The sequence below is a fragment of the Streptomyces sp. NPDC004126 genome (assembly GCF_050275515.1).
In the GTDB taxonomy this organism is placed as follows: Bacteria; Actinomycetota; Actinomycetes; order Streptomycetales; family Streptomycetaceae; genus Streptomyces.
Genome location: NZ_JBNNPF010000016.1, coordinates 1 through 57,671, shown reverse-complemented (window position 1 = coordinate 57,671; position 57,671 = coordinate 1). Strand labels below are relative to the sequence as shown.

The 57,671-nt window shown below is 74.8% G+C and carries 42 protein-coding genes, 1 tRNA gene and 1 riboswitch (1 of these 44 running past the window's edge); of the genes, 24 read left to right on the top strand and 19 right to left on the bottom strand.

Features of this window, described 5'->3' with window-relative positions; translation table 11 throughout:
- Positions 1-1,240, bottom strand: the 5' portion of a protein-coding gene (locus ACQKM2_RS17290; RefSeq protein ID WP_427710721.1) for a S8 family serine peptidase. The gene continues 530 nt to the left of window position 1, outside the view; only the first 1,240 of its 1,770 coding nucleotides appear in the window; the start codon lies at positions 1,238-1,240; its stop codon lies off the left edge, out of view.
- 292 nt (positions 1,241-1,532) lie between these two features.
- Positions 1,533-2,948, bottom strand: a complete 1,416-nt coding sequence (locus tag ACQKM2_RS17285) for a cation:dicarboxylate symporter family transporter (RefSeq protein ID WP_427710720.1) — start codon at positions 2,946-2,948, stop codon at positions 1,533-1,535.
- 118 nt (positions 2,949-3,066) lie between these two features.
- Between ACQKM2_RS17285 and ACQKM2_RS17280 the strand changes: the two genes are divergently transcribed.
- Both ACQKM2_RS17280 and ACQKM2_RS17275 read left to right on the top strand, forming a co-directional pair.
- Positions 3,067-4,614 carry a sensor histidine kinase gene (locus ACQKM2_RS17280; protein WP_427710719.1) on the top strand — a complete coding sequence of 516 codons (1,548 nt, stop codon included), beginning with the start codon at positions 3,067-3,069 and terminating at the stop codon, positions 4,612-4,614.
- Complete coding sequence (locus ACQKM2_RS17275) at positions 4,611-5,309, top strand: response regulator (RefSeq protein ID WP_427710564.1); 699 nt, start codon at positions 4,611-4,613, stop codon at positions 5,307-5,309. The genes ACQKM2_RS17280 and ACQKM2_RS17275 overlap by 4 nt, the downstream gene beginning before the upstream one ends.
- On the opposite strand, the gene melC2 is transcribed toward ACQKM2_RS17275, so the two are convergent.
- Positions 5,267-6,112 carry a tyrosinase MelC2 gene (gene melC2, locus ACQKM2_RS17270; RefSeq protein WP_362458102.1) on the bottom strand — a complete coding sequence of 282 codons (846 nt, stop codon included), beginning with the start codon at positions 6,110-6,112 and terminating at the stop codon, positions 5,267-5,269. The genes ACQKM2_RS17275 and melC2 overlap by 43 nt on opposite strands.
- Positions 6,112-6,504, bottom strand: a complete 393-nt coding sequence (gene melC1, locus ACQKM2_RS17265) for an apotyrosinase chaperone MelC1 (protein WP_405977340.1) — start codon at positions 6,502-6,504, stop codon at positions 6,112-6,114. Before melC1 ends, melC2 begins: the two co-directional genes overlap by 1 nt.
- A 298-nt stretch (positions 6,505-6,802) precedes the next feature.
- On the opposite strand from melC1, the gene ACQKM2_RS17260 reads away from it, so the two are divergent.
- Positions 6,803-8,194 (top strand): glutamate decarboxylase, encoded by a 1,392-nt coding sequence (locus ACQKM2_RS17260; protein WP_427710561.1) that lies wholly within the window; start codon positions 6,803-6,805, stop codon positions 8,192-8,194.
- 19 nt (positions 8,195-8,213) lie between these two features.
- Here the strand turns inward: ACQKM2_RS17260 and ACQKM2_RS17255 are convergent, their stop codons facing one another.
- The 5 genes from ACQKM2_RS17255 to ACQKM2_RS17235 form a co-directional block, all read right to left on the bottom strand.
- Positions 8,214-10,694, bottom strand: coding sequence for a Helicase associated domain protein (locus ACQKM2_RS17255; RefSeq protein ID WP_427710559.1), 2,481 nt, complete (start codon positions 10,692-10,694; stop codon positions 8,214-8,216).
- A 96-nt stretch (positions 10,695-10,790) separates the two neighbouring features.
- Entirely contained in the window at positions 10,791-12,470 is a 1,680-nt protein-coding gene (locus tag ACQKM2_RS17250) for a sigma-70 family RNA polymerase sigma factor (protein WP_427710557.1), read from the bottom strand.
- 77 nt (positions 12,471-12,547) lie between these two features.
- Entirely contained in the window at positions 12,548-15,796 is a 3,249-nt protein-coding gene (locus tag ACQKM2_RS17245) for a DEAD/DEAH box helicase (protein ID WP_427710555.1), read from the bottom strand.
- A 133-nt stretch (positions 15,797-15,929) separates the two neighbouring features.
- A complete protein-coding gene (locus tag ACQKM2_RS17240; protein WP_427710553.1) occupies positions 15,930-16,679 on the bottom strand; it encodes an SDR family oxidoreductase in 750 nt (249 codons plus the stop codon).
- The gene (locus ACQKM2_RS17235) at positions 16,616-17,602 is read right to left on the bottom strand and encodes a helix-turn-helix domain-containing protein (RefSeq protein WP_427710551.1); all 987 of its coding nucleotides are present in this window, start codon (positions 17,600-17,602) and stop codon (positions 16,616-16,618) included. The genes ACQKM2_RS17240 and ACQKM2_RS17235 overlap by 64 nt, the downstream gene beginning before the upstream one ends.
- Positions 17,603-17,853: 251 nt before the next feature.
- Here ACQKM2_RS17235 and ACQKM2_RS17230 point away from each other — a divergent pair, with 251 nt between their 5' ends.
- From ACQKM2_RS17230 to ACQKM2_RS17205, 6 genes are all read left to right on the top strand, one after another.
- Entirely contained in the window at positions 17,854-18,489 is a 636-nt protein-coding gene (locus ACQKM2_RS17230) for a bifunctional 4-hydroxy-2-oxoglutarate aldolase/2-dehydro-3-deoxy-phosphogluconate aldolase (protein ID WP_427710550.1), read from the top strand.
- Entirely contained in the window at positions 18,486-19,448 is a 963-nt protein-coding gene (locus ACQKM2_RS17225) for a PfkB family carbohydrate kinase (protein ID WP_427710548.1), read from the top strand. The genes ACQKM2_RS17230 and ACQKM2_RS17225 overlap by 4 nt, the downstream gene beginning before the upstream one ends.
- A 121-nt stretch (positions 19,449-19,569) precedes the next feature.
- A complete protein-coding gene (locus ACQKM2_RS17220) occupies positions 19,570-21,036 on the top strand; it encodes an esterase/lipase family protein (RefSeq protein ID WP_427710546.1) in 1,467 nt (488 codons plus the stop codon).
- Positions 21,033-23,192, top strand: coding sequence for a hypothetical protein (locus ACQKM2_RS17215; RefSeq protein ID WP_427710545.1), 2,160 nt, complete (start codon positions 21,033-21,035; stop codon positions 23,190-23,192). Before ACQKM2_RS17220 ends, ACQKM2_RS17215 begins: the two co-directional genes overlap by 4 nt.
- The gene (locus ACQKM2_RS17210; RefSeq protein WP_427710543.1) at positions 23,189-24,103 is read left to right on the top strand and encodes an AAA family ATPase; all 915 of its coding nucleotides are present in this window, start codon (positions 23,189-23,191) and stop codon (positions 24,101-24,103) included. The genes ACQKM2_RS17215 and ACQKM2_RS17210 overlap by 4 nt, the downstream gene beginning before the upstream one ends.
- A 1-nt stretch (position 24,104) precedes the next feature.
- The gene (locus ACQKM2_RS17205; protein WP_427710541.1) at positions 24,105-27,266 is read left to right on the top strand and encodes an SAV_2336 N-terminal domain-related protein; all 3,162 of its coding nucleotides are present in this window, start codon (positions 24,105-24,107) and stop codon (positions 27,264-27,266) included.
- Position 27,267: 1 nt separating this feature from the next.
- Here ACQKM2_RS17205 and ACQKM2_RS17200 read toward each other — a convergent pair whose 3' ends face one another.
- Both ACQKM2_RS17200 and ACQKM2_RS17195 read right to left on the bottom strand, forming a co-directional pair.
- Positions 27,268-28,497 (bottom strand): serpin family protein, encoded by a 1,230-nt coding sequence (locus ACQKM2_RS17200; RefSeq protein ID WP_427710539.1) that lies wholly within the window; start codon positions 28,495-28,497, stop codon positions 27,268-27,270.
- Between the two features lie 66 nt (positions 28,498-28,563).
- Positions 28,564-29,904 (bottom strand): glycoside hydrolase family 18 protein, encoded by a 1,341-nt coding sequence (locus ACQKM2_RS17195; protein ID WP_427710717.1) that lies wholly within the window; start codon positions 29,902-29,904, stop codon positions 28,564-28,566.
- A 247-nt stretch (positions 29,905-30,151) separates the two neighbouring features.
- On the opposite strand from ACQKM2_RS17195, the gene ACQKM2_RS17190 reads away from it, so the two are divergent.
- Positions 30,152-31,234 carry a dihydrodipicolinate reductase gene (locus tag ACQKM2_RS17190; protein WP_427710537.1) on the top strand — a complete coding sequence of 361 codons (1,083 nt, stop codon included), beginning with the start codon at positions 30,152-30,154 and terminating at the stop codon, positions 31,232-31,234.
- A complete protein-coding gene (locus ACQKM2_RS17185; RefSeq protein ID WP_125813502.1) occupies positions 31,231-31,710 on the top strand; it encodes a carboxymuconolactone decarboxylase family protein in 480 nt (159 codons plus the stop codon). Before ACQKM2_RS17190 ends, ACQKM2_RS17185 begins: the two co-directional genes overlap by 4 nt.
- Before the next feature lie 75 nt (positions 31,711-31,785).
- On the opposite strand, the gene ACQKM2_RS17180 is transcribed toward ACQKM2_RS17185, so the two are convergent.
- Positions 31,786-33,435, bottom strand: coding sequence for a GMC oxidoreductase (locus tag ACQKM2_RS17180; RefSeq protein ID WP_427710535.1), 1,650 nt, complete (start codon positions 33,433-33,435; stop codon positions 31,786-31,788).
- A gap of 136 nt (positions 33,436-33,571) precedes the next feature.
- A complete protein-coding gene (locus tag ACQKM2_RS17175; RefSeq protein WP_427710533.1) occupies positions 33,572-34,030 on the bottom strand; it encodes a DUF4232 domain-containing protein in 459 nt (152 codons plus the stop codon).
- 130 nt (positions 34,031-34,160) lie between these two features.
- Between ACQKM2_RS17175 and ACQKM2_RS17170 the strand changes: the two genes are divergently transcribed.
- The 6 genes from ACQKM2_RS17170 (at position 34,161) to ACQKM2_RS17145 (ending at position 38,925) form a co-directional block, all read left to right on the top strand.
- Positions 34,161-34,237: transfer RNA gene (locus tag ACQKM2_RS17170), tRNA-Trp, on the top strand.
- A gap of 108 nt (positions 34,238-34,345) precedes the next feature.
- A complete protein-coding gene (locus tag ACQKM2_RS17165; protein ID WP_427710531.1) occupies positions 34,346-35,110 on the top strand; it encodes a hypothetical protein in 765 nt (254 codons plus the stop codon).
- Between the two features lie 39 nt (positions 35,111-35,149).
- The gene (locus ACQKM2_RS17160) at positions 35,150-35,926 is read left to right on the top strand and encodes a tRNA(His) guanylyltransferase Thg1 family protein (RefSeq protein WP_427710530.1); all 777 of its coding nucleotides are present in this window, start codon (positions 35,150-35,152) and stop codon (positions 35,924-35,926) included.
- A 31-nt stretch (positions 35,927-35,957) separates the two neighbouring features.
- A riboswitch (cobalamin riboswitch) is annotated at positions 35,958-36,099 on the top strand.
- Between the two features lie 35 nt (positions 36,100-36,134).
- Positions 36,135-37,124 (top strand): ABC transporter substrate-binding protein, encoded by a 990-nt coding sequence (locus ACQKM2_RS17155; RefSeq protein WP_427710528.1) that lies wholly within the window; start codon positions 36,135-36,137, stop codon positions 37,122-37,124.
- Positions 37,121-38,140: a FecCD family ABC transporter permease gene (locus tag ACQKM2_RS17150; protein WP_427710526.1), complete on the top strand. Its 1,020-nt coding sequence runs from the start codon at positions 37,121-37,123 to the stop codon at positions 38,138-38,140. Before ACQKM2_RS17155 ends, ACQKM2_RS17150 begins: the two co-directional genes overlap by 4 nt.
- Positions 38,137-38,925: an ABC transporter ATP-binding protein gene (locus ACQKM2_RS17145; protein WP_427710524.1), complete on the top strand. Its 789-nt coding sequence runs from the start codon at positions 38,137-38,139 to the stop codon at positions 38,923-38,925. The genes ACQKM2_RS17150 and ACQKM2_RS17145 overlap by 4 nt, the downstream gene beginning before the upstream one ends.
- On the opposite strand, the gene ACQKM2_RS17140 is transcribed toward ACQKM2_RS17145, so the two are convergent.
- Entirely contained in the window at positions 38,901-39,950 is a 1,050-nt protein-coding gene (locus tag ACQKM2_RS17140; protein ID WP_427710522.1) for an AraC family transcriptional regulator ligand-binding domain-containing protein, read from the bottom strand. The genes ACQKM2_RS17145 and ACQKM2_RS17140 overlap by 25 nt on opposite strands.
- A gap of 373 nt (positions 39,951-40,323) precedes the next feature.
- Between ACQKM2_RS17140 and ACQKM2_RS17135 the strand changes: the two genes are divergently transcribed.
- Complete coding sequence (locus ACQKM2_RS17135) at positions 40,324-40,995, top strand: DUF4097 family beta strand repeat-containing protein (protein WP_427710520.1); 672 nt, start codon at positions 40,324-40,326, stop codon at positions 40,993-40,995.
- 64 nt (positions 40,996-41,059) lie between these two features.
- Positions 41,060-43,336 (top strand): DPP IV N-terminal domain-containing protein, encoded by a 2,277-nt coding sequence (locus tag ACQKM2_RS17130; protein ID WP_427710519.1) that lies wholly within the window; start codon positions 41,060-41,062, stop codon positions 43,334-43,336.
- A gap of 123 nt (positions 43,337-43,459) precedes the next feature.
- On the opposite strand, the gene ACQKM2_RS17125 is transcribed toward ACQKM2_RS17130, so the two are convergent.
- Positions 43,460-43,840 carry a VOC family protein gene (locus ACQKM2_RS17125; protein ID WP_427710518.1) on the bottom strand — a complete coding sequence of 127 codons (381 nt, stop codon included), beginning with the start codon at positions 43,838-43,840 and terminating at the stop codon, positions 43,460-43,462.
- 255 nt (positions 43,841-44,095) lie between these two features.
- Here ACQKM2_RS17125 and ACQKM2_RS17120 point away from each other — a divergent pair, with 255 nt between their 5' ends.
- A complete protein-coding gene (locus ACQKM2_RS17120) occupies positions 44,096-45,043 on the top strand; it encodes an aldo/keto reductase (RefSeq protein WP_427710516.1) in 948 nt (315 codons plus the stop codon).
- Between the two features lie 51 nt (positions 45,044-45,094).
- Here ACQKM2_RS17120 and ACQKM2_RS17115 read toward each other — a convergent pair whose 3' ends face one another.
- Complete coding sequence (locus ACQKM2_RS17115) at positions 45,095-45,979, bottom strand: ABC transporter permease (RefSeq protein ID WP_427710514.1); 885 nt, start codon at positions 45,977-45,979, stop codon at positions 45,095-45,097.
- Positions 45,976-48,735, bottom strand: coding sequence for an alpha/beta fold hydrolase (locus ACQKM2_RS17110; protein WP_427710512.1), 2,760 nt, complete (start codon positions 48,733-48,735; stop codon positions 45,976-45,978). The genes ACQKM2_RS17115 and ACQKM2_RS17110 overlap by 4 nt, the downstream gene beginning before the upstream one ends.
- A 216-nt stretch (positions 48,736-48,951) precedes the next feature.
- Between ACQKM2_RS17110 and ACQKM2_RS17105 the strand changes: the two genes are divergently transcribed.
- The 3 genes from ACQKM2_RS17105 (at position 48,952) to ACQKM2_RS17095 (ending at position 51,544) form a co-directional block, all read left to right on the top strand.
- The gene (locus ACQKM2_RS17105; protein WP_427710511.1) at positions 48,952-50,490 is read left to right on the top strand and encodes an ATP-dependent DNA ligase; all 1,539 of its coding nucleotides are present in this window, start codon (positions 48,952-48,954) and stop codon (positions 50,488-50,490) included.
- 80 nt (positions 50,491-50,570) lie between these two features.
- Complete coding sequence (locus ACQKM2_RS17100) at positions 50,571-51,233, top strand: helix-turn-helix domain-containing protein (protein ID WP_427710509.1); 663 nt, start codon at positions 50,571-50,573, stop codon at positions 51,231-51,233.
- 116 nt (positions 51,234-51,349) lie between these two features.
- Complete coding sequence (locus tag ACQKM2_RS17095) at positions 51,350-51,544, top strand: DUF6126 family protein (protein ID WP_427710507.1); 195 nt, start codon at positions 51,350-51,352, stop codon at positions 51,542-51,544.
- Here the strand turns inward: ACQKM2_RS17095 and ACQKM2_RS17090 are convergent.
- Positions 51,508-52,173, bottom strand: a complete 666-nt coding sequence (locus ACQKM2_RS17090; RefSeq protein ID WP_427710506.1) for a DUF6629 family protein — start codon at positions 52,171-52,173, stop codon at positions 51,508-51,510. The two genes, ACQKM2_RS17095 and ACQKM2_RS17090, sit on opposite strands and share 37 nt — an antisense overlap.
- A 15-nt stretch (positions 52,174-52,188) precedes the next feature.
- A complete protein-coding gene (locus ACQKM2_RS17085; protein WP_427710504.1) occupies positions 52,189-53,778 on the bottom strand; it encodes a DHA2 family efflux MFS transporter permease subunit in 1,590 nt (529 codons plus the stop codon).
- Positions 53,779-54,003: 225 nt separating this feature from the next.
- Here ACQKM2_RS17085 and ACQKM2_RS17080 point away from each other — a divergent pair, with 225 nt between their 5' ends.
- On the top strand, positions 54,004-57,570 hold the full coding sequence (locus ACQKM2_RS17080; RefSeq protein WP_427710502.1) for a S8 family serine peptidase: 3,567 nt from the start codon (positions 54,004-54,006) through the stop codon (positions 57,568-57,570).
- Positions 57,571-57,671: the final 101 nt, after the last annotated feature.

Genomic DNA, 57,671 nt, shown 5'->3' with positions numbered 1-57,671 from the left:
CGACACCCGCGACGTGCGGGCTGGCCATCGAGGTGCCGCTCTTGCTGCCGTACTTGCCGCCCGGCAGCGTGGAGTAGACGTCCTGGCCCGGGGCCGCGACGTCGATGATGCCCTGGCCGAAGTTGGAGAACGAGGCCTTGGTGGTGCCGGTGCCGTTCGCCGCGACCGTCACCACGCCCGGCAGTTCGGTCGGGATGTCGACGCAGGCGTTGGTGATGGTGCGGGTGACCGGGGTCGAGTCGTTGGGGCTCGCCGTGTCGGTCGTCTTGTGGGCCAGGTCGTAGTTCTCGTTGCCGGCCGCGGCGACCTGCAGCGAGCCCTTGCCCTCGGCGTACGCCTGGGCGCGGGTGACGCCCTCGATGATGGCGGCCTGGTCCTCGTTGTCCGGGCAGTTGAACTGCCACGGGTCGGTGTAGTAGCTGTTGTTGGTGACCTTGAAGCCGTGGTCACCGGCCCACACGAAGCCGCAGATGGTGTTCTCGGCGAAGAAGAACGAGTTGCCCGGCTCGGCCACGCGGACCGCGGAGATCTTCACGTTCGGGGCGACGCCGACGACGCCCTTGCCGTTCTTGGCGGCGGCGATGGTGCCCGCCACGTGCGTGCCGTGGGTGTCGACGTCGCGCCAGGCGCCGGCACGGGTGTCGGGCTTGCCGTAGGCGCAGGAGACCGAGTCGGCGGCGTTGAAGTTCGGTGCCAGGTCCTGGTGCTGGTCGTCCACACCGGTGTCGAGGATGCCGACCTTGACGGCGGCCGAACCGGCGTTGACGGCCCAGGCCTGGTCCGCCTTGATCTGGCTCATGTCGGCGCGGACCGGCTCGCCGGCCGGGGTGGTCGACTGGGCCGGGTTGGCGGGCAGGGCCGGGTTGTAGGCGTCGGCCGGGACGTCCGAGGTACGGGTGGCGCCGACCTTCTGGACCCCGCTGACCCCGCGCATCGTCTGGGCGAAGGTGCCGGAGGCCGAGTGGGCGACGATCACGCCGATCGCGTCGTAGTACGAGAAGACCGTGCCGCCGTTGGAGGCGACGGCCGAGCGTACCGCCGAGCTGTCACCGGGAGCGGTGATCACGAGGTAGGCGCGGGTGCCGGCGGCCCAGGTCGCACTCTGGGAAGCCGGGGCCGCAGCCTTGGGGGCCGCCGCCGGGGCGGAGGCCGGGGAGCCGGAGGGACCGACGGGAGCGGTGCCGGCGAGTGCGGCGGGAGCTCCGAAGGTGAGGGCGGCACCGAGAGCGGCCGCCAGCACCATCGCACGTCGAGGTCGGCTGGATATGTGGGGTATCAATGCGTCCTCCGAAGACGGCCCGGCGGTGCTGGTGGCACCTACCGGGCCGTACGAAACGAGTGGTGGACGCAAGATGTCAGACGCGCCGCCCCTGAGGGAAGTACCTTTTAGCGCAGCAGAGTTGAAGATCACATGGCCGAAAATGGCGGTTCGCGGTCGTTCGTGGACGTTTGACGCGGGGTCCGGCCGGGCTGGGCACCGTGGGGGCGAGCCCTGCCCGGCCGGAACCCGCGGGTGTGCGGGGCCCGGAGGCTCAGGCCGGCACACCGTCCTTGGGGCCGCTCGCCGGCCCGGGCACGGCCGGCGGGGCGGGCTCGACCGGTTCACCGGGCGCCGTGTGGCCGTCGTCCACCAGCGTGGTCTCGTCGAAGGGCAGCCGCCCGGCGAGGACTTCGGCGGCCCGGTCGCGGTCGAACTCCTTCGTCCACGTCCCGATCAGGACGGTCGCGACGGCGTTGCCCGCGAAGTTCGTCAGCGCCCGCGCCTCGCTCATGAAGCGGTCGATGCCGACGATCAGGCCCACCCCGTCGACCAGTTCGGGCCGGTGCGACTGGAGTCCGCCCGCCAGGGTGGCGAGGCCCGCGCCGGTGACCCCGGCCGCGCCCTTGGACGCCACGATCATGAAGAGGAGCAGCGAGACCTGCTCGCCCAGGGCCAGCGGCTTGCCCATCGCCTCCGCGACGAACAGCGAGGACATGGTCAGGTAGATGGCGGTCCCGTCCAGGTTGAACGAGTAGCCGGTCGGCACGGTGATGCCGGTGACCGGCCGGGAGACGCCCAGGTGCTCCATCTTCGCGATCAGCCGCGGCAGGGCCGACTCGGAGGAGGAGGTCGACAGGATCAGCAGGAACTCCCGGCCCAGGTAGCGCAGCAGCGCGAAGACGCTGACCCCCGTGCAGACCCGCAGCAGGGTGCCCAGCACCACGAAGACGAAGAGCAGACAGGTGGTGTAGAAGCCGATCATGATGACCGCGAGGGACTTCAGCGCGTCGATCCCGGTCGCCCCGACCACCGCCGCGATCGCCCCGAAGGCGCCGACGGGCGCCACCCACATGATCATCGCCAGCACGCGGAACACCAGCTTCTGCACGTGCCCGATCCCGCGCAGCACCGGCTCGCCCGCCCGGCCCATCGCCTGGAGCGCGAACCCGCACAACAGCGCCACCAGCAGCGTCTGCAGCACCTCGCCCCCGGTGAAGGCGGAGACCAGGGTGGTCGGGATGATCCCCAGCAGGAACTCCTGGGTGCTCTCCGCCCCGCCCGCCTTGGCCTGCGCCTCGCCGGCCCGTGCCGCGGCCTCGGTCAGGTGCAGTCCGCTGCCCGGCTCCAGCAGGTTCCCCACCAGGAGCCCGATGGCCAGCGCCACCGTGGACATCACCATGAAGTAGCCGAGGGCCAGCCCGCCCACGGCGCCGACCTTGGCGGCCTTGCGGACCGACCCGATGCCCAGCACGATCGTGCAGAAGATCACGGGCGAGATCATCATCTTGATGAGGTTCACGAAGCCGGTGCCCAGCGGCTTCAGCTCCACGGCCACGCCGGGCGCGGCGAAGCCGACGGCGATGCCGAGCAGCACCGCGGCGATCACCGCGATGTAGAGGTAGTGGGTTCTGTCGCGTCTGGCGGCCATGTCGCGCTCCTGGGTGGTGAGGTCGTTCCGGGAGACCATCGCCCACCCTGTGACCCCGGTCACCCTTGCGTTCATTGAGTTCACGGCCCGGTGCACACTGAGCGCCATGTTCCGCTTCCCCCGGCCGCCCCGCAGCCTCGCCGGCCAGCTCTTCGCGATGCAGGTCCTGCTGGTCGCGCTCGTCGTCGCCGGCTGCGCGGTCTTCGCGTACGCCACCGCCCGCGACCAGGCCGAGGACGCCGCCCGGCGGCAGGCCGGAGCGGTGGCCCGGGCCGTCGCGGACTCGCCCTCCGTACGCGAGGCCGTGCGCGCCGGCGCGCAGGGGGCCGGTCCCTCGGCCGAGCTCCAGCCCTACGCGGAGCGGGTGCGCACCGACTCCGGCGTGGACTTCGTGACGATCATGGCCCCGGACGGGCGGCGCTGGACCCACCCCGACCCGCGCCGCATCGGCGAGCGCTTCCTCGGCAACACCGCCCCGGCCCTGCGCGGCGGCACCTTCAGCGAGACCTACACCGGCACCCTCGGCCCCTCCATCCGCGTGGTCACCCCGCTGCGGGACGCGGACGGCTCCGTCATCGGCCTGGTCAGCGCGGGCATCACCGTCCGGGCCGTCAGCGCCCGCCTCGCGGCACAGCTCACCGCCCTCGCCTGGGTGGCCGCCGGGGCACTGTCCCTCGGCGCGGTGGGTACGTACGTGGTCAACGCCCGGCTGCGCCGCCACACCCACGGCATGGACGCCGCCGGGCTGAGCCGGATGTACGACTACCACCAGGCGGCCCTGCACGGGGTCCGGGAAGGGCTGCTGATGCTCGACGGCCAGCGCAGGATCACCCTCATCAACGACGCGGGCCGGGAACTGCTCGGCCTGCGCGGGGAGGTCACCGGAACCGGCGTCGCCGACCTGGGCCTGCCCGCACCGCTCACCGGGGCGCTGCTCGCCGACCGGCCCCGGGTGGACGAGGTGCACCTGAGCGCGGAGCGGGTCCTCGTCGTCAACAGCTCGCCGGTGGCCGGCGGCGGCCGCCGCGGCACCGTGGTGACCCTGCGGGACCACACCGAACTCCAGGTGCTGGCCGGGGAGCTGGACCACGAGCGCGGGTTCACCCAGGCCCTGCGCTCCCAGGCGCACGAGGCGGCCAACCGGCTGCACACCGTGGTCTCCCTGATCGAACTGGGCCGCAGCGAGGAGGCGGTGGAGTTCGCCACCGCCGAACTGGAGCTGGCCCAGGCGCTGACCGACGAGGTCGTCGCGGCCGTGGGCGAGCCGGTGCTGGTCGCCCTGCTGCTGGGCAAGGCCGCGCAGGCGCACGAGCGCGGCATCGAGCTGGTCGTCACCCCGGAGTGCGGGGCGATCGAGGCGGGGCCGGGGGTGCCGCCGGCCCGGGACCTGGTGACGGTGCTCGGGAACCTGGTCGACAACGCCCTCGACGCCCTGACGGGGGTCCCGGGCGGGCGGATCACCGTCACCGTGCGCCGGGACGCGGCCGGGCTGCTGCTGCGGGTCGCGGACAACGGGCCGGGCCTGCCCGAGGGGGCGGACGTCTTCCGGCGGGGCTGGTCGGGCAAGGGGGAGGGGCGGGGCCTGGGCCTGGCCCTGGTCCGCCAGGTGGCCCACCGGCACGGCGGCTCGGTGGAGGCCGGCGACGCCCCCGGCGGCGGTGCGGCGTTCACCGCGCGGCTCCCGCTCGCGGGCGGTGCGGCGTGAGCGGGCCGGTGCGGGTCCTGATCGTCGAGGACGACCCCGTCGCCGCCGACGCGCACGCGCTCTACGTCGGCCGGGTGCCCGGCTTCACCGCCGTGGCGGCCGTCCACTCGCTGGCCGAGGCCACCCGGGTGCTGGAGCGCACCCCCGTCGACCTGCTGCTGCTCGACCTCACCCTGCCCGACGGCCACGGCCTGCGCTTCGCGCGCGGACTGCGGGCGGCCGGGCACCCCGCCGACGTGATCGCGGTGACCTCGGCGCGGGACCTGGCCATGGTCCGCGAGAGCGTGTCACTGGGGGTGGTGCAGTACGTCCTCAAGCCGTTCGCCTTCCCCACCCTGCGCGAACGGCTGCTGCGCTACGCCGAGTTCCGGGCCGCGGCCGGCGAGGCGGCGGGCCAGGACGACGTGGACCGGGCGCTCGCCGCACTGCGCGCGCCCGCCTCGGCCCAGCTGCCCAAAGGGCTCAGCGCCCCGACCCTGGACCGGGTCGCGGCGCTGCTGCGGGCGGCGCCCGGGGGGCTGACCGCCGCGGGGGCGGCCGAGGCGGCCGGGATCTCGCGGATCACCGCCCGCCGGTACCTGGAGCACCTGGTGGACACCGGGCGCGCGGACCGTACGCCCCGGTACGGCCAGGTCGGCCGCCCCGAGCTGCACTACCGCTGGCTGGCGGCGGCCGGCTCGGTGTCGAACGTGTAGAACTTCCGGTGGTCGAGCATGTCCGCCGGGGTCACGTCGTTCCACGGCCGCATCGTGTCGCGCAGGTCGACCACGTTCGGGGTGCCGGCGGCCGGGAGGTAGGTCGAGTTGGGGTTCTTCGCCTGCCAGTCCGCCCAGAGCTTGTCCACGAAGGCGTGGTGCATCCAGAAGACCGGGTCGTTGGGGGAGACGCCGGTGGCCATCTGGCCGCCGACCCACACGTGCACCCGGTTGTGGAGGTTGGCGCCGCGCCAGCCCTCCAGGTTGTTGCGGAAGCCGTTGGAGGAGCTGTTCCAGGGGGCCATGTCGTAGACGGGCATGGCCAGTACGGCGTCCACCTCGGCCCGCGTCGGCAGCTGGGCGACGCCCTCGCCGAGCGCGCGCCGCAGGTAGGAGCGGCCGTCGACACGGACCGCTACCTCCCACTTGCCCGTCGCGTAGGCGAAGGGGCCGTCCATGACCTGTCCGTCGCGGGCGCGGCCGGTGCCGCCGAGGAAGTCGGCGGCCCAGAGGGAGGAGCGGGAGGTGCGGTCGGCGGTCCAGTCCCAGTACGGGAGCGTGACGCTCTTGTCCACCGCCTGAAGAGCCGCTTCGAACTCCAGCAGAAAGCGGCGGTGCCAGGGGAGGAACGAGGGGGAGCGGTGGCCCACCCGGTCGCCCGAGTCGGTGTCGCTCATGATGAACCCGTTGTGGGTCGTGACGAAGCGGTCGTAGCGGCCGGTGCGCTTGAGTTCGAGCAGCGCGTTGGTGAAGGCGCGCTTCTCCTCGGCGGTCAGCGTGGCCTGGTTCTTGCGGACGGCCATCACATGCCGCCCATCTGCATCGGGGCGAGCTGGGAGCCCTGGAGCTCGCGCACGGCGGCCCGGGCCAGCGAGGCGGGGTCGGCGAAGGTCTCGTAGTGGTTGACGACGCTGATCCAGGTGCCGTCGGCGTTGCGCATGACGTGCAGCTCGCGGCCGTCGATGCGGACGGTCGGCATCCCTGCGCCGCCGTGGTGGCCACCGTGGTGACCGCCGCCGGTGGCGGGGGATATCTGGATGCGGCGGCCCTGGTACACCTCGTCGACGGTGCCGGCCGGGGTGGTGGCGGCACGGGAGTCGGTGGCGGCGGCGTGCGCGGTGGCGCCCGCGATGCCGAGGACGGTGAGTGCGCCGGCAGTGGTGCCCAAGGCCTGCCGACGGGTGATCTTGTTCATGGCCGAAGAACTATCAGGGCCTGTACGCCAGTTGACCGCTATCCGGACATCGGCGGATAAGTTCTATATAGAACCATTTGGGCGATCTTCCCGTCCGGACCGGCTCCAGTGGCCCGGACGGGAAGATCTACGGAAGAAATACTACTGGACGGTAATTTTTTCGGCCCGGCGGGGGGTCCTATGGAGGGGGTCACATCCGGGACTCGGCCGGAAGCCGTGCCGGAAACCGCCCCGCGCGACCGGTTTTCCAGGGCTCCTGGAGCCGGACTATCCGGTGATTTGCCCCTATAGTCCGGATATGGCTCTTCATCAGACGAAGGACACGCACGCCCGCGACGACGGGACGGACGTGTTCGCGTCCGCCCTGAGCGGCCAGATCCTCCCGAAGTACCGGATCCCCGACGACCACTCGCCCGCCGAGGTCGTCTACTCGCTCCTGCACAACGAGCTGCTCCTCGACGGCAACGCCGCCCAGAACCTCGCCACCTTCTGCACCACCTGGTCCGACGACGCCGTGCACCGCCTGATGGACGAGTGCCTCGACAAGAACATGATCGACAAGGACGAGTACCCGCAGACCGCCGAGATCGAGGCCCGCTGCGTCAACATCCTGGCCGACCTCTGGAACGCCCCGCCCGGCCACGTCGGCACCGGCTGCTCCACCACCGGCTCCAGCGAGGCCGCCATGCTCGGCGGGCTGGCCCTCAAATGGCGCTGGCGCGAGCGCCGCCGTGCCGAGGGCAAACCCGCCGACCGCCCCAACCTGGTGTGCGGCCCGGTCCAGATCTGCTGGGAGAAGTTCGCCCGCTACTTCGACGTCGAGCTGCGCCAGGTCCCCCTGGAACCCGGCGCCACCGGCCTGCGCCCCCACCAGCTCGCCGCGTACGTCGACGAGAACACCATCGGCGTCGTCGCCATCCTCGGCGTCACCTACACCTGCGACTACGAACCCGTCGCCGAGATCGCCGCCGCCCTCGACCGGATCCAGGCCGAGCACGGCTGGGACGTCCCCGTCCACGTGGACGCCGCCAGCGGCGGCTTCGTCGCCCCCTTCCTCCACCCCGACACGGTCTGGGACTTCCGGCTGCCGCGCGTGGCCTCCGTCAACACCTCGGGGCACAAGTACGGACTCGCCCCCCTCGGCGTCGGCTGGATCGTCTGGCGCACCGCCGACCTGCTCCCCGCCCAGCTGGTCTTCGACGTGGACTACCTGGGCGGCGACATGCCCACCTTCGCCCTCAACTTCTCCCGCCCCGGCGGCGAGGTCATCGCCCAGTACTACCTCTTCCTGCGCCTCGGCCGCGGCGGCTACCGGCGCGTCCAGCAGGCCTGCGCCGACACCGCCCGCTACCTGGCCGCCGAGATCGAGGGCATGGGGCCCTTCACCCTGCTCTACGACGGCCAGGGCGGCCTGCCCGCCGTCGCCTACACCCTCACCGACCCGGCCGGAGCGGGCTTCAGCCTCTACGACCTCTCCGACCGGCTGCGGATGCGCGGCTGGCAGGTCCCCTCGTACCCGCTGCCCGCCGACCGGCAGGACACCGTCATCCAGCGCGTGCTGGTCCGGCACGGGGTGACCCGCGACCAGATCGCCCTGCTCGTCGAGGACCTGCGCCGGGCCGTGGAACACCTCACCGCCACACCCCAGCCCGTCCCCGCCGCCGCACCCCGGTCCGGCTTCCACCACTGACCGGCGGCCCGCCCCGCCCCTACGCGGACGCGGACCAGCGCATCCCCAGCTCCGTCAGCGCGGTCACCCGCTCCGGAGCCAGCCCCGCCGCCCGGGAGCGCTGGTTCGCGATCCACGCGCCCAGCCGCACCTCCTGCGTGCCGACCGGCTCCACGTGCGTGCGCGGCACCCGCAGGTGCCCCTCGCGGGCGTGGAACCGCCGGGCCGCCTCCAGGTGCTCCGCCCAGGCGGCGGCATGGCTCCGCCGCGGCGGCGGACGCTCCGCCTCCGCGGCCGGCGACAGCCCCAGCCCGTGCTCCAGCAGCCACCGCTGCGCCCAGGCCAGCCGCTCCCACCCCAGCCGCTGGCCGCGCACCCACACCCCCAGGTCCTCGCCCTGGACCACCGCCGAGCCCGGTTCCAGCGGCACCGCACCGCCCGCGTCCAGATGGGCGCGGGTCAGCCGGAACGCCCGCTGCCAGCCGATGTCCCACGCCGGGCACCAGGACGCGTCGATCTCCTCCAGGGCCTCCCGGCGCTCCTGCGGCAGCCCACCCGGCCCCTCCCGCCGGGCGGCGGCCCGGTTGTTCTTCATCCACACCCCGACCGGCACCCCCCGCCAGGTGGCGTCCACCGGCGGCAGCAGGTGCCCGTGCTCGGCGGCCCAGGCGCGGGCCGCCACGAGCCCCTCCTCGAAGGCCACGTCGAAATGGCTCCACACCATGCCGAGTTCCTCCAGCTCACGCGTCCGGTCCCGGCCCAGCGCACCCCTGCGGTACGTGCGCCGCGCGTCGGCGATCCACTGGCCCAGCGGGAAACCCGCCAGCGCCGCCGGCCACTCCTCCCGTCCCTCCGGCACCCGGAACGCGAACGGCACCTTCAGGTCCCCGGCCGTCGCCGCGTAGACCCGGGCCGCCTCCGCGCCCCGCCGCCACTGCGTGTGCTCCGGGTTGAGCACGCGCAGCCGGATGAACGCCGCCAGCAGCGCCGGGTCCCGCGGCACCGAGAAGCTCAGCAGTGCCCGCGCGCCCGCGCCCGGGCCCGTGCCGGTCCCGGCCGCCGCCGGGGCCTTCGCCGCCGCACTCGGCGCCTGCGGCTGGGCCAGGCCCTCCACCAGCCTGGAGTCGTGCGCCCTCAGCGCCTCCAGCAGCCGCGCGAGGTCCCCGTACGCCCGTGACGTCAGCATCGACTCCGGGGACTCCCCGGGCCCCAGCAGCACCGGCACCACCAGCGAGGCCACCTTCCCCTCGCCCGGCCGGATCCGCAGGGCCCGGCCCACCGCCTGCACCAGGTCCGGCATGGAACCGCGCACGTCCGCCCAGAAGACGGAGTCGCACTCCTTGGTGTCCACCCCCTCGCCCAGCACCCGCACACTGCCCAGGAACGCCTTGTCCGCGACCCGGTCCGCGGCGAACGCCTCCAGCACCCGCCGCCGGTGCGCGGCCGTGTGCTGCCCGCACAGCCAGTCCGCCCAGACCGTGCGCGGATACACCGGCTGCGCCGACCGGCTGGTCACCCGCATCCGGGCCGCGACCGCCGGGAGCCCCGCCGCGAACGCCTCGGCCTCCTTCGTCAGGTGATGGAACACCAGCGTCCGCCGGAAGCCCTGGTCCGCCGCCGCCTTCACCAGGGCCGCCTGGAGCGCCGCCAGCCGCATCCCGCGCACCCGGTCCGAGCGCCCGTCGGCGCCCAGCAGCACCGCCGACTGGAACCCCGGGTCGCTGACGTCCACGCACACCACCCGGTACGGGGCGCAGATCCCCCGGTCGATGGCCTCCGACAGGGACAGGGTGTAGCAGCGGGCGCCGAACGGCCCCTGGGGATCGTCCTCCATGGACGCGACCAGCTCGCCCCGCCCCCGCGGCTCCGCACCGCCGGCCGTCTCGGCCGCGAACGCGCCCGCCCCGGCCTCCTCCTCCGGCTCCTCGGCCTCCTCGCTGTCCTCGCCGTCGCGCCACACCCGGGGCGTGGCCGTCATGTACAGCCGCCGCACGGAGGGGATCCGGGCGTTGTCGTGCACCACCGCCCAGGGCTTGCCGATCCTGCCCGAGGTGCGGTGCGCCTCGTCGACCACGACGAGGTCCCAGGACGGCAGCCCCGCCAGGTGCGCCCCCTCGATGGTGCCCAGGCCCAGCGAGGCGTACGTCGCGAACACCGTCAGCCGCTCCACCGGCCGCGACCCCCACCGGGCCAGCTGCCCCGGGGCGGTGGTGGTGGGCACCCCCACGTCCTCGCCGCGCAGCGAGCACACCGCGAGCGCCCGGCCCGTGCGGCCCCCCTCCCGCCAGGCGGCGACGGTCTGCACGAGCAGATCGAGGGAGGGGACCAGCACGAGCACCCGGCCCGCCCGCAGCTCCTCGGCCGAGCGTACGGCGACCAGGGACTTCCCGGACCCGGTCGCCATGATCACCTGGGTCCGCAGGCCCCGTTCGGGCACCCGGCCGGTGGCCGGCAGCTGGAGCGCGCGCACGACCGCGCCCACGGCCTCACGCTGATGAGGGCGCAGCTCCGGCCTCGACATACACCCCACTCCACCCGCGTTGATCTGCTCGTTCCGCTCCAGCTCCTATCTTGCCCCGATTCTGAGTCAAAAAGGGAGCGCGGGCGGGCGGCCGGGTCAGCGCGCCCCGAAGTTCTGCGTCCACCAGGGGCCGCCGGACCCGGTGTGGATGCCCACGCCGATGTCCTTGAAGGAGCAGTTGAGGATGTTCGCCCGGTGGCCCGGGCTCTTCATCCAGGAGTCCATGACGGCCTGCGCGGTCTGCTGGCCCTTGGCGATGTTCTCCCCGTACGTCGACCACCGGTACCCGGCGGCCGTCGTCCGCGCCCCCGGGTCCGCCCCGTCGGGGTTGGTGTGGTCGAAGAAGTCCCGCCGCGCCATGTCGTCGGAGTGCCCCTGGGCGGCGTTGCGCAGCTGCGAGTCCTCCTTCAGCGGGCCGCAGCCGGCCGCCGCGCGCTCCTGGTTGACCAGGGCGATGACCTGCCCCGCCACGCCCGCCGGAGCCGGGCCCGGGGCCGGCGGGGCCGGGGGCTTCGCGGTGCTCTTCGCCGGGGCGGGAGCCGCCGAGGTCTTCGCGGTGCTCGCCGACGCAGCAGGGGAGGCCGAAGCGGAAGCCGACGCGGAGGGCGAGCCCGACGCCGAAGCGGAAGGCGAGGCCGAGGCGGAGCCGGACGGCTGCGGCGCGCCGGAGTCCGGCGCCGACAGGGCGGCCAGCGGGGAGCCGGGCGCCCCGCCCGCCTCGGCCTTCTTCGCACCGGGCAGCTGCCCCAGGTACACCAGGCCGCCGCCCGCGACGCACGCGGCGACCACCGCGCCGCCGATGGCCCGGCGCCGGTTCTGGCGGCGCCTGCGCTGCGCCGCGCGGCCGTCGGGTCCGGCCTGGTCCCCGGCACCGCCGGCCTGGTCCCCGCCCTTGCGGCGGGCGGCGCGGCCGGGCCCCGACACCACCGGCGACAGCTGGGTCGCCGCGTCCGCGAAGGCCACGTTCGCCGGGGCGGCCCCGGCGGCCGCGGCCGACCGTACGCCCGCCAGCAGCGCCGCCGTCACCGGCACCAGCGCCAGCCCCGCCAGCAGCCCCTCCGCCGGCACCAGCCCGTTCCACAGCCCCGAGCAGCGCAGGCACTCGCGGGCGTGCCGGGCTATTCGCTTGCGCCACAGCGCGGACGGCCGGCCGTCCCAGGTGCCCGTCATCGCCCGCAGCCCCTCACAGGGCGGCTGCGTCTCCAGGGCCCGCTCCACCACGCGGGCCGACTCCAGCTGCGCCTTCATCCGCTGCACCCGCACCGCCGTGTGCTGCGGGGTCAGCTCCAGCGCCGAGGCGACGTCGGCCCGGGTCAGCTCGCCCGCGCACTCCAGCCACCACAGCGAGAGCAGCGCCCGGTCGTCGGGCTCCAGCCAGCGCGTGGCGCGGGCCGTCTCGCGGCGCTGTCCGGACAGGTGGAGCCGCGTGACGGTCAGGTCGGCGAAGTCCGCGCCGGGGTCGGCGACGTCCTGGGCGGCCTCCAGCCCGCTCTGCCCGGGGCCGCCGCTGCGGGCCTGCCAGTGCGCCCGTACGCGGTTCATCGCGATCGCCACCAGCCAGGACCGGAAGCTCTCGTCGCTCCGCAGGGTGCCGAGCCCGTCGAGTGCCCGCAGCATGGTGTCCTGCACCACGTCGTCCACGTCGTGTGACCCGTTCAGAGCCCGCCCGACCACGTTGTAGACCAGCGGCAGATGGGCGCTTACGAGGTCGTCCTGCGCGCGGGGATCGCCCGCGCGGGCCGCTGCCACCAGCTCTGCCGTGTGCTGTGTACTCATGATGAAGTTTCCTGTCCGTACCGGCGGTCGATGTTGCCCGATAACTGGGAGACCGTCGAGTGGGGCCCGGATAACGGTTATCCGGAAGATTTTTTTTCGCCGCCACCGGACGGGCTCCAGACGTGGGACGGCAGGGACTCGGCCAGGGTGGTGAAGAAGCGCTGGTCGCGCCAGGCGTCGCGGTTGCCGATCACGAACAGCCGGCGCTTCGCGCGGCTCACCGCCACGTTGAGGAGGTTCGGGCGGGAGGCCGCCCAGGCCCGGGCGCCCGGGCGGCGCGGGTCCGTGCCGAGGACCAGGACGACGACGTCCGCCTCCTTGCCCTGGGTCGTGTGGACCGTACCCACCCGCCCGTCCGGCACCAGGTCCCGGCAGACCTGCCGGGCGCCCGCCACCACCTGCCGGAACGGGCTGATGACGAACACGTCCCGGGCCAGGTCCACGCCCCCCTCGTCCCGCAGCCGCTCCAGCACCCGCCGCAGCGCCCGGCCCTCCTCCGGGATCCAGTGCCCGTCCGCCTCCGCGCCGACCACGTCCACCCAGCTGCTGGCCGGCCGGTACGCGTACGGCTCGCGGGCCCCCGGGTCCACGCCCTGCACCATCAGGCCGTCGTAGGCGACGGCGTTGCAGACCGAGAACATGGGGTCGTCGCACCGCCGGTGCACCCGCAGCGGCGCCCCGACCCACACCTCGTGCCCCCCGTCGGGCAGTTCCGCCGGCAGCAGCGTGCCGTAGCGGTTGGCGCGGTCGGCCAGCCGCTGCACCGACGTACGGCCCGGCGCCCACTCCTCGGCCACCCCGGACTCCTCGCGCAGCGCCCGCTGCGCCGTCCACGGCAGCACCACCACCGGCTCCAGCTGGAGCGGGTCGCCGACGACGACCGTGCGCCGCGCCCGCCACATCCCGCCCACCGCCATCTGCGGGGTCGCCTGCCCGGCCTCGTCCACGAACAGCCAGCCCAGCGCCTCCGGCCCCAGCCGGCCGAACACCCGGTCCAGGGAGGCGAACGTGGTCGACACCACCGGCACCACGAGGAACAGGCTCTGCCAGGCGGCCCGTACGTGCGCCTCGGGCACCGTCCCCGGCACCGAGCCCGCGACCGCGTCCATGCCGGCCATCAGGTTGGCGTACATGGTGCGGGCCGTGCAGCGCAGGAACGCCCGGTGCAGGTCGAGCGCGGCCAGGAACAGCTCGCTGCGCGCCCGCGTGATCTCCGGGTCCGACCAGGGCGCGGACCGCTCCCGCAGCGGGTCGTCCGCCAGCCAGGCCCCCTCCGGCACGAAGCCCTCCCACCGGGCGCGGGCCGCCCCGAGGGCCTCCTCCATGCGCGCGGCCCGGTCGCGGGCGGCCTCCGCCGCCTCCCGGGCCGCGTCCAGGCGCGCGGAGGCGGCGGCCACCACGGCCCGTACGCCGTCCAGCCGGGCCCGCTCCGCGTCGTGCTCCCGCCGGGCGGCGGCGACGGCCCCCGCCGCCACGGCCTCCTCCGCGTGCCAGGCACGGGCGGCCCGGCCCAGGGTGAAGAGGCTGACGGAGAAGCCCGGGCGGCGGGCCAGCTGGGCCGCGTGCGCCTCCTCGGCCCGTTCCAGCGACCGCCGTACGCCGTCCAGCGCGGCCTCGGCGGGCGGCAGTTCCTCCCGGGCCCGGGCCAGCTCCGCGGTGTCCCGGTCCACCGCCTCGCGGGTGCCGCGCAGCTCCTCGTAGGCCGCCGGCAGGCCCCCGTGGGCCGCCGCCGCGGCCGCGCGCTCGCCGCGCAGCCGCTCGACCTCGGCCAACGCGGCCCCGAACCGCTTCCGGGCCTCGCTCCACACGCCGGTCTGCGGGGTGTCGCGCCACTGCCGCAGCAGGTGCGAGAGGCCGTTGCCGCTGTCGATCCAGGGGTTGCGCGCGCCGCGGCGGCCCTGCTGCGGCACGGGCGGCGGCGGAGGGGCGCCGGCGTCGGTGCGGCGGTACTTGCCGTGCCAGAAGCGGTTGACGAACTCCAGCCGGTTCTTCCTGCTGCCCAGCCGGGCCGCGACCGCACCCCACGCGGGCTCGCCCTTCAGCAGCCGGGTGGCCTGTTCCGCGAAGTAGTCGGCGTCCTCGCGCCAGCGCGCACCGAGGGCGGCGCGGGCGGGTATCTCGGTGGATATGTTCTCGACGGCCCCGTTGTTCGCGGAGGCGACGACCATCTCGAAGCCGGTGAACTCGGGCCGCAGCGGGGTGACGGTGCGGGTGTGGTCACCGCTCTTCCACACGTACGGGGCCTGCCGCTCGAACGCCTCGGAGGGCAGCCGGAGCGCGGCCAGGCGGCGGGCCCGCTCGACGACGGCCGCGGCGAAGCAGTCGCGCAGCATGGTGGTCTTGCCGGTGCCGGGCGGGCCGTTGACGGCGAAGATCCCGGAGGTGGGGGCGAGTTCGGCGTGCACGGCGTTCACGGCGAACTGCTGGCTCAGCGCCAGCGGGTGCCGGGCGTCGGCCGGCCAGCGCCCGGCGGGGGTGCGCTCCGGCGCGACACCGGCCAGCGCCGCCTCGGGCCGCAGCCGCAGGTCGACGCGGCCCGCCCGGTCGAAGCCGGATTCGGGGGTGAGGTAGGCGGCCAGCCCCGCCCCGGGGTCCTCGCGGGCGAGCGCGGCGGCCACCCGGTCCAGGTCGGCGGCGATGAAACTGTTGAGGAAGTCCTGCTGGTCGGCGGCATCGGCCTGGTCCAGCCGCACGGGCACGCTGCGCACCCGCACGGTCGCGGGGTCCAGGGCGACGGAGACCCCCCAGGTCCGGGCCAGCTCACCGGTGAACTCCAGCAGGTGGGCGGCGGAGACCACCCCCGGCCCGAGGGGGGAGTCCCCGTCGCCCGCGCCGGCCCCGACGGGGTCCCCGAGCGCCCCGGCCCGCCGGCCCCAGGCGTCGGCGTCCTCCTGGAACCCGTCGAGCCAGCCCGGGGTGCCGGGGCCGGGGGAGACGGCGCGGCCGGTGGCCCACGCGCAGGAGGAGAACACGGCGGAGTCCAGGAGCAGCCGCCCCCGGTCGGTGACGGTGAGGGCGAACAGCGCGCTCTCGCCGTCCATCCGGCCGTCGTGGTCCTCGCCGCTCTCCCCGAACACGTCGAGCAGGGTGTCGCGTACCGAGCCGAGGGCGAACACCCCGCCGTAGACGACGTGCTGCCAGCCGTACCCGCCCTCCAGCGGCACCGCCCGCACCGGATGCCCGGCGTCCCACGGCATGGGCCGCCCCGACTCGACCGGGTACACCCGCTCCCGGGCGGAGAGGGCGGGCACCTTCTGCGGACTGAACAGCTCCACCGCCCGCCAGTACCCCACCACCCCGCTGCGGCGCCGCCGCTCGCCCCCCATAACGCCCACTCCCGTCATCGGTGATCAATACGTCGCACCCTACGGGCACGGTGACGGTGGGTCAGGCGCTTGCGGGGTTCGGGGGAGCGGAGCCCGGCCCGTGCGCGGGGGCCGCCCCCCGGCCGTCGCGCCCTCAGCCGTTGCGGAGGATCCGGTACGCGAGGGCGGGGGAGATGCGCAGCAGGACGCGCAGGATCCGCGTCCTGCCGATGTAGAGCTCGGGCCGCTCGCGGCGGATCCCGTCGAGGACCGCCTCGGCGGTCCGGGCCGCGCTGATCTTGCCGCGGCCCCGGCCGTGCGTCATGTCGGTGTCCACCAGGGGCAGGACCGCGTCGATCACGCGGATGTGGGGCGCGGCCGCCTCGCACTGGTAGCGCAGGGCGCGGGTGAAGGTCCGTACGGCCGCCTTGGTGGCGCAGTACACGGGGGCCGAGGCCTTCGGGGTGAGGGCGAGCCCGCTGGAGACGTTGACGATGGCGGCGGAGGGGAGCTGCCGGAAGTGGGGGAGCAGTGCCGTCGAGAGGGTGGTGACGGCGTCCAGGTTGAGGGCCGTCTCGCGGCGCAGGACCGGGCGGGTGGCGCCCGGGTCCTCCCGGAAGAAGTCGGTGGGCGTCTGCACCCCCGCGTTGTTGATCAGGACGGAGAGCTCGGGGTGGAGGCGGGGCAGCCCGTCCGCGAAGGCCGCGGTCGCCTCGGGGTCGGCCAGGTCGACGACGTGGGCCGAGACGTGCCCCTCGTGTTCGGCCGCGAGCGCCTCCAGCCGGCCGGGGTCGCGCCCGACGGCGACCACGTGGGCGCCCCGCCCGACCAGTTGCCGGGTCAGCTCGCGCCCGATGCCGCGGGCGCCGCCCGTGACGAGGACCGTTCTGCCGGTGAGGTCCATGGTGTTCTCTCCTTGTCGGATGGGTGACGGGCGAAGGCCCGTCCGTAGGCCGCCGGCGTCATCGCCGTACGGCGCCTGAACTCGCGCGTGAAGTGCGGCTGATCGGCGTAGCCGCACGCGAAGCCCACGACGGGCAGCGCGTGCCGGCCGTCGACGAGCAGGGCCGCGGCCGCCTCGGCGCGCACGGCTGCGAGCAGCCTCTGGAAGCCGCCGGCGGGCCGCAGGCGCCGCTGGAGGGTCCGCGGCGAGGTGTCCAGGCCCGCCGCGAGGGCCTGGAGCGACCAGCGGCGGGCGGGGTCGCCGGCCAGGAGGCGGCGTGCCCGCCCGGCGTCGTCGGCCCCGGCCGACGGCGCGGCGCGGGGTGCGGGGGGAGCCGTGGAGGTCCAGGTGAACCGCCACCGGGCGGTGTCGGTGCCGGGCGGCGGCGCCGTGAAGCCCCCGCCGTCGAAGACCGTGCGCGGGGTGTCGCGGCCCGCGGCGACCGTGAGGCCCCGGGCGCCCGTCATCGTCAGCAGCACCGTCAGCAGGCCGAGGACGAGCACGTCCTCGGCGGGTACGGGCGGCTCCGAGGGCGGGCCGACGTGCTCGGCGGCGACGGAGCCGCCGCCCGCGTGATGGACGAGGACGCGGTGCCGGGAGTGGGTGAACCGCTCCAGCCGGCCCCACCGCTCGAAGAGGTCGAGGGGGCTCCGCGCCCCCAGCAGCGCGGTGACGGCGGGGTCGGACGCCAGCTCCGGCAGCACCAGGCCGACGCGCAGCAGGGGCAGCAGCCCGTGCCGCGCCGCGACGCCGGTCAGGAACCGGCGCTTGGCGGCGAAGGGCAGCAGGGCCCCGTCGGCGTGCGGGGCGGTCGTGGTGATGCCGGCTCCCGTCAGCGCCCGTCCCACCGCCGCCACCAGCGTCGAGCTCGCGAATTCGTCCATGCGCCCCACGGTAGGGCCGCCGGGCGGGGCCGTCTTGAACGATCGCGCCAGCCGGGCGAGGGGGTGACCGGGGGCCTCCCGCTGTGTATGGTCTAGACCATCAAGTCGGGCTGTACGACGCACCGTTCCACGCACCGTTCCACGCACCGTTCCGCGTGCCGTTCCACGCGCCGTTCCGCGTTCCGGTCTGCGTGCCGCTCCGCGTACCGTCCACGTACCGTTCCACGCCGTGGAACAGCCGGGAGGGATCCGTGTCCTGCCATCCGTACGCGGTGCTGGCCGCCCAGCGCCTGCTCCCGGTGCTGCGCAGCGCCGACGCCGACCGGGCCGTCGCGGCCGCCGGGCAGCTGCTCGGCGCCGGGTGCCGGGCCGTGGAGCTCACCACCTCCACCCCCGGCTGGGCCGGGGCCGTCGCCCGCGCCGCCGGGCTCCGCGACGCACGGGGGCGCACCGCCGTCGTCGGCGTGGGCACGGTGACCACCGCCGCCCAGGCCGGGGCGGCCCTCGAGGCCGGGGCCGCGTTCCTCGTCTCCCCCTACCCGGCCCCCGAGGTCCGCGAGGCCGCCGCGCGGCGCGGGACGCCCTTCCTCGAAGGCGGCTTCACCCCCGGGGAGATAGCCGCCGCCGTGCGGGGCGCGGGCGCCGCGAAGGTGTTCCCGGCCCACGTGGGCGGGCCGGACTTCATCCGCTCCCTCAGGGCCGTGCTCCCGGAGGCCGTGCTCGTCCCGACGGGCGGGATCCGGCCCGGCCAGGTCCGCGAGTGGCTCGACGCGGGCGCGACCGCCGTCGGCGTCGGCAGCGGCCTGCCCGCCGACCCGGGGGAACTGGCCGCCGTCTTCGCGGAGCTGGCCGGACCCTGCTGCGGCGGAGAGGGGTGCCGGCCGTGACGACGACCCCGGCCCACGACGTACTCGTCCTCGGCGAGGTCCTCGTCGAGATCCACACCGACACCGCCCTGAGCGGCGCCGCCCCCGGCACCGCCGCCCGGATCTCCTACTCCGGCGACGCCCTCAACGCCGCCGCCGCGGCCGCCGCGGCCGGGGCCCGCACCGCGCTCCTGACCGTCGTCGGCGACGACGAGCTGTCCGTCCCGCTGCTGCGCCGCGCCGCCGAACTGGGCGTGGACGTCGCCCACGTCCACCGCGCGCCCCGCCCCAACGGGGCCTACCTGCTCTCCGCCGACCCCGACGGGGACCGCGAGTTCGTGTACTGGCGCACCCACAGCGCCGCCTCCACCCTCTCCCCGGCCCACGTCGAGGCCTGGCTCCCGCTGCTGACCGGCTGCCGGGCGCTGATCACCAGCGGCATCACCGGCGCGCTCTCCCCGGGCAGCCGCGAAGCCGTACTGGCCGCCGCCCGCGCCGTCCACGCGGCCGGCGGGCACGTCACCTACGACCCCAACCACCGGCCCCGCCTGACCGGCCGCGCCGAGGCCCGGTCCCTGCTCGCCGCGGTCGCCCCGCTGACCGGGCTGCTGAAGACCTCCTGCCCGGCCGACGCGCTCGCCCTCGTGGACACCGCCGACCCGGTCACCGCCGCCGCCCGCTACCGGGCACTGGGCGCGCGCACGGTGGCCGTCACCGCCGGACCGGGACGGCTGCTCCTGGACGACGGCACCCGTGCGGAGTTCCACCCCGTCCCCGTCGACCCGGCACCCGTCGACACCACCGGCGCCGGGGACTGCTTCACCGGCACCACCACCGCCCGCCTCGCCCTGGGCGACCCGCTCGCCCGGGCGGTCGCCTACGGCGTGGCGGCGGCGTCCCTGTCGGTCGCGGGCCGCGGCGGCACGGGCCGCGTACCGGCCTTCACGGAGACGGCCGCGCTGGCCGGACGTCTCGGCTAGGCGGACGGCCGACGGACCCCGGGGCGGGGCAGCACGAGGCCGGAACCGGATCGGCGAAGGGCCCCCCGGCGCACCCCCGGGCACGGCATGATGGGGCCCGGCGCAGTACCAGGGGGGAACCGTGCACGGCCGCTTACGCTTCGACGACCTCATCGTGGTGCTGCCCGGCATCGGCGGCAGCACGCTCCACCGGGGCGACGTCCCCGTGTGGGACCCACCGCCGGCCCTGGGCGGCGCACTGCGCCGCTCCGGCCGGGCCCTCGAAGCACTGGCCGGGGACCCGCGTCTCCTCGACGACCCCGACCACGACGACGGCATCGTCGCCTCGGGCCTCATCGGTCTCCCCGTCACCATCCCGGGCCTGGCCAAGCTCAACCAGTACCGCAGACTGCGCCGCGCCCTCCGGGCCCGCTTCGACCTCGTCCCGGGCGACTGCGCCGTCGACGGCCCACCGGCCAACCACTTCGAGTTCGCCTACGACTGGCGGCGCGACAACCGGGTCTCCGCGCTGAGGCTGAAGACCCTCCTCGACCGGGAGCTGCCCAAATGGGCGACGACCCTGCCCTACGGCCGCCCCAAGGCCGTCCTCCTGTGCCACAGCATGGGCGGCCTCGTCGCCAAGTACTACCTCGACGTCCTCGGCGGCTGGGAGCACTGCCGCGCGCTGATCACCTTCGGCACCCCCTTCCGCGGCTCGCTCGGGGCCCTGGACGTCCTCGCCAACGGCGTGCACGCCCTCGGCACCCGCCTGACGGCCGTCTCCGACGTCCTCGGCGCCTTCACCTCCCTCCACCAGCTGCTCCCGCGCTACCCCGTGCTCCTCGACCGGAGCCCCGGCACACCGCCCGGCCGGCCCCCCGGCCACGTCCACCGCTCCCCGGTCCGCCTCGGAACGCTCGACCCCGCCCGCGCGACGGCCGCCTACGAGGACTTCCACCGCCGCATGGACGAGCACTCGCCCGGCCCGGCCGCCCCGCTGCTGCCCGTCGTGGGGTACGGCCACCGCACCGCGCAGACGGCGGTGTTCGACGGGAAACGGCTGCGGATCACCACGGACCCCGCCGCCCTGGGCGCCGACCGGCGGCGGTACGCCACCGGGGACCGGAGCGTCCCGGCCGTGGCCGCGATCCCCGTCGAGTTGTCCGAGCGCTCCACCTGGGGCTGGGAGAACGCCACGCACTCGACGATCCACGCCACGGACGAGGTACTGGAACGCCTCCTGCGCGTGCTCGCCTTCGGCGGGAACGGACTCGCGGACCTCCAGGGAACCGACGACCCGCCGCCCGGAACGGACGGTCCGCTCGGCGTCTTCCCCCCGGGCCCGGACCCGCTCGCCCTCGGCATCGAAGTCGGCGACGTCCACGCCGCGGGCGAACCCGTCGTCGTGACCTGCCGCGGACACGGGATCACCACGGGAGCCCACCCGCCCTCGCTCACGCTCTCGCCGCCGTGCCCGCCCGACCGCGTCACCCTCGACGAACACGCGGGCGCGGCCCGCTGGACCGTCACCGGCCTCACCCCCGGCACCCATGAGGTCACCGTGTCCTTCGAAGGGCGCTCGGTGACCGACCTCTTCGAGGTCTGGTGACCGTACCGACGCCGTCGCCCGGCCGGTGGGAGAAGTGGAAGAAGACCGAACCGGCCCGCCTCGCCTGCTACGTGGACCCCGAGGAGATCGCCCGCCGCTACGCGGGTCCGCTGCCCGGGCCGGCGTACGTCCAGCGTGCGGCGGACCGCCGCGCGGCCGTCCGAGCGGTCTACGACGGGCTCGCCGCGCAGCGGCTGCGCTACGAGACCGCCGCGATCGACTTCCGCCGCTTCCACCCCGCCGAGCAGGTCGTCCGGACCCCCGCCGAGATCGCCGCGCAGGGCGGCAACTGCCTCGAACTGACGCTGCTGTTCGCCGGCCTGTGCCTGGCCAGGAAGCTGCGTGCCCTCGTCGTCCTGCTGGAGGACCACGCCCTGGCGGCGGTCTGGCTCGGCGGCGACCTCGACGCGGTGTGGACGCACGGCCGCCCCGCGGAACGCGACCACCTCGTCATGAGCCGGGGCCTGATCAACGGGGCGGCCGGCGCCACAGCCGTACGGGGCGCCCTGACGGGACTCGTCGCCGACGGGACCTACCTCCTGGTCGAGTGCACCGGCGTCACGGCCGGGGACGATCCCGGGACGCGCTCGCTGTGCCGCACCTTCGACGAAGCGGTCGCCGAAGGTGCGGCCCGCACCGGCCGGGGGAGCCTCGTCGACCTCGTCGACATCGCCTTCCACCACCGCGGCGGCCTCTACAGCCCCTACGCGGTCCCCGCCCCCGCACCCCCACCAGGACCCGAGGGCCCTCCCGGAGCGGCACCGGCCCCCGGCCGGCCCGGAGGCCCGGCCCGCCCCGAACGGCCCAGCGCACTGGGGGAGCAGGCCCTGGACACCGCCCTGCGCCGGGCCGCCGCGGCCCACCCGGTCCTCGCGGACCAGCTCGACCTGCCCCACCGGACCCCCGAGGACCTGGCCCGCCTCCTCGACGCCGCCGACACCGCCCCCGTCACCCCGGAGACCCGGCGGCTGCGCGAGGTCGCCGGCGCCCTCACCCTGGCCCTGGCCGCCCACGCCTTCGTCGCGGCCTGGATGCCCCAGGCCGCCCACCCGGCCGCACTGCGCCGCGCCCTCCTCGACTGCGTCGCCGACCCCCTCGGACTGCGGCCCCACGGGCTCGCCGAACACCTCGACGCCGCCGTCCTGCACCGGCCCGTCGACGACCCCGACGGCCGCGCGACCCTGCTCCGCTTCGTCGTCCGCCTCGCCGCCACCGCCGGGGTCGACATCGGGGACGAGGCCTTCACCGACTGGTGCCGCCGCGAGGGCCACGACCTCGCCACGGCGCAACAGCTCCACCTCCGGTTCAGGAACCCCGCCGACGACGCCCGCCGGCGGCTCGTCGTGCACCTGCGCGCCACCACACCGGCCGACAACCGGCCCGGCTCCGCCGACGCCTGGCTGGTGGACGGCCGCGGCCGCCCCACCCACACCCGCCCCACCACGCCCTGCCCGCCCGACCCCGAAGACCTCGCCGACGTCCTGGCCGACATCCTCGAATGGGCCGACGGCATCCTCGGCGCCACCCTGCTGCACCGCGTGGACATCGCCCTCCCCGCCAGGACGCTCCTGCACTGGCGCCCCGAGGAGGCCGACGTCGGCATCCGCCTCGGAGCCCACCACCAGGTCGTCCTGCACTGGGGCGCCCGCATCCAGCCGCCCGGCCACCTGCGCCGGCTGTCCCGCCAGGCCGCGTACCGGCTGCGCCACGTCGAGGACCTGGGCGACGCCGTGTACGGCAGCGTCGACTGGGTGGACCCCGCGACCGCGCAGAACCGGGACGACTTCGAGGAACGCCTCGGCAGGAACGACTACCCCGGCGCACTCGGCCTGCGCTTCGCACCCGCCGACCCCGACCCGGACGACCTGTTCGAGGTGCTCCTCGCCCGGTTCCCGATCCTCCTGTGGCAGGACCGCCCCGTGACCGCCTGGCCGGCCGTCGAGGAGGACGTGCGCGACCGGTGGGTGACCCTGCCGGGCGGGTTCACCCACGCCTACCGCAGGGCCTGGACCTGCGCCGACGACGCGGCGCCGCCGCTGTCCCGGCTCCGCGCCGTCTGGGACGACGAGCCCTGGCTCGCGTTCTGCCGCACGACCAGCACGCACACAGCCGGCATCGGGACGGCCGCCGACGGCCGCACGAGAGGACGACGATGAACTGGACCCCCTACTACCGCGGCGACGGCACGGCCCGCGCGGACGAGCTGCCCCGGCCCCCGTCCTGGCGCCTCGCCAAACCCGCCTCCGCCGCCGCCACCTTCCGGCCCCCCGAGGGACTGCCCGAGGCCGTCAACGCCGCCCTGTGCCTGCGCCGCCCCCTGCTCCTCACCGGATCGCCCGGAACCGGAAAGTCCACCGTCGCCACGGCCGTCGCCCACGAACTGACCCTCGGCCCCGTCCTGACCTGGCACGTCACCTCGCACAGCACCCTCACCGAAGCCCTCTACCGCTACGACGCCCTCGGCCGCCTGGACGCCACCCGCCGGAACGAGGACGACGACATCGGCAGGTTCCTCCGACTCGGCCCGCTCGGCACCGCCCTGGCGCCGTCGGGCCGCCCCCGCATGCTCCTCGTCGACGAGATCGACAAGAGCGACATCGACCTGCCCGGCGACCTCCTCAACGTCATCGAGTCGGGCAGCTTCGAGATCCCCGAGCTCACCCGGCACGCGGCCGAGGAGACCGACGTCCGGCTGTGGGGCTCGGACGCCACCGCCACCATCCCGAAGGGCCAGGTCACCTGCACCGAGTTCCCCTTCATCGTCATGACCAGCAACGGCGAACGCACCTTCCCGCCCCCCTTCCTCCGCCGCTGCATCCGCTTCCGGATGCCCGAACCCGACCACCGCGGGCTGGCGGGGATCGTCGCCGCGCACCTGGGCGAGGCCGCCGCCCTGCAGGCGGCCGGCGTCCTGGCCGCGTTCGAGGCGAGGATCGCGCGCCGGGAGAGCCTGGCCACCGACCAACTCCTCAACGCCGTCCACCTCGTCACCGGGGACCTCGAACCCGACGACCCGGTCCGCGCCCGCCTGGTCGAACTCCTCCTCCACGACCTGAACGCCCCCTGACATGCTCGAAGCCCTCATCCGCGCACTGCGGCGGGTCGGCGCCGACGTCGACCCCGTCGCGATCGCCGACGCCCTCTGGCTGGCCCGCGCCATGGGGGACGCGGCGTACGGCGGAGGGGCGGCGGACACGGCCGGCGTCCGCGCCGGACCGGCCCCCGCCCCGCCGCCGTACGCCGACCCCGCCGAGCCCGAGGAGACACCGGGCCCCGACGCCCCGTACCCGCCGGGAGCGGGACCCGGCACCTACGACACGGGCGGCGGCCCCGACGGCCCCGGCACCCTCGCCGCCGTCACAGGCCGGATCCGGCGCGGCAGCGCCCTGCCCGACGGACCCGCCCTGGCGCGTGCCCTGCGCCCGCTCAGACGGCGCCGGCCCGGCGGGCGGGAACGCGGGCTGGACGTGGACGCGACGGTCGACCTGTACGCGCGGACCGAAGAACTGACCCCGGTGTTCACCGCACTGCCCGAACGATGGTTCCGGCTCGACCTGGTCGTGGACGCCTCGCCCTCCATGCAGGTCTGGCGGGAGACGGCCGACGACCTCCACGTACTCCTGCAACGCCTCGGCGCCTTCAGCACCGTCCGCCGCTGGAGCCTGGGCCCCGGCCCGGCAGACGCCCCCGTCCTCCTCGGGCCGGACGGCGGGGCCGTACCGCCCGCGCGGCTCCGGGACGCACAGGGCCGGGCACTGCTGCTGGTCCTCTCCGACTGCGTGGCGGACGGCTGGCACGCGCCGGACACCTGGCGGATGCTGCGCGACTGGACGCGGTCCACGGCCACGGTCCTGCTCAACCCCCTGCCGCGGACGCTGTGGCCCTACACCGGCCTGGACGGTCCCGTGGTGTCCATCGCGGCCTCCGGACGCGGAGCCCGCTCCGCCGACCTGGCCGCCGGGGTCCCGGACGGACTGCGCCGGCTCCTCGCGGCCGCCTACCCGGACGTGACGGGCCCCTGGCTGCCCTGCCCGGTGGCGGGGATCTCGGCCGCGGCCGCGGAGACCTGGGCCGGGACGCTGATGGCCGTGGGGGATTCGGCCTGCGAGGGGGTCCTCATCCCCCCGGGCGGCCGCCCGCCCGACCCGGAGGACGAGGACCCGTACCCCGAGCCGTACCCGATGCTCCCGGTGGCGGAACCGGAGCTGCTGGTGGACGCCTTCCGCCGGGTCTCGTCCCCGCAGGCCCGCAGGCTGGCCGTCCTGTGCAGCCCCCAGAACGAGCTGTCGCTGCCCGTCCTGCGGGCCGTGCAGGCGGCGATGGAACCCGCCTCGGGGGTGGACGTCCTCGCCGAGCTGGTGGTGAGCGACCTCTTCGAGCACGTCCCCGGCACGGAGTCGGGGGAGCTGCGCCTGCGGTTCCGGCCCGGAGTGCGCGAGGAGCTCCGCACCTCCCTGTCGGCGGAGGACGCCTGGCAGGTCTACTTCGCCCTCAGCCGCTTCGCCGAGGCGGAGGCCGCACCGGGCACCGGGCACCCCGTCGCGGTCGCCGCCGAGCAGGGCCGGGCCCGCATCCCGGCCGGCCTGCTGCCGTTCGCCGCGGCGAGCAGGGCCGTACTGCGGCTGCTGGGGGCGGAGCCGGCCACCGTCCCGCCGGACGAGGAGACGGCCCGGCCGGTCCCGCAGAACGGCCTGTTGTTCAGGATCGGCAGGAGCGGGGCCGGCCCGGACCCCTACACGGTGGAGGCCTGGACGCTCGGCGACCGACGCCTGATCGTCGCCTATCACGACCAGGGAATCGAGTCGCTCAGAAGGCACGTGACGAGTGCCATGGTCGCCGGCTGGGCGGAGATCTCCTCGGAGGCGCCATCGCACATGATCACGGTCGAGGTGCCCCAGGACCTGCTGGACCTGCCCTTCGACACGTGGACCGGCCTCGGGAACCAGCCGTACGGAGTGCTCCACCCCGTGGTGTTCCGGTGCCCCCCACCGGACCCGGACCGGCGGGCATGGTACGAGCGTTGGAACCGCCTGCTCGCGGCCGACGGGCGGGTCGGCCCCTCCGAGGTGCACTGGGCCATGGGCGAAGCCGCGTCGTCGGCGCTCAAGGCCAGGCTGCGGGAGGACGACCGTCTCCTCTGCGTGGTGCTCGACGGCCCCCCGACCGGCAGCGGGCGCTACGCCGCTCAGTTCCGGGTCGCCCAAGCGGCGGGGATCCCGGCCGTGCTGTGGAACCGCGACGGGGGAAACCTGGCCCGCTTCCGGGACGAGGTCAGCCGCCTGCTCGACATGGGCGGCAGCCTGCCCGAGAGGGTGATGTTCCTCCACAGGCGGGCGTGGCAGGAGTCGGAGACGTCCGTCGCGCTGGTGTGGAACGACCCCGCACTGGAGCGGCAGTGGACGGCGGCTCCCGTGTCGGCGGCACCGGAGCCGGTGGTGGCCTCACCGTCCCGGAGCCGCACGTACGCCGTGGTCGTCGGGGTGGAGACGTATACCGCGGGCAATGACGACTTCGATCTCGACGGTCCCGCGCAGGGCGTCCGCGGCATCACCGACTGGCTGCTCGCCCAGGGGGTGCCGCCGGACAACGTCACGGCGCTCGTCTCCCCGTTGGAACGGAACCGCGAGGTGACGGAGGGGATGGGGGTCCCGACGCGCGAAGCGACCGCCGAGAACGTGATGAACGCCCTGTTCCAGGAGACGGCCGCGCGGACCGACGCGGAGCTGCTCCTGATCTTCTGGAGCGGACACGGATTCACCGGCCCCGACGATCTGCCGTGCCTGCTGACCACGGACGATACCGTGGGGCGGGGCATCTCGGTCAGCGGCCTGCTCCGCCGCTTCCGATTGCCGGAGGTCAGCACCTGCGGCCGGCAACTGTGGTTCATCGACGTCGGCGTCACCCTGCGGCGCCCCGGCACGGAGGAAGAGTCCCCTGAACCACTCGTCCCCCATGCTCCCCACGGACGCCCCGGTCCAGGTAGCGGCCAGAACCTCTACATGGCCAGGGTGCCGGAGCGCGAGCAGGGCGAACTGCCGCGAGAGGGAGGGGTGTTGTTGCGCGAGCTGCCGGAGTTGTTCCGCGAGGTCACGCCGTGGGACGAAGCCTTGCCGTCCGCGCTGGGCGAGAGGCTGCGCGAGCGCTTCGCCGAACTGGGTTACCTCGGCCGGCCCCGTCGGCCCCGGCTGATCGTCGACGTCACCGGACCTGAGACGTCCGGCCTCGGATGACCTACTGTTCCCAGAACTCCGCCTCCTCGGCCTCCCGGTCCGGCTGCTCGTACGGGAGGGGGTCCGTGACCCACCCGGCCGCCAGGACCAGGCGGGAGGTGCGGTGCACGGCCAGGAAGCCGAAGGGGCGGTCGAAGCGGGCCTGCGCGTGGCGGGTGCGGTAGCGCAGGCGGGGCAGGCCGGCCCCCACCGCGCCGAACGCGGTCACCGCGGCCGCCTCGAAGCCCGTCGCGTGGAAGCGGGCGACCGCCGACTGCCGCGCCGAGCCGACGGCCAGGGGAGTGGAGCTGATCCCGGGGAAGCTGCCGGAGCCGCGGTCCGCGGCGGCTTCCAGGCCGAACAGCCGTGCGTGGGCCAGGAGGTCGTGGTCCGCACGGACCTCGAAGGCGGGTGTCGAGATGCCGAGCCGCGGCTCGGGCGACTCGGAGCGCACCGTCCTGAGGGTCAGGCCCGGGCCCGGGTTCCCGTCGGGGAGCAGACTCGCGCCCGTCGACGGGCGGGCCCTGGTGGCGGCCTCGATCCCGGTCGTCAGGACCTCGCCCGGCGGGGTGTCCGGCCCGCCCAGGACGAGGTGGACGTCCACCCCGGTGTCCCCGACCACTTCGAGCAGGGTGACCGCACCGGCGGGGCCGTGGGCCACCTTGACCCGGTCCAGCAGGGACGTGGTGCGGTACAGCATGACCAGGTCCCGGCCGGCCCAGTGGCCCTCGTGCACCGTCTGGGGCCACTCCTCGAACGGCTGGATCCACTTCAGCCGCAGCGCCAGCGCGGAGGCCAGGACCAGCCTCACCGCGTCCGGGCCCTGCGGAAGCGCGACCGGCATGCGTTCGACGAGCCCGTCCGTGCGCTCGGAGGCCCACGCGTCCAGCGTCTTGCCGTCGGCGTCCGGGTCGCCGGTGAGCGTGCCCCGGGTGCCCTCCGGGAGCGCGGTCAGCCAGGCCGGCTCCAGCGGGAGGTCCGCCCCGGCCCACAGGCCCGTCGCCGCCCGCAGGCCCCGTACGCCGGCCAGCGCGGCCAGCAACTCCCGCGCGGCCCCCGCCGCGTCCCCGGCGGATATGCCGAGGGCCTCCTCCAGCTCCGCGCGGGCCGGGCCGCCCGCCCCGTCCGCGAGCAGGGCCAGCAGGGGCCAGACCCCGGCCGCGGTGAAGACCGTGCCCCCGTCCCCGCCGGAGGCTTCGGCGGCCCAGCGCGCCGTGAGCCGGTTGACCGCCCGTACCGTCTGGTTCCTCATGCCGGGAGGGTACGTGGTGGGGCGCCGCCGGGACGGACGGATTCTCCTCGGCCCGGCGGCGCCGGTTCAGCGGCCGCGCAGGCCCTGGTCGACGGCGGTGGTCAGCTCGCCGTCGGCGGTGTCGGCGTCCAGGGACCAGAACATGGCGCCGCCCAGGCCCTGTTCGCGGACGTACCGGGCCTTGGTGCGCAGCACCTGCGGGTCGTCGTACGTCCACAGGGTGGTGCCGTCGAACAGCCAGGCGTGGCCGCCGCGCCGGTCGCGGTGCACCTGGAAGCTGCCGGAGGCGGCCAGTTCCTTCAGCTCCTTGTAGTCCGCGTACCCGGCGGCCCATTTCGCCGGCGCGGGTCCCGAGGCCGGCTTCCCCATGCCGTCGCCGCCGCCGGTGACCCCGGTCCAGCCCTGCCCGTAGAACGGCATGCCGACCACCAGCTTCCGCGCGGGCGCCCCGCGCCGCAGCCAGGAGTCCACCGTGCCGTCGACGCTGAAGTCGCCCCGGGCGTACAGCGCGGACTGCTGGGCGGTGGTCTTCTCCCCGGACACGTGGAAGTCGTAGCCCTGGAGGGTGACGAAGTCCAGGTCGCGCATGATGCGGCGGACGTCGAAGCCCGCGTCGATCTTGGCGGGGGCGGCCGGGACGAAGGCCGTCAGCTCGTACGGGCGCTTCCGCTCGCGCCCGTACGCGTCGAGCTGGGTGCGGAACTCGTGAATCAGCTCGGCGAAGTTGCGCTTGTCCTCGGGCCGGAACTTCGTGTCGGTGTCGCCCTCCGAGCCCGGCCACTCCCAGTCCAGGTCGATGCCGTCGAAGACCCCGGCGGCGGCGCCGGCCCCGCCCCGGGCGCCGTCCTGCGGCAGGTTCCCCTTGAGGTAGAGGTCGATGCAGGAGCGGACCAGGGCCTTGCGGGAGGCGGGGGTGAGGGCGGCGTCCGAGAAGTGGGTGGACCAGCTCCAGCCGCCCAGCGAGATCAGCACCTTGAGGCCGGGGTGCTTGGCCTTGAGCTCCTTCAGCTGGTTGAAGTTGCCGGCCAGGGGCTGGTCGGCGGTGTCGGCGACGCCGTCCACGGAGTTCGCCGCGTCCAGCGGGCGGGCGTAGTCGGCCCAGGCGTCGGCCTCGCCCGCCACGTTGCCGGTGAAGCACTTGCCGTCGGCGCCGATGTTGCCGAAGGCGTAGTTGACGTGCGTGAGTTTGCCGGCGGTGCCGTTCGCCTCCAGGTCCTGGACCTGGAAGTCGCGCCCGTAGACGCCCCACTGGGTGAAGTAGCCGACCTTCCGGTACGAGCGGTCGTGCCCGCCCGCCGCGTCCCGGTCCACGGTCCCGCTCCCGGCGGCCGCGGCGGGCGCGAAGGCGGTCAGCAGGGAGAGGGAGCAGGCGGCGACGGCCAGCCGGCCGAGAGTGCTGCGGCGCATGGGGCGCGTGGGACGCATGGGCTTCCTTTGCGGATGCGGGGGAGTGGTGCTCCTGAGCCGTGCGGGGACGGGCGCGGCCCTGCACCGGCGGCGCCCGTCCCACCCGGGAACGTATTGGTCTGGACCATCTGGGTCAAGGGGGCGTTCACCCGCGTGCACGCCGCGGCCCGGGACCGGCCACCGCCCCGTCCGAAAAACCTCCTTCACGACGCTGGGCACCTCCACGCCCCCTCGCTACCCTCCGCGCATGATTCCCACGGTGGTCTGGGGCACCGGCAACGTCGGCCGCGCGGCGATCCGCGCCGTCGACGCCCACCCGGCGCTCGAACTCACGGCAGTCATCGTCCACGACCCCGCGAAGGCCGGCCGCGACGCCGGCGAACTCGCCGGGCTCGGCCACCGGCTGGGGGTGGCGGCCACCTGCGACATCGGGGCGGTGCTCGCCGCCCGCCCGGCCGCCGTCGTCTACGCGGCCTCCGGCGACATCCGCCCCGACGACGCCCTCGCCGACATCACCCGCGCCATCACCGCGGGCGCGGTCGTCGTCAGCCCCGCCCTCTACCCCCTCTACGACCACCGCAGCGCCCCGCCGGAGTTCCGGGACCCGGTCCTGGCCGCGATCGCCGAGGGCGGCGGCTCCCTCTTCGCCTCCGGCGTCGACCCCGGCTGGGGCAACGACGTGCTCCCGCTGCTGATCAGCGGACTCGGCACCACCGTGGACGCCATCCGCTGCCAGGAGATCTTCGACTACTCCACGTACGACCAGCCGGACTCCGTGCGCCACCTCGTCGGCATGGGCCACCCCATGGACTACGAGCCGATGATGCTGATGCCCTCGATCCCCACCATGGTGTGGGGCGGCCAGGTCCGGATGATGGCCCGCGCCCTCGGCGTCGAACTCGACGAGATACGCGAGACCTCGCAGCGCCGCGCCCTCGACACCACGGTGACCACCCCCTCCATGGGCGTCTTCGAGGCCGGCACCCAGGGCGCCATCCGCTTCGAGGTGCAGGGCGTCGTCGGCGGCGAACCCCGCATCGTCATCGAGCACGTCACCCGCATCCACCCCTCCTGCGCCCCCGACTGGCCCGTACCGCCCGACGGCGGAGCCGGAGCCCACCGGGTGGTCATCGAGGGCCGCCCGCGCATCGAGGTCACCGTCGAGGCCACCGACGAGGGCGAGAACCGCTCGGCCGGCGGCAACGCCACCGCAGTCGGCCGCCTGGTGGGCGCCATCGACTGGCTGGTGGCCGCGGAACCCGGCCTCTACGACGCCCTGGACGTCCCGCTGCGGCCCGCAGTCGGCAGACTCGGAAGGAAACAGCCATGAGGATCGACATCCCCGAGGGACAGCACCCGATCGAGTACGTGTGGGGGGACATGGTCCCCGGCATCGGCATGGCCGCCGCCAACTTCTCCCTGTCCGTGTACGCCCACACCACCCTGGGCCTGCGCGAGTTCGAGGCGGCGCGGCTGCGCATCGCGCAGATCAACGGCTGCGTCTTCTGCCTGGACTGGCGCACCGACCGGGACGGCGAGAAGGTCGAGGAGGAGTTCGCGGACGCCGTCACCGAATGGCGCACCACGAAGGCGTTCGACGACCGCACCCGGCTCGCCGCCGAGTACGCCGAGCGCTACGCCCTGGACCACCACAACCTCGACGAGGACTTCTGGGCGCGGATGACCGCGCACTACAGCCAGTTGGAGATCGTGGAGCTGAGCATGAGCATCGGCTCCTGGCTGGCCTTCGGCCGGCTCAACCACGTACTGGGCCTCGACAGCGTCTGCGTGCTGCCGGGCAGCTGAGCCGTGGCGCCCCGGCCGGGGTACGGCCCGGGGCCGCCCGGAGTGTCCGGACGGCCCCGGGAACCGGTGCGCTGCTCACAGATCCGTGGCGATGATCTTCTCGATGTTCCGCTCGGCGAGGGCCGTGATGGTCACGAACGGGTTCACGCTGGTGTTGCCGGGGATCAGCGCTCCGTCGATGACGTACAGGCCCGGGTGCCCGTGCAGCCGGCCGTAGTTGTCCGTGGCCTTGTCCAGCACCGCACCGCCCAGCGGGTGGTAGGTGAGGTGGTCGCCCCAGACCTTGTTGGTGCCGAAGAGGTCGGTGCGGTAGATCGTCCCCTCCTTGGCGTTGATCTTGTCGAAGATGGTCTTCGCCATGTCGATGGACGGCTGCTTCCACGCCGTCTGCCAGTCCAGCTCGACCTTCCCCGCCGCCGCGTTCCACGAGAACCGCGCCCGGTTCGGGTTCTTGGTGATGGAGAGGTAGAAGGACGCGTACGTCTCGATCCCCGTCGGCAGCGGGGCCACCTCGGCGAAGGCGCCGCCCGCGTCCCAGTTGTCGATGCCGCCGCAGGGGATGGAGGCCTGCACCTTTCCGGTCGGGTCCCACATGTGGTTGGCGCGGCCGCACATGACGTTGCCGTTGTCGCCCCAGCCCCTGCCCACCTCGTCGTTCAGGTTCGGCAGCGCGCCGGTCGCCTTCAGCCGGACCAGCAGCTTGCTCGTCCCGACGCTGCCGGCCGCGAAGAACACCCGGTCGGCGGTGACGGTCTTGGTGGCGAGGACGTCCCCGTTGGTGCCGAGCTGCTCCATGGCGACCGTGTAGCCGCCACCGTCCGAGGGGGAGACGGTGGTGACCCGGTGCAGGGGCGAGATGGTGACCTTCCCGGTCGCCCGGGCGGCGGCCAGGTAGGTCTGCTGGAGGGACTTCTTGCCCGCGTTGTTGCCGTAGAGGATCTCCCCGTCCACCGCGGACTTGGGGACGGTGCCCGCCACCTCCTGCTTCATGTAGTCCCAGTCGTAGACGTCCGGGACGAAGACGAACGGGAACCCGGAGCGCTGGGCGTGCTTGCGGCCCACGCGGGCGAACTGGTAGCAGGCCACGGTCTCGAACCAGTCGGGGTCGATCAGGCCCACCCCGAGCCCGGCGTTGGCCCGCGGGTAGTAGGTGCCGTACATCTCCTCGGCGTCCACCGAGGGCAGGATGGCCGCGAAGTTCTGCCGCTTGGGGGTCACGGCCATGCCGCCGTTGACGAGCGATCCGCCGCCGACGCCCCGGCCCTGGTAGACGATGATGCCGCCCATCTCCTCGGCATCGAGGATCCCCGTGTAGCGGGGGACGTCCTTGTCGATGGGGAAACCGAGGAAGTTGCTCAGCGGCGCCTTGGTCCTGGTGCGCAGCCAGTACGAGCGGTAGTCGGGCTTGGTGGTGTTGGCGAAGATCTTGCCGTCGCTGCCGGGGGTGTCCCAGGCCATGCCCATCTCGACCATGTGCACCGGCACCCCGGCCTGGGCGAGCCGGAGCGCGGCGACGGAGCCGCCGTAGCCGGTGCCGATCACGAGGACCGGGACGCGGGCCCCGGATTCGATCGGCCCGGTGGCGGCGGTGATGGCCGGTTCGGCATGGGCCGGGGTGACGTTGACCGTCAGCGCCATCGCCCCGAGAATAGAACCAGTTCCAGCGATGAATCCGCGACGGGAAACACCCCCGGATACCTTGCTGTGCAGGCTTTTGTCACTCATGTGACGTTCCTCACTCTCGACGGAGTGGGAACAAGTTCTACTGGCGAACGCCTGCTAAGTCACTACACGCGTCGCAGCAACTTCCGGCTGATTCCGTCCCCTTGACTCCACGCCCCGGGACGGCTCGGGACGTGGCTCAGGGCAGGCTCCAGTGCCCGACGTCGTCGCCCAGCCCCGCGTCCAGCGCGAACTGCACGGCCGCCAGAGCGGCGGCCTCCGGCACCCGGAAGGTCACGAAGCCCGAGGCCGAGTCCCCGGGGGCGAGGGTCACGGTGTCCGGCAGGCTCGGCCCCGCACCGGTCGCGGCGGCCGTCCCCGTGAACCGCTGCCCCGCGGTGTCGAGCAGGTGCGCGGCCGGCGCGGGGGAGTCCTCGTACGGCACCGACCCGGTGTTCTCCAGCCGCAGCTCCACCGCCACCAGCCGCTCGGAGCCGGCCCGGCCCGCGGGGTCGACGACCCGGGTCAGGGTCACGTCGAGCCGCTCCCCGGGCCGGTCCCCGTCGAGGGACACGGTCTCCCCGGACCCGTCGGGCCCGGCCCCGACGAGCAGCAGCAGGAGCAGGGGCCCCAGTAGACGCCCCGGACGGTGACGCACCACGCCTCCCGGCCTCGCCGATCCGCCCCCTCCCCGCCCACGATCCTCCGCCCACCCGGCTCCCGCCACCGGCGACGCGGAAAATGGATTGGATCTTCCGGCCGCTTCATGGCAGGGTGTGACCCACCGAAGGGGTATAGCTCAGCTGGTCAGAGCGCTGGTCTCCAAAACCAGATGTCGTAGGTTCGAATCCTGCTACCCCTGCCATGCCTGACCAGGCATTTCACGTAGAACGGGCTCCGGGAGGACTCTCCCGGAGCCCGTTTTTCTGCTGGGGCCGGGTGCCGTCGACGACAGCAGGGAGCGTCCTTTCCGATGACCTTGAGGCCCGCACGTCCTGAGCCGGACTTCAAGCCCGCTCTCGTCAAAGCGGTGTTCCGGGACGTGACGCCGATGCACGTGTCCCGGGCGGCCGCCCGGGCCGCCGCGTCGGTGACGCGGACCGTGGTGACGGAGATCATCGACGGCGCGATGAGAGCGGCGGCGGAGGAGGGCCGGAGGAAGCTGATCCCCCGGGACCTCGTCTCGGCGATCGGCCGGAACGTCGAGGTCGAGGTGGCGGGCGAGTGGTACCGGCACAGCCCGACGTTTCACGGCCTGACCGGCGAGACGTACGACGCCGAGGGTGTCCTCGTGCCCTCTCCCAAGCGCAGCAGGTCGCGCAGACCGAGCGCTGTCGTCGGTGCCCACAGGTTCGAGGCCGGGGTCAGGAAGCTGCTGCGGAGCCGAGGGGCGGCGGCAGTCCCGGCGATGGTCCGCGACCTGGACGGAATGGCGAGCGTGTTCATGGCGGACCTCGCCCGGGACGCGGCCATGGTCGTCCGTGAGGGCGGGATCAAGCGGTTCGGCACGGTCACCCTGGTGATGCCGGGCGAGCAGGCAGCGCTCCCGCCGCTGCCGGAATCCCTCCGCGCCCTGTCCGTCCGCACCGGCGACGCGCGGACCATCGGCGGGGACGACGTCCTCGCCGCCACCACGATCCAGTTGTTCGGCGCCATCAGGGAGCGAGCCCTCAGCGAGGCTACAGCGACAGTGCCAGTGACGGGGAGCGCTTCGCCGGCTGAGCGGGTGCGGCGGTAATTCCGAGTGGCCCTCCAACGTGCCCCGGTACCCTGTGGCATGAGCGACACGACCGCACTCGGCGACCGCATGAAACGGTACGAGGCCGCGCACCGGGCTGTGCTGCCCCGCCGCACCTACACGATCCTGCGCCTCGACGGACGCGCCTTCCACACCTACCTGCGGGACGCGGACAAGCCGTTCGACCTGGGCTTCGTCAAGGACATGGCCGCCGTCACCGAGGCGCTCTGTGCCGAGGTCAGCGGCACGGCCTTCGCCTACCACCAGTCCGACGAGATCAGCCTGCTGCTCACCGACTTCGCCAGTCAGGGCTCCGAGCCCTGGTTCGGCGGTGTCGTCGCCAAGCAGCTGTCGGTGTCGGCGTCGCTGGCCACCGCGGTCCTGGGCGAGCGCCGGCCCGGCCGGCGGGCCCTCTTCGACGCGCGGGTCTTCACCCTGTCCGACCCCGTCGAGGTCGCCAACTACTTCGTCTGGCGGCAGCGCGACGCGGTCCGCAACTCGATCTCCATGGCCGCCCAGGCGCACTTCTCCCACAAGCGGCTGCACCGCATGTCCACCGGTGCCATGCAGGAACTGCTGTGGTCGGAGGCGCAGGTGAACTGGAACGACTACCCGGCCGCCTGCAAGCGCGGCCAGGTGGCCGTGCGGGCGAGCGGGGAGCGGGCCGTCGAGTACACCGACAAGCGGTCCGGCGAAACCGTGCGGACGACGGCGCTCCGGTCCTGGTGGGAGGTCGGGGGCGCCGACCACTTCACGGCCGAGCCGGGCGGATGGCTCGCGCGGTGGATCCCGGCGATGCCGGCCCTGACGGGCTGAACGGCCCACCCGTGGGCGCAAAGACCGCATCTGGCAGACTTGGCCGGGTTGTCCCGGCGGTGCAGGACAGGAAACCGGTGTGAATCCGGTGCGGTCCCGCCACTGTGACCGGCCGCCGCGTGCACGCGCGCGGGGGCCGGGAGTCAGACACTGACGCACCGCCTCTTCACTTCGACCGGGGACGAGGATCCCCCGGAGAGGCCTCACCATGTCGCGTGTCCGCGCCGCCGTGCGCTCCTTCCTGCGCTTCGCGCTTGTCGTGCCGCTCGCCGCCTGCGGCGGGCCCGCCGGGGCCGAGCGGTCCGCCGCCGGGGCGCAGGCCGCGCCCGGATTCCCGTACACCGTCACCAACTGCGGTGTCAGCAGCACCTACCAGGCGCCGCCCGAGCGGGCCGTCACCATGAACCAGCACGCCACCGAGATCATGCTGGCCCTCGGGCTGCAGGACCGGATGGCCGGGACCGCCTACCTCGACGACTCCGTGCTGCCCGCCTACCGGCCCGCCTACGACAAGATCAAGGTGCTGGCGAAGGAGTACCCCTCGAAGGAGGTCCTCCTCGGCGCCAACCCCGACTTCGTGTACGGCGGTTACGCCAGCGCCTTCGACAAGGGGCAGGGCAGGGACCGCCAGACGCTGGCCAAGGCCGGCATCGGGTCACGGCTGAGCGTGGAGTACTGCACCCAGGGCCCGGTCGGGCTCGAACAGCTGAAGACCGAGATCACCGAGGTCGCCCGGACCTTCGGCGTGCCCGAGCGCGGCGAGGAGCTCGTCCGGGAGGAGCAGCGGCGCGTCGACGCCGTCACCGCACGGGTGAAGGACCGGGCCCGTCCGTCCGTCTTCGTCTACGACTCCGGAGAGGCCTCCGCCTTCACCTCGGGAGGCAACGGCATCGGCAACGAGATCGTCTCCCTCGCCGGGGGCGCGAACGTGTTCGGCGACCTCAAGGACACCTTCGGCGACGTGCCGTGGGAGAAGGTCATCGAGCGGGCTCCCGAGGTCGTGCTGATCTACGACTACGGCGGCACCACCGTGGAGGCCAAGAAGCAGCGGCTGTTGAACGACCCCGCGCTGGCGGAGGTTCCCGCCGTCAAGAACCGGCGGTTCGCCGTGCTGCCCCTCTCCTCCGCCGTGCTCGGCGTGCGCGTCGCCGACGCCGTCGAGTCCCTCGGCCGCCAGCTGCACCCCGACACCCCGTGAGGCGGGGGCTCTCGCTGGTGGTGCTCGCCGCCGCGCTCGCCGTCTCGATGGTGGCGGGGCTGGCGCTGGGGCCCGTACGGATCCCGCCCGGCCAGGTCCTCGACACCGTCCTCGGCGGCCCGGGCACGCCCGGGGCCTTCGCCTCCATCGTGTGGGACGTGCGGATGCCGCGCGTCCTGCTCGGAGCCGTCGTCGGGGCCGGACTGGCCGTGACCGGGGCCGTGCTCCAGGCCCTCGTGCGCAACCCGCTCGCCGACCCCTTCCTGCTCGGGGCCTCCTCCGGGGCATCGACCGGAGCGGTGCTGGTCATCGTGTCCGGTTCGAGCGCCGCCGCGGCCGCGGGCGGAGTCGGGCTGCCGGCCGCCGCGTTCGCCGGTTCCACGGCCGCCCTCGTCGCCGTCTACGCCCTGGCCCGCCGCGGCGGCACCATGACCACCGGCCGGCTGATCCTGGCCGGGGTCGCCGTCCAGTACATCCTCTCCGCGCTGACCAGCCTGGTCCTCGTCCTGTCCGCGAAACCCGACCAGCTGCGCACCGCCCTGTTCTGGACCCTCGGCGGCCTCGGCGGAGCCCGCTGGGACGAACTCGCCCTGCCGGCCGCCGCGCTGCTCGCCGGTACCGCCCTGCTCACCGCCCTGGCCCGGCCGCTGGACCTGCTGCTCGCGGGGGAGGAGGGCGCGCGCACCCTCGGCCTGGACACCGGCCGCTTCCGGGCGGCCGTGTTCGTGCTCGCCTCCCTCGTCATCGGGGTGCTCGTCGCCTACAGCGGGGCGATCGGCTTCGTCGGCCTGATGGTCCCGCACGCCGCCCGGATGGCCGTCGGGGCCGGCCACCGGGCGCTGCTGCCCGTGGCCGCGCTCGCCGGGGCCGTCTTCCTCGTCCTGGCCGACCTGGTCGCCCGTACGGCCGCGGCCCCCGAGGAAGTCCCGGTCGGGGTGGTCACCGCGCTGGTGGGCGGGCCGTTCTTCCTGTGGATGCTGCGCCGCACCAGCCGCACCGAGGGGGTGGCGGGATGACCCGCGGACCGGCGGAACTCACCGTCGAGGCCCTGCGTTACCAGGTGGAGGGGCACACCCTGCTGCACGGCGTCGACCTCACCGCCCGCCCCGGCGAGACGGTCGGCGTGGTCGGGCCCAACGGCAGCGGCAAGACCACCCTGCTGCGCTGCCTCTACGGCACCCTGCGGCCCACCGCCGGCCGGGTGCTCCTGGACGGGGCCGACGCCGGCGCGCTCGGCGCCAAGGAGCGCGCCCGGCGGGTGGCGGTGGTCCCGCAGGACGCCACCGGCACCTTCGGGCTGACCGTCCGCGAGGTCGTCGCCATGGGCCGCAGCCCGCACAAGCGCTTCTGGGAGCAGGACGGCCCCGAGGACCGGCGGCAGGTGGCCGGGGCGCTGGAGCGGGTCGGCGCGGCCGGCTACGCGGAGCGGCGCTTCGAGGAGCTCTCCGGCGGCGAGCGCCAGCGTGCCCTGATCGCCCGCGCCCTCGTCCAGGAGCCGGGCCTGCTGGCCCTGGACGAGCCGACGAACCACCTCGACATCCGCTACCAGCTGGAGGTGCTCGGCCTGGTCCGCGGCCTGCCCGCGACCGCCCTCCTCGTCCTCCACGACCTCAACCTCGCGGCCTCCTTCTGCGACCGGCTGTACGTCCTGTCGGCGGGCCGGGTCGTCGCCGCGGGCACACCGGGCGAGGTACTGCGCGAGGAACTCCTCGCGGAGGTCTACGGGGTCCGCACCCGCATCGGGGTCCACCCGACCACGGGCGCCCCCAGCATCGTCTACCTGCCGGAACCCGCCGGGTGACGTCCGGAGCGCAGGGCCGCCGGCGTCTGCCCGTACCAGCGGCGCACGGCGCGGCGCAGGGCACGGGCGTCGGCGTAGCCGGTGCGGGTGGCGATCGCGTCGATGCTCAGGTCGGTGTCGTGGAGGAGCCCGGTGATGTGGGTCCGGCGGAGGTCCTCGACCTCGGAGCTCCAGGTCGTGCCGTGCTCCTCCAGCCGCCGCTGCAGGGTCCGGGTGCTGATGCTCATGCGCAGCGCCACCCCGGGCAGCGTCGGCGGGGCGCTCCCGGCCGCGGACTCCAGGGCGGTGCGGAAGAGGTCCAGCCAGCTGTTGAGCGGCACCGATGAGGCGAGTGCCTGCTCGGCGTGCCGGCGCAGCACCACCGACAGGCCCGGCTGGGCGTGTGGCACGGGGGCCCTCAGGTCGGCGGCGAGGAAGGTGATCGAGCTGACGGGCGCCTCGAAGTCGACGGCGCGCGTGCCGTACAGCTCGACGAGGGGAGCGTGGTCGGCCGGGGCCTCGGTGGCCAGGGCGACGCGCACGGGGACCAGGGGGCGCCGGGCGGCGTGGGCCAGCCGCCGCTGGATCAGGCCGAGCGCGCAGGCGCGCACGGCGGACGCGGCCTCGTAGGTCAGATCGGCCCCGTTGAGGTGGCTGACGCGGACGTGCCCGCCGTCCTCGGTGACCCGGAGGCTGTCCGAGCCGATGTCCAGCACGGAGGCCAGGTACGCGGCGGCGTCCCGGATCCCCTCCAGCGGAGTGGGCGCGCAGGTGATCAGGTAGTCCCAGACGCCGAGGGAGCCGACCTCCGACTCCTGCGCCATCAGCAGCGCCACCTCGGGCCAGGGCGCGTGAACGGTCATCAGTTCCGCGATGCGGATGCTCGTCAGCGTCGGCGGCCGGCACAGGTCGTCGTGCAGGTGCTCGGGCGCCACACCGAGCAGGTGCGCGTACCCGCTGCCGGGTATGCCGAGCCTGCGCGCGGCGTTGACGTTGAGACGGGCGAGGGCCGAGGACGTCGTCCCCTGATGTGCGTGTGAGACCACGGGCGCCGAGCATAGACGAGATCCCGGCACAAGATCACTACGCCGGCCCGGCGTGAGATGACCCGAAGACGGCGCGGAAAGTCCCCCGGTGGCGCGGGCGGTCCCCCGCCTGGCGCGCACGGCCCTCACCGGGCGGTCCGCGCGCGGATAGCGTGATGTCCGTTCTGGCGCGCCGCGCGCCGCCGCCCGAGTGCTCCGCCCCCGCGCCCGCCCCGCACGGGGCCCGGGCCGGGAGCGGCCCGTGGCGGGAGCGGCCCGGGAACAAGCCCGGTCCGCCGTCGGCGGCAGGCGACGCCCGGGGGAGACTCCGGCCGGCGGGAGCGTTCCCGCGACCCGGTCCGGAAGACAGCGAACAGCGAATGGGGAGAGCACGATGCAGAAGTTCGACACGCCGGTTCCGGTCTCGGCCGTCCTGGACGTTCCCGCGGCCCGGATCCGCCTCGCCGCCGCCGACCGGACCGACACCACGGTCGAGGTCCTGCCCGCCGACGCCAGCAGCAGCCGCGACATCAAGGCCGCGCAGGAGGCCGAAGTCGCCTACGGGGAAGGCGTCCTGCGCATCACGGCCCCCGCCGCCCGCAACCAGCTCCTCGGCTCCTCCGGACGCCTCGACGTGACCGTCCACCTGCCCGCCGGCTCCCGCGTCGAGGCGAAGGCCGCCGACGCGGAGCTGCGGAGCACCGGCCGCCTCGGCGAGGTCGTCTTCGACGCCGCGCGTGCCGCGGTGGAGCTCGACGAGACCGGGAGCGCCCGCCTGACCCTCCAGTCCGGCGACGTCTCGGTCGCCCGACTCGGCGGCCCGGCGGAGATCCGCACCCAGAAGGGCGACCTCCGGGTCGGCGAGGCCGTCGGCGGCACGGTCGTACTGAGCACCGAACACGGGAACATCACGGTCGCCGCCGCTCCGGGGGTCTCCGCCTCCCTCGACGCCGGCACCGGCTACGGACGCATCGACAACACGCTGAACAACACCGCCGGCGCCGACGCCGCGCTGAACATCCGTGCCACCACCGCCCACGGCGACATCACCGCCCGCGGCCTCTGACGCCGGCCGGCGCCCGCGCGGCGCCACCCTCCCCAAGACCGGCAGCTACGAAGGACATCGAGGCATGAGCACCATTCAGGACTACCAGGCCGCGGAACAGCTCCTGCGCAGGGCCGCCCACCCGGGCGAACTCGTCGTCGGCGACAAGATCAGGCCGCAGTGGACCGACGGGGGCACCCGCTTCTGGTACGCGGTGAGCAACGGCGCCGGCAAGCGCTTCGTCCTGGTCGACCCGGCCGCCGGCACCCGCGCGCCGGCCTTCGACCACGAACGGCTCGCCGCCGCGCTGGCCGCCGCCTCCGGGCACCATGCCGACCCCGGGGCCCTGCCCTTCACGGGCATCGTACTGCTCGACGGCGCCGTCGAGTTCGACGCGTTCGGCGGGTACTGGCGCTGTGAACTGGCGGAATACACCTGCGAACAGGCCGAGTTCACCCCGCCCGGCAACCCGCTGGAGGTGGTCTCGCCCGACGGGAAGACCGCCGTCCACCGGCACGGCCACGACCTGTGGGCCCGCTCGCTGTCCGACGGCGCCGACCGGCCGCTGACCACCGACGGCGCCCCCGACCACGCCTACGGCCCCGGCCCGGACAGCACCGCCAACGCCACCCTGCTGCGCAAGATCGGCCTGCCGTACCTGCCGCCCGCCGTGGCCTGGTCGCCCGACTCCACGAAGGTCCTCGCGCACCGGACGGACCAGCGCGAGGTCCGCCTGACCCATCTCGTCGAGTCGCGCCCCGCCGACGGCGGCGCGCCCCGCACGCACACCCAGCGGTTCGCCCACCCCGGCGACGAGAACGTCCCCCGCGCCGAACTGGTGGTGCTGGACGTCGCCACGGGCACGGTGGTCCGCGCGCAGGCCGAGCCGCTGCTCATGCCGGTGATGTCGCCGGTCGCCGCACAGTGGGCCTGGTGGGCCCCCGACGGCTCCGCCGTCTACTACCTCGCCCGGCCCCGGGACCTGCGCACGCTCACCCTGCACCGGATGGACCCGGCCACCGGCGAGGTCTCCACCGTGCTCAGCGAGAGCGCGGACACCCGGGTGGAGCCCAACCAGTACGCCTACGAGCCTCCGATCGTGCACCTGCTGGCCGACGAGGTCCTCTGGTACTCGCAGCGGGACGGCCGGGGCCACCTCTACCGGTACGACCTGCGCACCGGCGAGCTGCTCGGGCAGGTCACGTCCGGCGAATGGGCGGTGCGCCGGATCCTGCGCGTCGACGAGGCGGAACGTGTGGTGTACTTCACCGCCTCCGGCATGGTCGAGGAGGACCCGTACCGGCGCACGGTGTGCCGGGCGGGCCTGGACGGCACCGGTTTCGCCAGGGTCACGGACGACGTCCTGGACCACGTCGTCACCCTGCCGGGCGATCAGGCGTACTTCATCGACTCCGCTTCCACGGTCGACACCCCGCCGGTGACCACCGTCCGCGACTGGTCGGGCAGGGTCCTGGTCGAACTGGAGCGCGCCGACACCACCAAGCTCACGGCCACCGGCTGGACACCGCCCGAGCGGTTCCGCGTCAAGGCGGCCGACGGGGTCACGGACGTGTACGGAGTTCTCTACCGGCCCCGCGGGTTCGACCCGGCCCGGCGTTACCCCGTGGTCGACAACGTCTACCCCGGTCCCCAGGTCAACCGGGTCGCCCCGAGCTTCGATCCCGGCGGCATGGGCCTCGACGCGGAGCCCCTCGCGGCGCTCGGCTTCGTCGTGATGGCGCTGGACGGGCGGGGTACCCCCGGACGCGACAAGGCCTTCCACGACGCCTCCTACGGCCGCCTCGCCGACGCGGGCAACCTGGCCGACCACGTCGCGGCGCTGCGGCAGCTGGCCGGGGACCGGCCCTGGATGGACCTGGACCGGGTCGGTGTGTTCGGCCACTCCGGTGGCGGGTTCGCCGCCGCCCGCGCGATGCTGGACCACCCCGAGGTGTACAAGACGGGGGTCGCCCTCTCCGGCTCCCACGACGCCCGCCACTTCAACGCCGGCTTCGTGGAGTCCTACGACGGCGCGGACAACCCCGGGGCATGGGCCCGGACTTCCAGCGTGGACCTCGCCGACCGCCTGGCGGGCAAGCTCCTGCTGATCCACGGTGAAATGGACGACCAGGTCCACCCGGAGCAGACCCTGCGCCTGGCCGACCGGCTCGTCGCCGCCGGCAAGGACTTCGAGCTGTTCGTCCTGCCCGGAGCCGAGCACACGTTCATCGACCACCTGGCCTACGTCCGCACGCGCTGCTGGGACTTCCTGGTGCGCGAGCTGCTGGGCGAGCAGCCTCCCGCCTACCGCCCCGCTCCGATCCCGATCGGCCCCGAGATGCTCGCGGACCTGTTCGGCTGAGCCGCCCCGCCCCGCCCGGCGGGACGCCGGTGCACGCCCCCGTCACGGGGGTCGGGGGCGCGCACCGGCTCCGGCCGTGAACGGTTCCGGCCCGGCCCGCAGGGGCCGGGCCGGAAGGCCGTACTAGCCGCCGTACGGGCGGGTGATGATCTCCATCGCGTGTCCGGCGGGGTCCATGAAGTACACCCCGCGGCCGCCGTCGTTGTGGTTGATCTCGCCCGGGTGCCTGCGGTGCGGGTCGGCGAAGTACTCGACCCCCGCAGCCCGGATCTTCTCGAAGGCGGAGTCGAACTCCTCCTCCGAGATCAGGAACGCGTAGTGCTGCGGCGTGATGGACTCGGCCGGGATGGTCGCGAAGTCCAGGGTCACGCCGTTGGCGGTGGACACGGGGACGAACGGGCCCCACTCAGGGCCGACTTCGAGACCGAGGACGTCCGCGAGGAAAGCGGCGGACGCCTTGTTGTCGAGGGCGTGGACGATCGTGTGGTTCAGCTGGACCGACATGGGTGAATGCCTCCGAAAGGCAGTCACGGCACCTCCATGCCTCACCCGGTCGGTGACCGACACGCGATGCCGTCGCGATGATCCTAAACAGCCCGTCCCGGTGCGGTCCACCCCTTTCGCGCCATGTGTGCGCCCTCCCGCCAGCGGCCGACACACACTGTTCACGGCCCGCGGGCGGCGGACCGGTGCGACGGGAGGACCGGTCTCCCTAGACTGCGACGTGGCCCACCGCACGAGTACGGAGGAACAACCCGCATGCGCTACGTCCCCCTGGGCACCTCAGGGCTGAAGGTCTCCGCCGTCGGCCTCGGCTGCAACAACTTCGGCGGCCGCCTCGACGCCCGGGCCACCGGCGCCGTCGTCGACGCCGCCCTCGACTCCGGGATCACCCTCCTCGACACCGCCGACATCTACGGCGGCCAGGGCGGCTCCGAGAACCACCTAGGCCAGGTCCTCAAGGGCCGCCGCGACCAGGTGGTCCTCGCCACCAAGTTCGGCTACGACGGCGTCGACATGGGATACGGCCCCGCCGCCGGGTCCCGCGGCGGCCGCGCCTACATCCGGCGCGCCGTCGAGGAGTCCCTGCGCCGCCTGGACACCGACCACATCGACCTCTACCAGCTGCACAGCCCCGACCCCGGGACGCCGATCGCCGAGACCCTCGCGGCCCTCACCGAACTCGTCGCCGAGGGCAAGATCCGCTACATCGGACACTCCAACCTCAGCGGCTGGCAGCTCGCCGAAGCCGCCCACACGGCCCGCGAGACCGGTGCCGCGCCCTTCGTCTCCGCGCAGAACGAGTGGTCGCTGCTCCAGCGGTCCGCCGAGCGGGAACTGGTCCCCGCCGCCCGCCACTACGGCCTCGGCGTCCTCCCGTACTTCCCGCTGGCCAACGGCCTCCTCACCGGCAAGATCCGCCGGGGCGCCCCCGTCCCGGCCGGCTCCCGCCTCGAAGGCCGCGACGGCTACCTCACCGAGGAACGCCTCGACACCGTGGAGGCGCTGGCCGCGATCGCCGACAAGTACGGCCGCAGCGTCCTGGAACTGGCCGTCGGCTGGCTCTCCGCCCAGCCCGGCTGCTCCTCCGTCATCGCCGGCGCCACCTCGCCCGAGCAGGTGCGCGCCAACGCCGCGACGGCCGAACGGCCCCTGGAGACGGAGCTGCTGGCCGAGATCGACGAGGTCGCGCGGGCCCACGCGTAGGCCCCGTCGCGGGGGCCCGCGCGATCTCGCACGGGCCCCCGCGACGCAGCGTCAGGACGTGACGTCCTTGCGGGAGAAACCCCGGAAGGCGAGTGCGAACAGCACCACGGCGTACGACACCGACACCACCACGCCCTTGACCATCCCGCCCCACTCCAGCTGCGGCTGCAGGGCGTCCGCCCAGGCGAACTGCCAGTGGGCCGGCAGGAACTCGCGCCACGACCCGAGGGCCGTCACCGCGTCCAGCACGTTCCCCACGATCGTGAGGCCGACCGCGCCGCCCACCGCGCCGAGCGGCGCGTCCGTCCGCGTCGACAGCCAGAACGCCAGCCCGGCCGTCACCAGCTGCGACACGAACACGAACGCCACCGCCAGCGCCAGCCGCGGCACCGAGTCACCGGCGGGCAGCGCCCCGCCCGTCGGGAGCCGCAGCGGCCCCCACCCGTACGCGGCCGTGCCCGCCGCCAGCGCCACCACCGGCAGCAGCACGATCGCCGCCAGGCTGAACCCCAGCGCCACCACCAGCTTGCTCCACAGCAGCCGGGCCCGGGGCACCGGCGAGGCCAGCAGGTACCGCAGCGAGGACCAGCTCGCCTCCGAGGCCACCGTGTCCCCGCAGAACAGCGCCACCGGCACCACCAGCAGGAACCCGGCCGACACGAACAGGCAGGTCACCGCGAAGTTCGCGCCGGAGGCCGTCGCCGTGTCGATCAGGCTGATCCGGCCGTTGGCGCCGCCGCCTGGCCCGTCGTCCGGGCCGCCGCCCACCGCGAACGCGATGATCATCACGAACGGCAGCGCGGCCAGCACCCCGCCCATCACCATCGTCCGCCGCCTGCGCCACTGCCGCAGCGCCTCCACCCGCAGCGGCAGCGTCCGCCCCGCCCGGTAGCCGGGCGCGGTCTCCCGCACCCGGGTCTCCTCCACGGCACTCATGCCGTACCTCCGATCAGGGTGAGGAAGGCGTCCTCCAGCCGCCGGTGCGGCCCCACCGCCGCCACCGGCAGCTCCAGCCGCACGAGATCGCCGATCAGTGCCGCGGGCGAGGCGCCGTCGAGCCGGACGAGCAGCCCCTCGTCGCAGCGCACCGCGGAGGCCACGCCCTCCAGGGCGCCGACCTTCCCCACCGCCACGTCGTCCACCGGCTCCGCCAGGGTCACCAGCAGGGTGTCCCCGCCGCCGGTGATCTCGGCGACCTCGCCGGCCCGCACGAGCCGCCCGCGGTCCATGACCACCAGGTGCGTGCAGGACTGCTCCACCTCCGACAGCAGGTGGCTGGAGACGATGACCGTCCGCCCGCCGGCGGCGTAGCGGATCATCACGTCCCGCATCTCCCGGATCTGCGGCGGGTCCAGACCGTTCGTCGGCTCGTCGAGGATCAGCAGGTCCGGCATCCCCAGCATCGCCTGCGCGATCGCGAGCCGCTGGCGCATGCCCTGCGAGTACGTGCGCACCGCCCGCTCCAGGGCGTCGCCGAGCCCGGCGATCTCCAGGGCCTCCGCCATGTGCGCGTCCTCGACGGGACGGCCCGTGGCCTGCCAGTACAGCTCCAGGTTGGTCCGGCCCGTCAGGTGCGGCAGGAAGCCGGCGCCCTCCACGAACGCCCCCACCCGCGACAGCACCGGGGAGCCGGGCCGGATCGGATGACCGAACACCCGGATCTCCCCGGCGTCCGGCGTGATCAGGCCCATCAGCATCCGCAGGGTCGTGGTCTTGCCCGCGCCGTTGGGCCCGAGCAGGCCCAGCACCTGGCCCTTCTCCACCCGGAAGGACAGGTCCCGCACGGCGTAGCGGTCCTGTGCCTTCGCGTACCGCTTCGTCAGCCCGGTGATGTCCAGCGGTACGTCGGCCAGTGCGGGCTCGGGCCGCGCCTCCCGCGCCCGGGCCCCCGCGCGGCCGCCGCCGGTCCGCCGGATCCCGAGGAGCCCGGCGGCCAGCGCCAGCGCGCCCAGCGGCATCCACCAGGTCCAGGCGGGCAGCCCGGCGGCCGCGGTGTCCACCCCGTCCGCGACGGGCACCCGCAGCGGGCCCTCCGCCGAGACGGTGTAGGAGGCCGGGGCGGCCGGCGAGGCGTAGCCGAGGTCGGTGGCGGCCACCACCAGCCGCAGCCGGTGCCCGGCCTGGACGGCGTGGTCGATTGCCGGGAGCCGCAGCTCCACGCTCCGGCCCTGCCCGGCGTCCTCCACCCGCACGGGCGCGACCAGCTGGGAGGGCAGCACCTGCTGCCGCCCGTCCGGCCCCACGTCGTACACCTTGCCGAACAGCACGGCCGAGCCGTCGGCAGCCGTCGACCTCACCTTCAGGGTGACGGTCGGCGAGCCGGTGACCCGTACGGCCTCGGTCAGCGGCTCCGACTCGAAGCGGGCGTTCTGCCCGGGGAAGTCCAGCGAGAGCCCGGTCCCGAGGGCGGCGAGCTGTCCGCCGACGCCGGGCAGCGCGGACAGTGACGGCGGCGCCCCGCCGGCCGGGTTGGCGAAGGTCTGCTCCCGGCCCGAGAGGGCGAAGCCGCGCGGAGCGGAGCCCAGTCCCGGGTAGCGTTCCCCGCTCGCGCCGCGCAGGGTCAGCCGCCCGTCGGTGGAGTCGAACCCGCCGGAGCGCGACACCCGGAACGCCGGGCCGGTGTCCGCGGAGGCGTCGTCCTTCAGGTAGCGGTCGAACCAGGCGGCCACCCGGGCCTCGACCCGGGCCTCCTCGCGCATGCCGCCGTCGTGCCCGCCGGCCGCCCAGTCCACGGCGACCGGGGCCCCGTTCGCGGCGATGGCCTTCGCCATGGCGTCGGCCTGGTCCAGCGGGAAGAGGGAGTCCTCCTGCCCCTGGACGATCAGCGCCGGCACCTTGATGCGGTCGGCCACGGCCGAGGGGCTGCGCCGCTCCAGCAGCTCGCGCGCCTCGGCGTCGGGCTTCCCCGCCACCGCCACGCGCTCGTACATGGCGCACAGCTGCGGCTCGAACCGGCCGCAGCCGGGCGCGCCGCCCGGTCCCGCCGGTTCCGCCGCCCCCGGCGCACCGGCGCCCGCGAGGGGCTGCGCCTGCTGGAGGCCGCCCGCCGCGCCGGTGGTGAAGAAGATCCCGGCCCAGAGCTTCTTGAACACGCCCTGGGGGAAGAGGGAGTCGGCGAGGTTCCAGTACGTGATCTGCGGGGCGATCGCGTCCACCCGCCGGTCGTACCCGGCCGCCAGCAGGGCCACGGCCCCGCCGTAGGAGGCCCCGGCCACGCCGACGCGCGGGTCGCCGTCCGCGTCGAGCCGCACCTCCGGCCGCCGGGCCAGCGCGTCGACGAGCGCGGAGACGTCCTTGACCTCGTGCTCGGGGTCGTTCAGTCCGATCTTCCCGCCGGAGCGGCCGAAGCCGCGCGCCGACCAGGTCATCACGGCGTAGCCGTCGCGGGCCAGGCGCTCGGCCTGGGCGCGGACGTCGTCCTTGCTCCCGCCGAAGCCGTGGCCGAGGAGGACGGCGGGCCGCTTCGCGGAGGGGTCCCCTGAGGTGAAGAAGGAGGTGTCGATCCCGGCACCGGGCGCGCCCGGAGCCGCGGCGTCCAGCCCGGGCACCTGCACGAACCGGTCCTCGCGGCGCACGGCCGGCTCGTCCCCGGACGCGGCGGCCGTCCAGGAGCCGGCGCCCGCCAGGACGGCGAGGGCGGCGGCGCCGGCGAGCAGGCGGTCCCGGGGCCGCCGGGGCAGTCGTAGCTTCATACGGGCACCCTAAAGCCCGTGATCGTCTTCCCCGAGCTCCCTCAGGGGGAGCTCCGCCCCTTCTCCAGGACTACCCGCGCGGACGGGTGTACCGCAGCCGCAGTAGACCCGCCCCCGCGTCCCGCCCCCGCGCCCCGTCCCGCGTCACCCGCCGGTTGCGCCGGCGGCGGCGGCCCGGGCCTGCGCCGGGGCGCGACCGGCGGGAGGATGGACGGCATGCTGCTCGCCGAGGTCGCACGCGTGTCCCGGGAGGTCGCGCAGGCCTCCGCCCGCTCCCGTAAGACCGCCCTGCTCGCGGAGCTCTTCGCGGCAGCCCCCGCCGAGGAGGCCGCCCTCGTCATCGCCTACCTGTCCGGGCGGCTCCCGCAGGGCCGGCCCGGGGTCGGCCGGCGCACCCTGGCCCAGGACACCGCCCCCGCGGCGGAGCCCGCGCTCACCGTGACGGCCGTCGACGACGCCGTGACCGGGCTGGCCGCCGTGGCGGGCCCGGGGGCGCAGGCCGAACGCCGCCGGATCGTCGCCGCCCTGCTCGGCGCCGCCACCGCGGACGAACAGCGCTTCCTGCGCAGCCTGCTGTCCGGCGAGGTGCGCCAGGGCGCGCTGGACGCCGTCGCCCTGGAAGGGGCGGCCAAGGCCGCCGGGCTGCCGGCCGCCGAGCTGCGCCGGGCCGTGATGCTGGACGGCTCGCTGCCCCGGACGGCGGCGGCCGCGCTGGCCGGGGGCGCCGAGGCACTGCGCGGGGTGACCCTGCGCATCGGGCAGCCCGTACAGCCCATGCTGGCCGGGACCGCGCGCTCGCTGGCCGACGCCCTGGCGGCGCTCGCCCCCTGCGCGGTGGAGGAGAAGCTCGACGGGATCCGGGTGCAGGTGCACCGGGACGGGGACGAGGTGCGGATCCACACCCGCTCCCTCGACGAGATCACCGGGCGGCTGCCGGAGCTGGCCGAACTGGCCCGGAGCCTGCCCGGCGAGCGGTTCGTCCTCGACGGGGAGGTCATCGGGCTGGGGGCCGACGGGCGCCCGGTGCCCTTCCAGGAGATCGCGGGCCGGGTCGGCTCCCGGCTGGACGTGGCGGCGGCGCGCGAGGCCCTCCCGGTGACCGTCCGCTTCTTCGACGTCCTGGCCCTCGGCGACGCGGTCCTGCTGGACCTGCCGGTCCGGGAGCGGCACGCGGCCCTGGCCGCCCTGGTGCCGGAGCCGGCCCGGGTGCGGCGGCTGGTGGTGGAGGACGCCGGGGCGGGGGCGGCGGCCGCCGAGGAGTTCTGGACGCGGACCCTGCGGCGGGGCCACGAGGGGGTCGTGGTCAAGGCCCTGGACTCCCCGTACGCGGCGGGCCGGCGCGGCAAGCAGTGGCTGAAGGTGAAACCGGTCCGCACCCTCGACCTGGTGGTGCTCGCCGCCGAACGGGGCCACGGCCGCCGCACCGGACTGCTGTCCAACCTGCACCTGGGCGCGCGGACCGGCGACGGCGGCTACGCCATGCTCGGCAAGACCTTCAAGGGGCTGACGGACGAGATGCTGCACTGGCAGACCGCGCGGCTGCACGAGCTCGCGGAGGAGGATGACGGCTTCACCGTCCGGGTCAGGCCCGAACTGGTGGTGGAGATCGCCTACGACGGTCTCCAGCGCTCCCCGCGCTACCCGGCCGGGGTCGCCCTGCGCTTCGCCCGGGTCCTGCGGCACCGCCCGGACAAGACGGCGCAGGAGGCCGACACCGTGGAGACCGTGCTGGAACAGGGCCGCCGGGACGGCTGAGGGAGGTCCGGGAGGGATTCGGGTTTGCCTCAGAGGCAAGGAGGTTTGCCAGGAAGGCAAGGCTCTGGCTCAATCGGGGTATGACGCCCCGTTCCGAGGAACCAGACGGCACCGGCACCGGCACCGGCGGCGAGGCCCCCGGGGAGGCCCTCGCCGACGAGCTGCCCGCCGTCGCCCCGCAGCTGCGCGACCTGCGCCGCCGCGCCGGGCTCACGCTGGAGGCCGCCGCCGCGCGGGCCAGGCTCTCGCCCGCGCACCTGTCCCGGCTGGAGACCGGCCGGCGCCAGCCCTCGCTGCCGCTGCTGCTCGGGCTCGCCCGCACCTACGGTACGACCGTCTCCGAGCTGCTCGGCGAGACCCCCGCCGTCGCCGATCCCATCGTACGGGCCGGCGGCCCCGGGGCCCGCGAGGCCGACGGGTGGACGTACTGGCAGGCCGGCGGCTCCGGGCGGGGGATGCAGGCGCTGCGCGTGCACGTCCCGCACGGGCGCAGCCAGGGCGAGCTGGTGCGCGTACACCCCGGGGAGGAGTGGCTGTACGTGCTCAGCGGGCGGCTCCGGCTGCACCTGGGGGAGGCCGAGCACCTGCTGGAGCCGGGGGACAGCGCGCACTTCGACTCGCTCACCCCGCACCGGATCGGCGCGGCCGGGCCGGGCGGGTGCGAGCTGCTGTTCGTCCACACCCTGCTGCAGAGCAGCCTCGCCGGGCTGTGCCTCGGCACCAAGACCACGCACCAGCGCTAGGGGGAGCCGCCACCGTGCCCGAATCCGTGTCCGAGTCCGTGCCCGAATCCGAGTCGGCGTCCGAGTCGGCGTCCGAATCCGAGTCCGCGTCCGCGTCCGAGTCCCGAGGAGACCAGATGTCCAGCACCGCAGAGCAGGCCGTTCCGGAGCAGGGGCAGGCCCAGGCGCCCGCCCAGCGCACCATCCGCGAGCGCTTCGAGTCGAAGTTCCCGCGCGGTCTGATCATCCGGCTCATCGCCTACCTGTTCGTGGGCCACCTCTTCGCCTTCTTCGTCTACCTGCTCTTCGTCCTGGGCGGCCAGAACCAGTAGTCCCGGTCGCGGTCCGGGGCCCCCTCCGGGCGCCGTACCCAGCCCAGCACCAGCACCGAGGCCGCCGCCGCGAAGGCGCACCAGGTGGAGGCGAACTCCAGCCGCCACAGCGCCGCGCAGACCACCGCCCCGGCGGCCAGCACCGCCCCCAGCAGCCGCAGCGTCCGGTCCCCGGCGAGCAGCAGGGCGCCGAGGGTGGCGTACAGGTAGCCCGCCAGGACCGGCGGGGCCCAGGGGACGTCGACCCCGTAGCCGATCACCCGCCCCCGGACCACGGCGCTCACCGGCCGCACGGCCAGGCAGTACGCGAGCACCGCGGCCACCGCGATCCCCGCGGCCGCCGGCCCCAGCAGCCGGCGCCGGGACCCGGGCGCGGCGGCGAGCAGCACCCCGAGCGGCACCCACAGCGGCAGCACCGGCAGCGCGATCACCGCCCAGGCCGTGGTGGCCGGGCCGCAGCCGCCGCCCGCGCGCCAGACGGCGGCCTCGACCAGCTGGTGCGCGCCGAGCAGCAGCGGGAGCGCGGCGACGGGCAGGTCCCGGGCCCGCCGCGCGCGGGCCAGGCACACCACCCCGACGGCGGCCACGGCCGTGCCCGCCGTCAGGTCCGCGGCCGCGCTCCAGCACACCCGGGTCCTCCGCCGTCAGTGCGGGCCCTGCGCCGGATCCGGCCCCGAGGGGTGTTCCAGCGGCGGGGCGCCGATCGCGCAGTGCGTACGGCACTCCGGGTGGCAGACCCCGGGCGCGGGGGAGCGTACGGTCGCCCAGGCGGTGGCGGCGCCCGCCACCAGGGCGCCCGCGCACCAGAGCATGGCCCGCCCGAAGGCGGAGTCGAAGGCCCCGGCGGACAGGTACGCGTCCGGGCCCATCCCGGCCAGCAGCGGCAGCGCCGCCACCGCGAGCAGTCCGGCGGCCCGCGCGGCGGCGTTGTTGATCCCGCTGGCCAGGCCCGCCCGCCCGGCCGGCACCGAGGCCAGCACGGTGGCGGTCAGCGGGGCCACCAGCACGGTCATGCCCGCGCCCATCACCACCATGGCCGGCAGCACGTCCCGCGGGTACGACGCGTCCGGGCCCACCCGCAGCATGAGCAGCGTCCCGGCCGCGCACAGCAGCGGCCCGACGGTGAGCGGCACGCGCGGCCCGATCCGCTCCCCGAGCGCCCCCGCCCGCGAGGAGAGCAGCAGCATCAGGACGGTGGTGGGCAGCAGCGCGGCACCGGCGCCGAGGGCGGAGTACCCGGACACCACCTGGAGCTGGAGCACGACGAGGAAGAAGAAGCCGCCGAAGGCGGCGTAGACGAACAGGGTGACGAGGTTGACGGCGGTGAACTGCCGGGAGGCGAAGATGTCCGGCGGCACCATCGGATCCGGCCGGTGCCGCTCCACGTACACGAACACGGCCGCCAGCAGCACCCCGCCCACCGCCGCGCCGATGACCGGGGCCGCAGCGGACCGGGCCTCGATCAGGGCGTACGTCAGCAGGCCCAGCGCCGCCGCGCCCAGGACCGCGCCGAGCACGTCGAACCGCCCGCCCGCGGCCGGATCCCGCGATTCCGGTACGTGCTTCAGGGCCACCGGCACGCACAGCGCGGCCACCGGCACGTTCAGCAGGAACACCCACCGCCAGCCCGGCCCGTCCACCAGCCAGCCGCCGAGGAAGGGCCCCACGGCCGCGCCGACACCGCCGAACCCCGACCACAGGCCCACCGCGCGGGCCCGGTCGTCCGCCCGGATCGAGCCCTGGATCAGCGCGAGGGAACCGGGCGTCAGCAGCGCGCCGCCGACGCCCTGGAGGGCCCGGGCGGCGATCAGGACCCCGGCGTTCGGCGCGAGCCCGCACAGGAGAGAGCCCGCCGCGAACCACACCACGCCGAGCACGAAGACGCGGCGCCGGCCGAACCGGTCGCCGAGCGCCCCGCCCACCAGGATCAGCGCGGCCAGGGTCAGCAGGTAGGCGTTCACCGTCCACTGGAGCACGGCCAGGTCGGCGCCGAGGTCCCGTCCGATGCGGGGCAGCGCCACGTTGACCACGGTGGAGTCCAGCAGGGCCATCGCCGACCCGAGGACGGTCGCGACCACGATCCAGCGCCCCTGCGCGGAGCCGAGCACGACCGAGGGCTCGGGGGCGGCCGCGGGCGCGGGTTGCCCGCTGGGCTCCGGGGCGGGCGCGGGGCCGGGCCCGGACGCCGGGGCGGGGCCGGGCTCGGGCACCGGTTCGCCGGGCAGCGGGCTCATCCCCCCAGGCTGACGCGCCCGCGCCCGGAAGGCCACCGGGGCGGGGCTCCCGGCTGCGCGCGGACCGTCCGGACCCGTCCCGACCCGTCCGTTCCGTGGCTCACGAGGCCCTCTTGTAATGCACATGGCATCTCCCAGAACATGACCCGCGCACTTCCCGCACGGCCTTCCCGCACGATCCGCACGATCTGCACGCGCCGCACCCGGCGCAAGAGGAGACGACACGTGCCACAACGCAACCGACGACGTTCCTTACGCGCGGCGCTCGCCGCTCTGAGCGCGGCCCTGCTCCTCCCGGTCGGCGCCGGCGTCGCGGCCGCCGCCCCGGAGCCCGGCCCCGCGCCCACCCCGGCCGAGCGCAAGCTCGAACCCGCCCTCCGCGCCCAGTTCGACGGATCCGAGAAGGCCGTCTTCTGGGTCTACCTCGACAGCGCCGCCGACCTGACCGCCGCGGGCAGGCAGCAGACCCGCGCCGCCAAGGCCGAAACGGTCCTGCGCACCAAGCAGGAGCACGCCTCGCGCACCCAGGCCGAGGTCCGCAAGGCCCTGGACGCGGCCGGGGCGGAGTACACCTCGTACTGGATCGTCAACGCCGTCCGCGTCGTCGGCAGCCGCAAACTCGCCGGGACCCTCGCAGAGCGCCCCGAGGTCGCCCGCATCGACGCCGACGACAAGGTCAGCCTCCCCAAGCCCGCCGAGGGCACCCGGGAGAAGACCGCCGCCGACGCCGTCGAATGGAACATCGACCGGATCAAGGCCCCCCAGGTCTGGGAACAGCTCGGCGTACGCGGCGAGGGCATCGTCGTCGCCAACATCGACAGCGGAGTCGACTACACCCACCCCGCCGTCAACAGCCAGTACCGCGGCAAGAACGCCGACGGCAGCTACAGCCACGACCACAACTGGTTCGACCCGGCCGGGATCTGCGCCGGTGCCGCGCCCTGCGACAACAACGACCACGGCACCCACACCATGGGCACGATGGTCGGCGACGACGGCGGGGCCAACAAGACCGGCGTCGCCCCCGGCGCCAAGTGGATCGCCGCGAAGGGCTGCGAGACCAACTCCTGCTCCGAGGCCTCCCTGCTCGCCTCCGGCCAGTGGATCGTCGCCCCCACCGACCTGCACGGCCAGAACCCCCGCCCCGACCTCGCCCCGCACATCGTCAACAACTCCTGGGGCAGCAGCGCGCACGACGACTGGTACCAGCAGGTCGTGGACGCCTGGCGGGCCGCCGGGATCTTCCCCGCCTTCTCCAACGGCAACTCCGGCCCGGGCTGCGGCACCAGCGGCTCGCCCGGCGACTACGCCCGCTCCTACAGCTCCGGCGCCTTCGGCAGCGACGGCGCCATCGCCTCCTTCTCCTCCCGCGGCGCCGGCCCCGGCGGCATCGTCAAGCCGAACATCGCCGCCCCCGGCGTGAACGTCCGCTCCTCCGTCCCCGGCGGCGAGTACGCCTCCTTCTCCGGGACCTCCATGGCCTCCCCGCACACGGCCGCCACCGTGGCCCTGCTGTGGTCGGCCGCGCCCTCCCTCGCCGGTGACGTGGCGCAGACGGAAGCCCTGCTGGACGGTACCGCCCAGGACACGGACAACGGCCAGTGCGGCGGCACCGCCGCCGACAACAACGTCTTCGGCGAGGGCCGCCTCGACGCCCTGGCCGCGGTGAACTCCGCCCCGCGCGGCACGGTCGGCGCGCTCGCCGGCACCGTCCGCGACGACGCCGGCGCACCCGTCACGGGAGCCAAGGTCACCGCGCACGGCCCGATCGACCGGACCGCGACCACCGCAGCCGACGGCACCTACCGCTTCGGCGTCCTGTCCACCGGCGCGTACGAGGTCACCGCCTCGAAGTTCGGCTACGGACAGCGCGGCACGACCGCGGCCGTCACCGAACAGGCCACCGCCACCGCCGACCTCACCCTGCCCCGGGCGGCCAGTGCCAGGCTCACCGGCACCGTCACCTCGCCCGCCGGGCCCGCCGCCGGAGCGGCCGTCACCATCGCGGACACCCCCGTGACCGCCACCACCGACGCGCAGGGCCGCTTCGAGGTCACCCTGCCGCACGGCACCTACGACGTGACCGCCACCCACCCCGCCCGCTGCCTCACCGCAGGCACGGCCAAGGCCGCCGTCACCGCCGACACCACCGTCACCGTCGCCCTCCCCGAGCGCACCGACGGCTACGGCTACGCCTGCGCCGCGGACGGCGGCCGCCCGTACTCCGCCGGCGACCGGCGCCTCGCCCTGACCGGCGACAACACCACCGAGCGCGTCGACCTGCCCTTCCCGCTGCCGCTCTACGGAAAGACGTACGCGCAGGCCTGGATCGGCACCAACGGCACGGTCAGCCTCGGCGGCAACCACACCGGCGACGTCAACGGCGACATCCCGAGCGCCGCCACCCCCAACGCCGCCCTCTACCCCTTCTGGGACGACCTCGTCGTCGGCGCCGCCGACACCGGATCGGGCGTCTTCACCGCCGTCACCGGCACCGCCCCGCACCGCAGTTACGTGATCGAGTGGCGCAAGGTCGCCCACTGGTCCGCGCAGGCCGACACCTTCTCCTTCTCGGCGGCCATCGGCGAGGACGGCACCGTCACCTACTCCTACAAGGGGACCGGCGGCACCGGGCTCAAGGGCGGCTCCTCCGCCACCGTCGGCGTGGAGAACGCGGCCGGCACCGACGCCTTCAAGTACTCCTTCAACACCCCCGCCCTCACCGACGGCCTCTCCATCGCCTTCCGCACCACCCGCAGCGGAGTCGTCACCGGCCGGGTGCTCGACGCCAACGACGGCGGCGGCGTCCCCGGCGCCACCGTGACCGTCGGCAGCGGCGACTCCGCCGTCTCCGCCACCACCGCCGCCGACGGCGGATACGTGGTCCAGAGCCCCTCGGGCGCCCGTACGGTCACCCTGGCCGCACCCTCCTACGAGACCGCCACCGCCGCCGCCGACGTCAAGCCGGCCGACGTCACCGAGGTCAGCCGGCCGCTGCGCACCGGCCGGGTCACCGCCGCCGCACCGGGCGTGGAACTGGTCCTGCCCGCCGACCAGCGGCGCACCCGCACCCTGGAACTCACCAACCCGGGCCTCACCACCGCCTACGCGGTCGCCGAGGACGCGCCCTGGCTGACGGTGACCCCGGCGGAGGGGAACCTCCCGACCGGCGGCAAGGCCCCGCTCACGCTGACCGCGGACACCGCGGGGCTGGCACCGGGCACCGTACTGAGCACCGGACTGCGGATCACCTCGGCCAGCGGCCGCACCCCCGTCCTCACCGTCCCCGTCAAGATCGTTGTACCGCGCTACCAGACCGCCGTGGACGCCGGCGCCGACCGGGCCGGCACGGACGCGGCGGGCGACGCCTGGTCCCCGGACCGCAAGTACACCGCCGGCTCGTACGGCTACCAGGGCAGCTCCTCCGTCCACTCCACCGCCCGCACCATCGCCGGCACCGACGAGCAGCGGCTCTTCCGCAGCGCCCGCGAGGGCATGTACGAGTACCGCTTCGACAACGTCCCGAACGGCACCTACACCGTGGAGCTGGGCTTCGCCGAACTCTCCACCACCCGGCCCGACAAGCGCGTCTTCGACGTCCTCGCCGAGGGGAGCCAGGTCCTGCCCTCCCTGGACATCGCCCTGGAGGCGGGCAGCTACACCGCCCTGACCAGGACCTACACGGTCAAGGTCACCGACGGGGTGCTCAACCTCCGCTTCGTCACGCACAGCGGCTTCGGCAAGCCGCTGGTCAACACCGTCCGGGTGACCGACCGCCCCGACAAGAACTAGCGCGGCCCGGCCCCGGCCCCGCCGCCGCCCGCCGCCCGGCAATCGGGTGGCGGGTGGCGGCTCCACCGGGACATCCCGCCCGGCTCACCGCCATGGCCCGG

What these genes read in the sequence shown, in the direction of transcription:
- ACQKM2_RS17240 (WP_427710553.1), bottom strand. Translation starts at nt 16,679, where the DNA reads ATGGACCTCACCGGCAGAACGGTCCTCGTCACGGGCGGCGCCCGCGGC.
- ACQKM2_RS17165 (WP_427710531.1), top strand. Translation starts at nt 34,346, where the DNA reads ATGACCTTGAGGCCCGCACGTCCTGAGCCGGACTTCAAGCCCGCTCTC.
- ACQKM2_RS17180 (WP_427710535.1), bottom strand. Translation starts at nt 33,435, where the DNA reads ATGAGTGACAAAAGCCTGCACAGCAAGGTATCCGGGGGTGTTTCCCGT.
- melC1 (WP_405977340.1), bottom strand. Translation starts at nt 6,504, where the DNA reads ATGAACAAGATCACCCGTCGGCAGGCCTTGGGCACCACTGCCGGCGCA.
- ACQKM2_RS17115 (WP_427710514.1), bottom strand. Translation starts at nt 45,979, where the DNA reads ATGAGTGCCGTGGAGGAGACCCGGGTGCGGGAGACCGCGCCCGGCTAC.
- ACQKM2_RS17235 (WP_427710551.1), bottom strand. Translation starts at nt 17,602, where the DNA reads ATGGACGAATTCGCGAGCTCGACGCTGGTGGCGGCGGTGGGACGGGCG.
- ACQKM2_RS17205 (WP_427710541.1), top strand. Translation starts at nt 24,105, where the DNA reads ATGCTCGAAGCCCTCATCCGCGCACTGCGGCGGGTCGGCGCCGACGTC.
- ACQKM2_RS17130 (WP_427710519.1), top strand. Translation starts at nt 41,060, where the DNA reads ATGAGCACCATTCAGGACTACCAGGCCGCGGAACAGCTCCTGCGCAGG.
- ACQKM2_RS17200 (WP_427710539.1), bottom strand. Translation starts at nt 28,497, where the DNA reads ATGAGGAACCAGACGGTACGGGCGGTCAACCGGCTCACGGCGCGCTGG.
- ACQKM2_RS17100 (WP_427710509.1), top strand. Translation starts at nt 50,571, where the DNA reads ATGACGCCCCGTTCCGAGGAACCAGACGGCACCGGCACCGGCACCGGC.
- ACQKM2_RS17250 (WP_427710557.1), bottom strand. Translation starts at nt 12,470, where the DNA reads ATGAGTACACAGCACACGGCAGAGCTGGTGGCAGCGGCCCGCGCGGGC.
- ACQKM2_RS17280 (WP_427710719.1), top strand. Translation starts at nt 3,067, where the DNA reads ATGCAGGTCCTGCTGGTCGCGCTCGTCGTCGCCGGCTGCGCGGTCTTC.
- melC2 (WP_362458102.1), bottom strand. Translation starts at nt 6,112, where the DNA reads ATGGCCGTCCGCAAGAACCAGGCCACGCTGACCGCCGAGGAGAAGCGC.
- ACQKM2_RS17085 (WP_427710504.1), bottom strand. Translation starts at nt 53,778, where the DNA reads ATGAGCCCGCTGCCCGGCGAACCGGTGCCCGAGCCCGGCCCCGCCCCG.
- ACQKM2_RS17285 (WP_427710720.1), bottom strand. Translation starts at nt 2,948, where the DNA reads ATGGTCTCCCGGAACGACCTCACCACCCAGGAGCGCGACATGGCCGCC.
- ACQKM2_RS17105 (WP_427710511.1), top strand. Translation starts at nt 48,952, where the DNA reads ATGCTGCTCGCCGAGGTCGCACGCGTGTCCCGGGAGGTCGCGCAGGCC.
- ACQKM2_RS17135 (WP_427710520.1), top strand. Translation starts at nt 40,324, where the DNA reads ATGCAGAAGTTCGACACGCCGGTTCCGGTCTCGGCCGTCCTGGACGTT.
- ACQKM2_RS17125 (WP_427710518.1), bottom strand. Translation starts at nt 43,840, where the DNA reads ATGTCGGTCCAGCTGAACCACACGATCGTCCACGCCCTCGACAACAAG.
- ACQKM2_RS17195 (WP_427710717.1), bottom strand. Translation starts at nt 29,904, where the DNA reads ATGCGCCGCAGCACTCTCGGCCGGCTGGCCGTCGCCGCCTGCTCCCTC.
- ACQKM2_RS17155 (WP_427710528.1), top strand. Translation starts at nt 36,135, where the DNA reads ATGTCGCGTGTCCGCGCCGCCGTGCGCTCCTTCCTGCGCTTCGCGCTT.
- ACQKM2_RS17095 (WP_427710507.1), top strand. Translation starts at nt 51,350, where the DNA reads ATGTCCAGCACCGCAGAGCAGGCCGTTCCGGAGCAGGGGCAGGCCCAG.
- ACQKM2_RS17190 (WP_427710537.1), top strand. Translation starts at nt 30,152, where the DNA reads ATGATTCCCACGGTGGTCTGGGGCACCGGCAACGTCGGCCGCGCGGCG.
- ACQKM2_RS17210 (WP_427710543.1), top strand. Translation starts at nt 23,189, where the DNA reads ATGAACTGGACCCCCTACTACCGCGGCGACGGCACGGCCCGCGCGGAC.
- ACQKM2_RS17245 (WP_427710555.1), bottom strand. Translation starts at nt 15,796, where the DNA reads ATGGGGGGCGAGCGGCGGCGCCGCAGCGGGGTGGTGGGGTACTGGCGG.
- ACQKM2_RS17255 (WP_427710559.1), bottom strand. Translation starts at nt 10,694, where the DNA reads ATGTCGAGGCCGGAGCTGCGCCCTCATCAGCGTGAGGCCGTGGGCGCG.
- ACQKM2_RS17120 (WP_427710516.1), top strand. Translation starts at nt 44,096, where the DNA reads ATGCGCTACGTCCCCCTGGGCACCTCAGGGCTGAAGGTCTCCGCCGTC.
- ACQKM2_RS17260 (WP_427710561.1), top strand. Translation starts at nt 6,803, where the DNA reads ATGGCTCTTCATCAGACGAAGGACACGCACGCCCGCGACGACGGGACG.
- ACQKM2_RS17185 (WP_125813502.1), top strand. Translation starts at nt 31,231, where the DNA reads ATGAGGATCGACATCCCCGAGGGACAGCACCCGATCGAGTACGTGTGG.
- ACQKM2_RS17145 (WP_427710524.1), top strand. Translation starts at nt 38,137, where the DNA reads ATGACCCGCGGACCGGCGGAACTCACCGTCGAGGCCCTGCGTTACCAG.
- ACQKM2_RS17110 (WP_427710512.1), bottom strand. Translation starts at nt 48,735, where the DNA reads ATGAAGCTACGACTGCCCCGGCGGCCCCGGGACCGCCTGCTCGCCGGC.
- ACQKM2_RS17160 (WP_427710530.1), top strand. Translation starts at nt 35,150, where the DNA reads ATGAGCGACACGACCGCACTCGGCGACCGCATGAAACGGTACGAGGCC.